Below are 54995 nucleotides of genomic sequence, written 5' to 3'. Positions count from 1 at the left end.
ACCACCCGATGGTAGATGCCGGCAGGCCCCAATTCAGCGCGAGACATGGTAGCTCCTCTTCAACAGCAGTTGATGGACGATGGTCACCAGGGTCATCAATGCCACCAGCACCACGGCCAGGGCACTGGCCAGGTTCGGGTCCAGGGAAATATCGCCCGACACCATCGCGGCGATCCGGATCGTCAGCACGTTGAAGTTGCCGGTAGTCAGGGCGTACACCGTGGCGTAGGCGCCGAGGGCGTTGGCCAGCAGGATCACGAAGGTGCCGAGCAGGGCCGGAGTCAGCACCGGCAGGCCGATGTGGCGCCAGAACTGCCAGCCGTTGGCACCGAGCAACGCGGCGGATTCGCGCCAGTCTTCGCGCAGCGCATCGAAGGCGGGGTACAGCAGCAACACGCCCAGGGGAATCTGGAAGTAGGTGTAGAGAATGATCAGCCCGGTTTTCGAGTACAGGTTGAAGTCCTGAATGATCCCGGCCTGCTTGAGCATGATGGTGAAGCTGCCGTTGAAGCCCAGCAAAATGATGAAGGCGAACGCCAACGGTACCCCGGAGAAGTTACTGGTCATGTTGGCAAAGGCATTGACGAAATTACGCAGCCTGGAGTCGACGCGGCGCAAGGAATAGGCGCCAAGTACGGCAATGATGATGCCGAACACGCTGGACCAGAAACTGATTTCGAGGCTGTACCGGATCGCCTGCAGGTAGAATTTCGAGTTGAAGATTTTGGTGAAATTGGCCAGGCCCCAGCCGAACTCTTCCGATTGCAGGCTGTTGATCATCACCCAGAACAGCGGCGCGAGTTGGAACACGAAGAAAAACAGCGCGAAAGGTATCAGGCAAAGGGCTGCCAGCCATTTGCCGCGGGTCATGGCGTTCACTTGAGTAGCTCCCGGCAGATCGGCTTGTCGTGGGGGACACCCAGTAATTCGCACACGGTGCCGCACAGTTCTGTTTGCTTGGGTGTGGCGCCGGCATTGAAACTGAAGGCGTCGCCGAGGACGAACAGCGGCACTTCACGCTCCTCGGGTAGCAAGCCGTTATGGGAGCGGTCACTGTTCATGCCGTGGTCAGCGGTCACCAGCACCTGATACCCGGCGTCGAGCCAGCCTTGCAGGTAGTCGGCGATGATGATGTCCGCCGAGCGCGCGCTGTTGCGGTATTGCGAGGTGTCGAGGCCGTGCTTGTGCCCGGCGTCGTCGATGTTCATCGGGTGCACCAGCAGGAAATTCGGTGCGTGGCGCAGGCGCAGGTTTTCGGCGTCGGCGAACAGGTGTGAGTCGGGGTAGTGGTCGTTCCAGTAGAAGTGCCCGTGCTGGATTGGCAGGCTTGGGTCGTCGGTATGGCGATCCCGGGCCGCCACGAACGGCGATCGGTTATACAACTCACTGACCCAGTGATAGGCCGCGGCGGCGGTTTTCAGGCCGGCAGCGGTGGCGTAGTGATAAATGCTGCGCTGGTTGGACAGGCGCGAGACGTTGTTGTGAACGATGCCGCTGTCGATCGGCGTGACGCCGGTGAGGATGCATTCGTAGAGCGGTCGGGACAAGGACGGCAGCTCGCATTCCAGCTTGTAGAGTGCGGCGCGTCCTGCGCCGACGTAGGCCTGCAGGTGCCCCATGGCGTGACGGGCGACCTCGTAGTTGAGGCCGTCGAGCACGACAAGGATGACGTTGTGTTTCATGGGGGCAAAACTCCGTGGGTGTTCTCCAAACCCGCAGGAGCCGGCTTGCTGGCGATTGGATCAATGCGATGCTCAAAGAGACCGCGGTGACTGGATCGCCAGCAAGCCGGCTCCTACGGATGAAGCATTACTTCATTTCAACAATGACTTCTTCGTTCCACTTCTGTGGCAGGGACTTGGAGGTCTTCTCCCACGCATCCGCATCCTTGATCGGCGTGACTTTCTTGTACTGCTCGTTCGGCAGCAGCTTGGCCTGGACCTCTGCTGGCAGGGTCAGGTGCTCGGCTCGGATCGGACGGGCGTTACCCTTGGCCAGGTTGATCTGGCCAGCGTCGCTGAAGATGTACTCGCGGGTCAGCTTGGCGGCGTTCGGGTTCTTGGCGTATTTGTTGATGATGGTGGTGTAGCCGGAAATCACCGAGCCATCGGACGGGATCAGCACCACGTAGTCATCCGGATTGGCCATCTTGGCCTTGTAACTCAGGCCGTTGAAGTCCCAGACCACGCCGACTTCGATCTCGCCTTTTTCCATGGCGCCGATGACCGGGTTGGACATCGACAGGCGACCTTGTTTAGCGAGGTCGGCAAATAGCGCCAGAGCCGGTTGCAGGTTTTTCTCGTCGCCACCGTTGGCATAGGCAGCCGCCAGAACGCCGTTGGCAGCCTGGGCGGCGGTGCTAACGTCACCGATCGATACCTTGTATTTGCCGGTTTTGAGGTCAGCCCACTTGGTCGGTACTTCGGAGCCGTGCAGCAGCTTCTTGTTGACGATAAAGGCGATGGTGCCGGTGTAGGCCAATGCCCAGTGACCGTCCTTGTCTTTAGCCCAGGTCGGGACCTGGTCCCAGGTGGATGGCTTGTAGGGCTGGGTAACGTTCTGTTTCACCGCGATCGGGCCAAAGGCTGCGCCCACATCGCCTATATCGGCACTGGCGTTGTCTTTCTCGGCGGCAAACTTGGCGATTTCCTGGGCCGAGCTCATGTCGGTGTCCATGTGCTTGAGGCCGTAGTTCTTCGCCAGGTCTTCCCAGGTGCCTTTCCAGTTGGCCCAGTCATCGGGCATGCCGACACTGTTGACGGCGCCTTCCGCTCTCGCAGCGGCTTCCAGGGTTTTCAAATCATCAGCCGCCATGGCGGCGGTGCACATGGCAATGGTCGAGCCTAACAGTGATGCCAGGAAAAGCTGTTTCATTCCGAAGCTCCTATGGGCGTTTTCAACGCTGCGATTGCGGTTGTGTTGGTCTAGGTCAGCAATACCTGAGCCAATCTAGGGTGACTCGATGACACTTTGATGTCGTTCGTCGCCCCGATGAACGTTTACTTGCCCGGTATTGGCGGGTGCCAGGTAAGCGTAGACCATGGGCGAAGGCCCATTACGCAAGGACTTGGCCGATGTCTTGCACGCGATTGGGGTGACCGTCGGGCGGCTATGTCATCTCTCGGTCATCTGCATTGCCTACGCTTGCAGGATCTTTAAACAGCCGGTTATCTCGCCGGTTCTGCCCTGTAAGTGTGCTGGTCTAGTCCAGATAGGTAACGTTGATGCGCGATGAGGCAACAAAAGCGGTGACAGCCATTGGCCAGGTGCTTCAGGAGCAGATCGATCACGGGCTGCTGGCACCGGGGAGCAAGTTGCCAGCCGAACGCAAGCTCAGTGAGTTGTTTGGGACCACGCGCATAACCCTACGCGAGGCCTTGCTGCAGCTCGAAGCCCAGGGTCAGATCTATCGCGAGGAGCGCCGGGGCTGGTTCGTGTCGCCACCGCGCCTGGCTTATAACCTGATGCAGCGCAGCCACTTTCACGCCATGGTCAGCGCCCAGGGGCGGGTGCCGTCCACCGAAGTCATTTCGGCGCGATTGCAGCCGGCATCGGCGGCGGTCTGCGCCTGGTTACAGTTGCCAGCATTGTCGAGCGTGATTCAGATCTGTCGTTCGCGGCGCATCGATGGGCGACTGGTGCTGTACGTGGAGCACTATCTCAATCCGCAGTATTTTCCTGGCATTCTGGATTTCGACCTGAATCAGTCGATCACCGAGCTGTATGCGCGGCACTACGACCTGCATTACGGGCGGGTGCGCTTCGAAATTGTGCCGACGGCGTTGTCGGCAGACGCAGCGGCCGCTTTGCGAGTGTCGGTGGGCAGTCCTGGACTGCGCATCGCCCGGGTCAATTACGATCAGCATGGGCGGCTGATCGATTGTGACCTGGAGTTTTGGCGCCACGATGCGATCCATGTGGGGGTCGATGTGGCTTGAACCTGGCCGCCGCAGGCTCTGGCCCTTATCCGAAACGGTAGATGTCCATGCCCAGCGCGCCCAGGGTGAATCCCTGGTGGGCAATACTGAATGGGCCCCCGGCACCGCGGGCAAAGTACAACGGCAACAGATGTTCATCGCTGGGATGGTTACGCACCGCGTTCGGTGCTTGCCGGCGATAGTCGTGCAAGGCGGCTTCATCGTTGGCCGCCAGCTTGTCGATCATCCAGTCGCGAAATACCTTGGCCCAGGGTTGTACGCTCTCGGGGCCGGCATGCCAGTCCAGCTCTCGCAGGTTGTGGGTAATGCTGCCGGAACCGATCAACAGCACGCCCTGTTCACGCAAGCCGCTCAGGGCCTTGCCAACGCGGGCCTGTAGCGCGGGACCGCCTCGGGTAGGCAGTGAAACCTGAACAATCGGGATATCGGCCTGCGGATACATCAACGACAGCGGCACCCAGACACCATGGTCGAACGGTCGGGTGCTGTCGATGCGGGCGGGAAGGGCGTTGGCCTGTAACATATTGACCACCTGTGCGGCCAGGTCGGGGTTGCCGGGGGCCGGGTATTGCACCTCGAACAGGGCCCGTGGAAAACCGCCGAAGTCATGCCAGGTGTCCGGCTGCGGGTTGCCGCCGACCAGCAGTTCATCGCTTTCCCAATGCGCAGAGACAATCACGATCGCGTCTGGCCTGGGCATCTCTGTCGCCAGGCGAGCGAGGGCCGGCCCACTGGCGCCAGGTTCAAGGGCCAGCATTGGCGAACCATGGGATATGTAGAGGCTGGGGAACATGGATGAGCTCCTGAGAGTTAAGATAGAGCCATCTTCTGTCAGATCATTGATCTAAATCTAATATAAGTTTTAGGGTGTTTTGATCGAATTTTGGGGTTATTTATGCAGCCGGAGTTTTGGCACAAAAAATGGAAATCGAATCAGATCGGTTTTCACTTGCCGCAAGTGAACCCGTATCTCCAGCGATTCTGGCCGGCGCTGGGCCTGGAAGAGGGCGCTCGCGTACTGGTGCCGTTATGCGGCAAGAGCCTGGACCTGCTGTGGCTGGCGCAGCGAGGCCATGAGGTGCTGGGGATCGAACTGTCGGAAAAGGCTGTCGAGGATTTCTTCAGCGAGCATCAATTTGATCCAGCAGTGGATGAACAAGGACCTTTCAAGGTATATCGCGCAGGTTCCATCGAGCTGTGGTGTGGCGATTTCTTCGATCTGACGCCAGGCGATGTCGCCGACTGCTCGGCCGTCTATGATCGAGCCGCATTGATTGCGTTGCCCGCGCCAATGCGTGAGCGCTATGCAGCTCATTTGACGCGGATCCTGCCCAAGGGCTCCAACGGGTTGTTGATTACCCTGGACTACGACCAGGCGCAAATGGAGGGGCCGCCTTTTGCCGTGCTCGATGAAGAAGTGCAGCGGTTGTTCGGTGCTTCGTGGACGCTGAAGACCCTCGAAGACCAGGATGTGTTGAGCGAGAGCGGCAAATTTCTGGAGGCAGGCGTTACGCGGCTTGAAGAGCGGGTGTATCGGGTTTCCAGCCGATAGGTTGTAGCCGCCAGTGCCGGCCCCTTCGCGGGCAAGCCCGCTCCCACATTAGACCTCATTCATCTTGATAACTCGGCCAACTGTGGGAGCGGGCTTGCCCGCGAAGGGGCCCTGATGAGCGCCGTATAAATCAGCAGGCAAAAAAAGGCCCGCATCATTGCGGGCCTTCTTGTTTATATCGCCAGCGTTCAGCCGCGACGACGCGCCAGTGCGTCGATACGCTCTTCCAGCGGCGGGTGGCTCATGAACATGCGGGCGAAGCCCTGTTTGATGCCACCGTTGATGCCGAAGGCATTCAGGGTGTCAGGCATATGCACCGGCAGGCCCTGTTCCGCGCGCAGGCGTTGCAGTGCGCCAATCATCGCGTTGGTACCGGCCAGGCGTGCACCGGCTTCGTCCGCGCGGAATTCGCGCTTGCGCGAGAACCACATGACGATGGCACTGGCCAGGATACCCAGGACCAGTTCGGCGAAAATGGTGGCTATGTAGTAGGCAATGCCCTGGCCTTCTTCGTTCTTGAAGATCACCTTGTCGACAAAGTTGCCGATGATCCGTGCGAAGAACATCACGAAGGTGTTCACTACGCCCTGGATCAAGGCCAGGGTCACCATGTCGCCATTGGCCACGTGGCCGATTTCGTGGGCCAGGACGGCTTTCACTTCATCCGGCGAGAAACGCTCCAGCAGGCCCTGGCTGACCGCGACCAGTGCGTCGTTCTTGTTCCAGCCGGTGGCAAACGCGTTCGCCTCATAGGCCGGGAAGATCCCGACTTCCGGCATCTTGATCCCGGCTTCGCGGGACAGTTGCTCGACCGTTTGCAGCAGCCATTGCTCGTGACGCGTGCGTGGCTGGCTGATGATTTGGGTGCTGGTGCTCATCTTCGCCATCCACTTGGAGATGAACAGCGAGAACAGGGAACCGGCGAAACCGAAGACCGCACAGAAAATCAGCAGCTGATTGAGGTTGAGATCAACCCCATTGGCCGCCATGAACCCGTTGAAGCCGAAAAGGCTCAGGGTGATGCTGGCAATCAGCACGACCGCCAGGTTAGTGGCCAAGAACAGCAGGATGCGCATCATGGTTGTAGAAATCTCCTCAAGCTAAAGATGTAGCGTACTGCGGGGTATATAAGGTGCCGCAACGGGGTATTCAACCGAGTGACTATTTCAAACTGTGTCCTACAGCAACAGCGTAGCTGTTTGCAGGGCATTTCCGACAAGGGATGGCAAAGAGATTTGCCAGCCAACCGGCAACAAAGTGCCCGTCGTTGCTCGATGTGACCAGGCAATGGGGCAGTGCACGGGCATCGGGAGTGAGGTCACGGGTAGGGCGCGAGCATATGTTGCAGAATGAATCACCGTGCGATGTTTCTGGTATCGCACGGTGACTGGCTGCTTACTGGCGATAGGATTTGAGGAAATTGCCAATGCGTCCGATGGCCATGTCCAGGTCATCGACGCGCGGCAGGGTCACGACGCGGAAGTGGTCGGGCCATGGCCAGTTGAACGCCGTGCCTTGCACCACCAGCAGCTTCTCCGAGAGCAGCAGGTCGAGGACGAATTTTTCGTCGTTGTGGATCGGGCAGACCTTCGGGTCGATCCGCGGGAACGCATACAGTGCGCCCATCGGTTTGACGCAGCTCACACCGGGAATGTCGTTGAGCAGTTCCCAAGTGCGGTTACGCTGCTCCAGCAGGCGCCCCGACGGCAGCACCAGGTCGTTGATGCTTTGATAGCCACCCAGTGCAGTCTGGATCGCGTGCTGGCTCGGCACGTTGGCGCACAGGCGCATGTTAGCCAGCATGTCGATGCCTTCGATGTAGCTCTGGGCGTGGTGCTTTGGTCCGGAAATGGCGATCCAGCCGGAACGGAAACCGGCCACTCGATAGGACTTGGACAGGCCGTTGAAGGTCAGGCACAGCAGGTCCGGCGCCAAAGACGCGGTGCAGATGTGCACGGCATCGTCGTACAGGATCTTGTCGTAGATTTCGTCGGAAAACACCACCAGGTTGTGCTGGCGGGCCAGCTCCAGCATGCCCAGCAGGACTTCTTTGGAGTACACCGCACCGGTCGGGTTGTTCGGGTTGATGATCACCAGTGCCTTGGTGTTCGGGGTGATCTTGGCCTTGATGTCCGCCAGGTCCGGCCACCAGTTGGCTTGCTCGTCGCACAGGTAATGCACCGGGTTGCCGCCCGAGAGGCTTACCGCGGCGGTCCACAACGGGTAGTCGGGCGCCGGTACCAGCACTTCGTCGCCGTTGTTGAGCAGGGCCTGCATCGACATCACGATCAGCTCGGAAACGCCGTTGCCCAGGTAGATGTCTTCAATGCCGACGCCTTCCACCTGTTTTTGCTGGTAGTACTGCATCACGGCCTTGCGCGCGCTGAACAGGCCCTTGGAGTCGCTGTAGCCCTGGGCGGTGGGCAGATTGCGGATCACGTCCTGGAGGATTTCATCCGGCGCTTCGAAACCAAAGGGCGCCGGGTTGCCGATGTTCAGCTTGAGGATGCGATGGCCTTCCTCTTCCAGGCGTTTGGCGTGCTTGAGCACTGGGCCGCGAATGTCGTAGCAGACGTTGGCGAGCTTGTTCGATTTGCTGACCTGCATGGCGATGTGTTCCCGAAAATGAACGATCCAGGCGGTGTGTGGACAACCGTGCTGGGAATCCTGCGTAATCACACAGGCCTGACGCCTTGAGAGGCAGCACCCATAAATCCGTTTGAATGCGCGTGGCCTGGCTGCCAGACTGGCGTTTGACGAGGCGCAATCATACGTGCCGCCCGATCCGTGGAAAAGGTACAGATCGGGCTTTTTCAGTTGCTGAGGTGTGATGATGGAAAAGTTGGAAAAAACCCTGGAAGAATGGAAAGCCATGCTCGATCCGGAACAGTACAACGTTTGCCGCCTCAAGGGCACCGAACGCCCGTTTTCCGGCAAGTACAACGGCACCAAGACCGACGGTATCTACCACTGCATCTGCTGTAGCGAGCCGTTGTTCGATTCCAGCACCAAGTTCGATTCCGGCTGCGGCTGGCCAAGCTTTTATGCGCCGATCGGCGATAGCGCCATGACCGAGATTCGTGATGTCAGCCACGGCATGATCCGCACCGAAGTGGTCTGCGCCAAATGTGACGCGCACCTGGGCCACGTATTCCCGGATGGCCCGCCGCCAACCGGCCTGCGCTACTGCATCAACTCTGTGTGCCTGGACCTGGTACCCCGCTCGTAACGCGAACCCTGTAGGAGCTGCCGCAGGCTGCGATCTTTTGATCTTTGTTTTTTCTCTATATCGCGAAAGATCAAGATCAAAAGATCGCAGCCTGCGGCAGCTCCTACAGGGATTGAGTGTGGATTGAGGGGCAGGTGGGATTTATTAGATTGCACACAATTCAATTGCTCGCTATGTTTGTCGCATCACCCCTTTTCGAGTGCCTCGATCATGAGCGACAACCTCCTGAGCATCCCTTGCACCACCATCAAGGGCGAACAAAAAACCTTGGCGGATTTCGCCGGCAAGGCGGTATTGGTGGTCAACACCGCCAGCAAATGCGGTTTCACCCCGCAATACAAAGGCCTTGAGGAACTGTGGCAGACCTACAAGGATCAAGGCCTGGTGGTGCTTGGCTTCCCCTGCAATCAATTCGGCAAGCAGGAACCGGGCAACGAAGGGGCGATCAGCGAGTTCTGCGAGCTGAACTACGGTGTCAGTTTCCCGCTGTTCAAAAAGATTGAAGTCAATGGCGACGGCGCCCATCCCTTGTTTGTGCAGTTGAAAAAGCGTGCACCGGGTGTGCTCGGTTCCCAAGGTATCAAGTGGAATTTCACCAAATTCCTGATCGGCAAGGACGGCCAGCTGGTCAAGCGCTTCGCACCAGCGACCAAGCCGCAGGACTTGAGCGGTGAGATCGAAGCACTGCTCAAATGAACAGCTTGTCCGTCGACTCGCTGAGCCTCGACAGCCAGCTCTGCTTCAAACTGTATGCGGCGTCCCGCGCGGTCATTCGCGCCTACAAGCCGATGCTCGATCAGTTGGGCCTGACTTATCCGCAGTACCTGGCGATGCTGGTGTTGTGGGAATGGCAGGCGGTTGCCCCGGAGCAGCCGACGGTCAAGGCGCTGGGTGAGCGCCTGGCGTTGGACTCCGGTACGCTGACGCCCCTGCTCAAGCGTCTTGAACAGTTGCAACTGGTTCAGCGTCAGCGCTCGGCGCGCGATGAGCGCGAGGTACACCTGAGCTTGTCGCCCAAGGGCACCGCACTGCGTGATCAGGTCGGGCCGCTCAAGGCCCGCCTGTTATGCGACAGCGGTGTGGATCTGGATCGGCTGAATGACCTGCGCGACGGCCTTGACCACTTGCTGGGGCAAATCAAGGCGTTGTCGTAGCTGGTATCCAAACGTCCAGCAGGGCGGCAAGCTCTTCCCGGCGGAAAGGTTTGGCCAGGTAGTCGCTCATGCCCGCCGCACGGCAGCGTTCGCGTTCTTCGGACATGGCGTTGGCGGTCAGGGCGACGATGGGCAGTTGCGGCCACCGACCACTGCGACGGATTTGCCGACTGGCTTCATAGCCGTCCATGACCGGCATATTGCAATCCATCAGCACCAGATCGAAGTCGCGGCCTTCCAATTGATCCAGCGCCTCGGCTCCGTGCGCGGCGACAATCACGTCGCAACCGAGTTTACCCAGCATGCCCTTGGCCACCAGTTGGTTGACCGGGTTGTCCTCCACCAGCAGCACTCGCGCACGTCGCTGCGGGACGTGGCTATCGACGCGGGTATCGATGGGGGTGTCGGTTTGCGCCAGCAAGATTCGTCGCAAAGTCTGATACAGCGCATTGCGTGCCAGTGGGCGCGCCTGCTGCTGCAGGGGGGCGAGGGCGCTGACTTGTTCGCTGGGCATGAAGCTGCCGTAAGCGGTCACCAGCAGGATGGGCGCACCGACGGTAGGGCGCAGGTTGAACAGGCACTCGGGGCAGTCGGTGATCAGAACATCGGGGTTCAGGCCGAGCAATGGATCATCGATCGACCGTTGCTGATAATCGAGCCCCCACCCGGGCAATACACGGCTCAGCAGTTCCGCCAGACCGCTGCTGGCGGCGGTAATCGCGATGACCTTGCCCTGCAGGGGAGCCGGGGCCAGTGCCCGGGTGTGACTGGGCAGGGGCAGTTGCGCGCAGAACTGGCTGCCGAAACCGGGTTCAGAACTGATGGTTAGCCGGCCTTGCATGGCTTCACACAAGTTGTGGGTCAGGGCCAAACCCAACCCGGTGCCGCCAAATTGTCGGGTGATCCCGGCCCCGGCTTGGGTGAAGGGCTTGAAGATCTTCACCTGAGCATCCCGGGGGATGCCAATGCCGGTGTCGCAGACTTCGATGCTGACGCCATCCTGGTAGGTCGACAGACGCACATCGACCCGGCCAAAACGGGTGAATTTGAGCGCATTGGACAGCAGATTACTGACGATCTGCCGGACCCGTGTCGGATCGCCGAGCACCAGCGCAGGAAAGTCCGGATCGATCAGGCAGGTCAGTTCGACACTCGGCGCGGCGTTCTGCGACAGCAGGTTGGCCGTGTCTTCGACCAGCGAACCAAGGTCGAACGGGATGTGCTCGAGTTCGAGCTGGCCGGCATCGAATTTCGACAGGTCGAGAATATCGTTGAGCAACTCCACCAGCACTTTGCCCGAGTCATGGGCGATGGCCAGCTGTTGCTGTTGCTCGGCAGACAGCGGGCCGTCCAGCGACAGCGCGATCATGCCCAGCAGGCCATTGAGGGGGGTGCGAATTTCGTGGCTCATGTTGGCCAGGAACACGGAACGCGCTTCGGCCATGTCCAGGGCGGTACTGCGCGCGACTTCCAGCTCCTGGTTGGACTGACTGAGCCGGGCGTTGATGGTCTTGAGTTCGGTGGTGCGCGCCGAAACGATGTTTTCCAGCTGGCCAAGATAGTCGGTCAGACGGTTTTCGGCGTTGCGTCGCTGCTGGATTTCGGTGGCGATGTTTTCGAATTGCTGGTTGGCGACTTTCACCAGTACGCCGATTTCATCGTTGGCATGCCCCGCCGGACATTCCAGGGAGGTCGGCTCCGCGCTACGCGGATCGCGGCCACTGAGTTCGCGGATGACCCGCACCAACGGCTTGGTCAGCATCACGTAGAACAGTGCCAGCAGGATACCGCTCAGGAGCAGGCTGCGGGCGAAACCATTGATCAGGGTTACCTCGGCCCGCCGCAGGAATCGGTAGCCGAACGAGTAAGTGTCGACGTCCAATTGCAGGGTACCCAGGGATTCGTTGGGCAAATGATCCAGGTACAGGCGGTCTTCGAACTGCCGGTTGGCCCCGAACAGAAGGTCACTCAAGACCCGATAGTCGCTTTGCAGGCCTGGACGCTTGACCTTGGCCAGGATACTGCCGTTGTTGTCTGTCAGTTTCGCTCCGACGATCGCAGGTGAGCGCAACAGGCCCAAGGTCAGTTCCTGGGCGAGTTCGGCGTCGATGTTGTAGGCGATGCGCGAGGCGGGGTTGTGACTGATTTCGAGTAAAGACAGGATTTCGCGGTTGATGGAGGCGTCTTCACTGGCATAATCGATGCCTATTTGCAGCACGCTGAGCAGCATACCCAGAACAAAACCGACCAGCACGGTGAGCCGCGCTTGTTTGTAAGACAGCCGGTTGGTGAACTTGATGTCCATGGGGTGTTGAATCACTTCCGTTTTCCTTCGCTGCTCAAGCATAGTCGATCATGCAGGGTGATCCCGCGAGCCCCGCTACAGGGCGGTTGACCGTTCATCGAACGCTGTATTTCGTTGCTGTATCGACATCATTACTGTGAACGTGCCCGAGGAGAAGACGTGGATTCCCGATTAAATGCTTTTCTTGAACGTGCCGATGCCGTTCTGGCCCGTATCGAACCGTTGTTGCCCACCCCTCGGCAAGCCATCGACTGGACCCATTGCCTGGCTGCGCGCTGGCAGCGTGAGGGGCGCAGCGGTTTTCTGCTGCCGCTGCAGGTCAGCCTGGACATGCGTCTGAGCGACCTCATCGGCGTCGACCGCCAGGTGGAGCAACTGGGACGAAATACCCGCCAGTTCCTCGATGGCATGCCGGCCAACCACGCCCTGCTCTGGGGTTCGCGTGGCACTGGCAAATCGTCGCTGGTGCGCGCCTTGCTGGCTGAGCACGCCGAGGCTGGTCTGCGCCTTATCGAAATCGAGCGTGATCACCTGGCGGACTTACCGCGGGTGGTCGAGCAGCTCGCCAAGCTACCGCAGCGTTTCGTATTGTTCTGCGATGACCTGTCGTTCGAGTCAGGCGAGGGCGATTATCGCGTGCTCAAAAGCGTTCTCGACGGTTCGCTCGAACAGGCACCGGACAACGTGTTGCTGTACGCCACCTCCAACCGTCGACACCTGGTGCCGGAAAAGGAAAGCGATAACGAAAACTGGAAACGGGTCGATGGTGAATTGCACCCCAGCGAGGCAGTGGAAGACAAGATCGCCCTGTCGGATCGCTTCGGGTTGTGGCTATCGTTCTATCCGTTCACCCAGGAGCACTTCCTCGATGTGGTCGAACACTGGATCGGTCAATTGGCCGACAGGGCAGGCCTGCCGTGGCAACGCACCGAAGAGCTGGACATCCTTGCGGTGCGCTGGGCCACGGGCCGGGGCAATCGCAACGGACGTTGCGCGTATCAATTTGCCCGCTATTGGGTGGGGCTGAAACTGTTGGAGCACAAGGCATGATCGATTTACAAAAGAGCGGCCAGGGCCTCGAGGGCTACGGCATGCTGCACGCGCAGCTGGAGTCCTTGCTGGCGGATGAGCGTGATTTCATTGCCAACGCCGCTCAGTTTTCCGCGTTCCTGTTCAATCAACTCGAGGGCTTGAACTGGGCCGGGTTCTACCTCAATCGTGATGGGGAGCTGGTGCTGGGGCCGTTCCAGGGGCAAATCGCCTGCGTGCGGATTCCGTTCGGCCGGGGCGTGTGCGGGACGGCGGCGGCGACCTTGCAAACCCAGCGAGTCGAAGACGTGCACGCGTTTGCCGGGCATATCGCCTGCGACAGTGCGTCTAACAGCGAACTGGTCGTGCCCTTGGTCAAGGACGGTCGCCTGATCGGCGTGCTCGATCTCGACAGCCCCCAACTGGCGCGTTTCACCGCGCAGGATCAAGCGGGCATCGAGCAATTGGCCGCTATTTTCCTGCGCCTGACCGACTGCTGATCACGCTCTCAAGCCTGCCTTGACCAGCAGGCTTGGCGCATCCACTGCATCGACCTGTTGTGGGTCGAGGAAGCGCCGGGCGTACTGCAGATAAATCTGCGCGTTGATGAACAGTTCGAACAACTGTGGGTCGATGTGGGCATCCCGGCACATGTTGGCCATGATGCCCAGCGCTTCACTCAGGGTCTTGGCTTTCTTGTAGGGGCGGTCGGCGGCGGTCAGCGCCTCGAAGATATCGGCAATCGCCATCATCCGCGCCGGCAGGCTCATCTGCTCACGCTTCAAGCGTTTCGGATAACCCGTGCCGTCCATTTTTTCGTGGTGACCGCCGGCGATCTCCGCTACGTTGCCCAGATGCTCGGGGAAGGGCAGGTGGTTGAGCATCAGAATCGTCTGCACCATGTGGTGGTTGATGATGTAGCGCTCTTCGCGTGTCAGGGTGCCTCGGGTAATGCTCAAGTTGTAGAGTTCGCCGCGGTTGTACTTGTAATGCGGGACATCGAGCTTGAAACCCCAGGGATTATCCTCGGCAATCACTTCGGCTTCGGCGCGTTCGAACAGATGCTCGGGCCGGTCCGCCAGCAACGTCTCGCAGACGGGCAGCGTCGGTGCGGGCGTGCGTGCCTGGCGCTGGTTCTCCTCCCAGGAAACTCCCAGGCGGTCATCCAGGGTCCGCGTCCAGGTGCGTTGACCGATACTGCGCAGGCGTTGCAGATCGGCTTCGGCCATGGTCTCGCCGCCGAGGTTGCAGCGGGCGATGAAGGCGAAATCGTCATCGAGTTCCGCCAAAGTGGCATCGCGCTGTTGCGCCAGGGGCTGCTCATCGCCACCTTGGGCAATGGCTTGCCAATAGTTGATCCAGGCATCGCGCTTGAGCACTTCGAAGCGGGTGCGTATTTCGTGGATGCGGTCGTTCAGGGTTTCGAGCTTGGTGGCTTTGTCGACGACGTATTCCGGGGTTGTCACTTTGCCGCAGTCGTGCAGCCAGGCGGCTATGTGCAGCGCCTCCCACTCATCGTCCGTAGGCTGGTAGCCGCTGAAAGCCGGGTCCTGGCTGGCTGCTGCGGCCTGGGCGAGCATCAACGTCAGCGCCGGAACTCGTTGGCAATGGCCACCGGTATAGGGGCTCTTGGCATCTATCGCGCCGGCCAGCAGCTTGATGAAGGCGTCCAGCAGCTTTTTTTGCCGGTCCTGCAAGCGATGGCTTTCAATACTCACAGCGGCGGCACCGGACACCGCCTGCAGGAATGCAATGCGGTCGGGACGCAGTTTGTCCAGGTCGCTCTGGTTGCCGCTGTCGGCCAGCAGAAACACCAACAGGCCGACGGTTTCGTTGTGACGATTGTGCAAGCGGATGCCGATCAGGTGAACGCGGGGACAGGCCATTGCCAGCAGGACTTTTTGGAGATCCCCCGCCTGTTCGAAGCCCAGGTGGGTGACAACGTTGTCGGCTGTCGACAGCTGCTGCAGCCAGGCGGGGCTGTCTGTGTCCTTGAATGCGTGTGCGCGAAGGTCGAATGAAGACAGGGCGTGTGCGGTGTCGTTGATCACCAGGCCCTGGGGTTCCATGAGGTCGCCATCCCCTTCGCGCAGGTAGATCAGGCCAGCCTGGGCCCGGCCGATCCTTACCGTTTCAAACAGCACCCGCTCCAGCAATGGGGCAAACCGGGTCTCGGCGCTCAGGCTGTCTGTGATCTGGAAAAAGCTTGCCAGGGTATCTTTCATACGCTCCATGGAAAGGCTTAGCTGGTCGACCTCAAGTACCGGAGAGCGGCGTGTGGCCGGAAAGTTGAAATCGAAACTGCGAATGGCATCCGCTTCCTGCACGAGGGAGCGCAGGGGCTTGACCAGGATCCTGGACGTCAGCCAACCCAGTGGTACGCACAGCAGCAGGGTCGCCAGGGTAATCAGTGCGCCTTGCCAGCGCATGCGGTAGGCATCGACGAGCAGTTCATCTTCAGGTATCAGCATTGCCAGTTGCAGCCCCTGGGGGCCGCCTTCCTGCATGCGGCTACGCGCAACAATCCATTGACGGCCCATGGCAGTCAGGCGATTACCCGGCGCAGGTGTACTGAGCAGCGCCTGCAGGGCGGGACTGAGGTCGGCGGCCTTGCTCAGGTGGGCGGTTTGATCGTCAACGATCAGGCGACGGCTGTCGGGATAAGCGATGGCATTGCCTTGCGCGTCGAACAGCACGATCTCGGTAGCGGGCGTCACCACATGTTTGGCCAGTGTGGCCGAAAGCTCGGCCAGGGTCAGGTCGGCAGCGAGTACGGCATGCTCGCCGCTGCGCCGTGCCAGGGTGGTACCGACATTGTGGGTCGAGAAAAAAACGTAGGGTTCGGTGGTGATCTGGTCAGCGTTTTGGCTGGCGCTGATAAACCAGGCGCGGCCACGCGGATCGTAGGTTTCTTCAGGGTTGTCCTGACGGCTGACGAGCGTCAGGTCCCGATCAAAAAACAAGGATTGCGAATGCACCTGGCCGCTGCTGTTTCGCTCGATACTCCAGACCTGGTAGGCCGCGGTATCCGGGGCCTTGAGTAACGCCTTCTGATCTGGGGTGCGCAGCGGGCGAACCATGAAGAAGTCACCGGTGTCGTACCCCACGTACAGCGAAGCCAGGTCGGGGTTGTCCTGGAGTGACTGACTGAAGGGCAGTAGCAACGCCAGGCGCTGCTGCAGATCGAGCGCCTGGGTGGCAGGGGTATGCGTCAACAGGCTCAGCAGGTGCCGAATCGGTTCATAGGTGGCGTGCAGGTCCAGGCGCACGTCCTGCTCAATTCGACTGAACAGTTTTTCACTGCTCGACAGAATGATTTGCGTGGTTTGCTGATAGTTGAAAATGCCCAGCACGATCCCGGTCAGCAACAGCAGGCAAGTGAACATCACGCTGATATGAACGTGCAGGGGAAAACGGCGTTGATCCGGACGCAGTGGGCTGGGCATGCAGGTCACTCCGTGATGGTTAACACACTGCTCCGCGTCCAAGCATAGTTAAGGCTCGCTCACTGTGCAGGGGGCGTTTTGCTCGATTTGTTGCAGCAATGCCTGCTCCAGTTCGAGCAAGGCGCGCTCTACGGCGTCGCAGCATTCGCTTACTTTCTCGGGGGAGAAGGGGGCATGGCCGGCAGCCTCGAGCGCCTCGCAGCTGTCGATCAACCGAGTGGCCTGGACGATTCGGGCGGCGCCCTTGATTCTATGGGCAATGTCGAGAAATGCCTGTGGTTCCTGTGTGCCTGACAGCGCTTGCAGGCCCTGTCGATCCAGGCGGCTACTGCTCAGCAGTTCGGTCAGCAGGCGCAGGTTTAACGTCGGATTGCCACCCGTCAACACATGCAAGCCTTGCTGGCTGAAGGCTGGTGCGGCGCCCGCGGGCTGGATGCCCTTGACCCATTGACCCAGGGCGGCCAGGGACAGTGGCTTGAACAGGCAGTCGTCCATCCCGGCCTGTTTGCAACGTTGAATCTCTTCCGGTTGAGCATTGGCGGTAAAGCCCAAGAGGGTGCAGCGCGGCAATTGTGCATGCTGTTCATGTCGACGAATGGCTTTGGCCAGTTCGTATCCGTTCATGACCGGCATGTTGCAATCGGCGATCACCAGGTCAAATGTGTCGGATTTCCATGCGTCCAAGCCAGCCTGGCCATCTGCCGCGACGCTGAATCGGTGGCCCAGAAACTCCAGCTGCTGGCACATCAGCAAACGATTGGCCGCGTGGTCGTCGACCACCAGCACATTCAATGGGACCGTGGCGCAGTGGATGGTGGGCTCAGCTATTTGCTCCCGTGATTGGCGAGGCAGTGTGGGTAACGGCAATGAAATCCTCACCCGGGTACCGACGCAAGGCTGGCTGCTCAACTGCAGGCTGCCGTTCATCATCTCACACAGGCTGCGGCTGATTACCAGGCCAAGCCCGGCACCCCCCCTGGCCGACTGAGCTGCATTTCCGGCCTGGGCGAAAGGTTCGAACAGGCGTTGTTGATCCTCATGGCTGATTCCCGGGCCAGTGTCTTCGACCAGCAGCAGCATTTGAACCTGGTTGGGTTCTTCGGTCAGGTGCAGTGCGACAATAATCCTGACCTGGCCGTGCTCGGTAAACTTGATGGCATTGCTGACCAGGTTCGACAACACCTGCTTGAAGCGCAGGGGATCGAGCAACACGTCGATCGTCGGGTTGGCCGGATTGAATTCCAATTGCAATTCGAGTCCCTTCTGTCGCGCCAGTCCATCGAAAATACGCGCCACCGACGCCACGAGTTCCTCTGGATTGACCCGTTCCGGGTTCAGGCTCAGGTGTCCGGACTCGATGCGGGCAATATCGAGGATGTCCCCGATCAGTTCCAGCAGGTCCCTCGCCGAGTGGTAGGCCACATCAATGGCGGGACGATCCGGGTGCTGGAGTTCGATGCGTTTGAGCGTCAGTTCGAGCATGCCGATGACGGCATTCATCGGGGTGCGAATTTCATGACTCATGGTTGCCAGGAACGTACTCTTGGCCCGGTTCGCTTCGTCGGCACGTTCCTTGGCACAACGCAGGTCATCGAGCAATTGCCGCCGTTCGCTGATGTCGATCCAGCCACCAATGATGCCCTGGACCTCACCGCTTGAGTCACGGTACGGGAGAATCCAGTGATAGATCGTCAACCGGCGGTCGCCAATGTGCAGCGCACGGTCAAGGATCATGGGCGTGCCCTCGGTCACGACACGCTGGTAGTCGACCTGGTACTCCCGAGCTTCGAAAGCGTTGCCCAGGGTGCCCTGGATCACGCTTTTGCCGATCACGTCTTCGCGTTTGGTATTGAAGGTTCGCAGGTAACTGTCATTGCAACTTTGCAGCAGTCCTTGACGATCACGTACATAAATTGGATGAGGCGTGCCATTGACCAATGAACCCATGAATTCCAATTGATCGTTCAGCGCTCGCTCGGCCGCCCTGCGTTGATTGATCTGGCGCCGCATGTAGGCGTTCCAGGTCACGGAGATCAACAACAGTAACCCCGCGCCGATGACGATCTGATAGAAGAGCCGTTGATAATTGCGCCAGGTACTTTGCGAGGAAGCCGAATAGCCGCGCCAACGGTTATTGATGACGCCCAGTTCCTGTGGCGCGATGCTCAACAGTGCCTTGTTGAGGATGTCATTGAGTTCCTTGGCATCGCGCCCGGTTGCCAGGGAGAACGCCGCCTGCCGGGTGCCGATGGTGGTGCTGATTTGCAGATCGGTTTCGAACAGTTGCGAGGCGATGAAGTAATTGGCGATCACCAACGAATTCACTGCGCCTTCCACCCGGCCTTCGGCGAGCATTTCTACGGCACTGAAGGTGTCCGGGGTCTTGATCAACCGGATCTGCGGGAACTCGCGGCGCAGATACTCGACCAGGGGATTGCCTCGGGCAATTGCCAGGCTCTTGCCCTTGAGCTGGGCAAGGTTCGCCGGACTGTCGTGCGCCTTGCGTGTCAACAGGACGTAGGAGTTCTGCAGGTAGGGACGGGTAAAGTTCAGCAAGTTATCCCGTTTCGCGCTGGGGAGCAGCGCGGCGATCAGGTCGGCCTGACCGGTCTTGATCAGCTCGATCATGTCGCTGTCGCTGCGGCTGCGCTGAATATCGAAGCGCAGGCCGGTACGCAACCTGATCAACTCGAGCAGATCAGCGGCAATTCCGCGAAAGTTGCCGGCACTGTCAAAAAAAGTCAGTGGCGCATAGGCCTCATTGACGACCACCCGGACCACCGGATGTTGCGCCAGCCAGTGCTCCTCATTGTAACTGAGCTCCAGTTTCTGGTCGGTGAGCAGGATATCGCTCCCGGCGCTCCAGCGCTTGGCGATGTTTTCCCGTTCGCTGGCGGGGATAGCCTTGAGCGTCGTGTTGATGATGTCGAGCAGTTGTGGATTGGTCTTGTGCACCGCAAAGCTGAAACCATGGGCTTCGTGCTTGCCGAAACTGGCCATGCGAATGTTGTTCAGATAGCCCTTGTTAATCATGTAGTGGGTTGAAACGGTGTCACCGAGAAAAACATCGGCCTGGCCGAAAGCAACGGCATTGATCGCGTTCTGGTAGGAGGGGTAGGACGTGATGATTGCCTTCGGATACAGGGCCTTTACCTCCTCCAGGGGCAAGTAGTGATAAAGCATGCTCAGCCGCAACCCGGACAGCCCATCATTGAGCGTGCGGGTTTCGCCTTCACGTGTCACCAGGACCGGTTGATCTACCGCATAGGGCCTGGAAAGCGCGATGTGGTCATTGCTCGCCTCGAATCCGTTGGCGGTGCCCAGCAGGTCTACCTCGCCGTTTTCGAGTGCTTCGATTGCAGCTCCCCGGGAGTTGAAGCGCCGGACCTTGATGGGCAGGTCAAGGACCTTGCCAAGAATGCCCGCGTAGTCCGCAGTAAAACCTTCGTAGTCATGACCGCTGCTGGTCAGGTCGAAGGGGGGATAGTCGGGTGCTGAAGTACCCAGGATCAGTTCCTGTTTACCTCGGGCCCAATGTCGCTGTGATTGATCCAGCTCGACTTTCAGGTGCAGGGGGGCTGAACGACTGAGCAAGGTGAGTTGCTCAGAGGCCTGGGCGGCGTGCAGCGGGATGCACAGGCACAAGCTTGTGATCATGATCAGCAGATAGTCCTTCAAGCGACTGGGCATCCTGTGCCTCACACTAACGAGTTACGTTTTGCCATCTCGATGAGTTCAACCAGTGATTTGGCCTTGAGTTTTTGCATGAGTCGTTTTTTATAAGTGCTGACCGTTTTGTTGCTGAGGAACATGCCCTTGGCGATTTCCTTGTTATTGCGACCTTGTGCAAAAAGTTGCATGACCATGAGCTCCCTGTCATTGACTGACTTGAACAGTTCGAGTTCTGCGCACCGCGCTTCGTCACCACGGGTAGGGTTCAAGGCTTCACTGGGAAAATAGTTATAACCTGACAGTACCGCTTTAATGGCGCTCACCAGTTCGCTCAGTTCTTCCTGTTTACAAACATATCCCGAGGCGCCGGATTGCATGCAGCGTATACCGAACAGTGTCGGGCATTGCGCGGTCAATATCAGGATTCTCGGGGGTGTATGCATGGCGTTGAAACGGGTCAGCACTTCAAGGCCATCCAGTTTGGGAATGCTGATGTCGAGAATGACCAGGTCGGGCATGCATTCACGCACCATCTGCATGGCATCGACACCATTATCGGTTTCACCGACGACTTTGAAGCCCTCGTGCTCAAGCAACATGCGAACGGCAAGGCGGATGACAGGGTGATCGTCGACGATAAAAACGGAGTTCATAATCAAATCCCATGCGAGCTCAGATAAAGCGCGCACCTTAGCTCAGATAGTTGAGGTGCCGTATGAACTGACGGGTCCGTCATGGCAATATAGGAAAGTTCCTACACGCGAAAAAGAAATTACTTACGTGTCAACTGGTTTTTGGTGCGGTTGGCGCAATTAGTGTTGCTGTTTAATTATGGCGATCAGACGAAAATTTGCAGGTCACAGATTTTTCATCTGCGCCTGTTCGAAGGGTTATGGAATAAGTTTCAATAGGTGTCTCAGTTCGCATTGTTTCAAAGGTTTTATCAAGCAGCCAAGTAATGGCAATCCATTGAGGAATGCCATCCTTTCAAGTTCGCTCAGTTCGGTAGATGTCAGGCTACTTAAAAGTATTGCCTGCTTGATCATTCCCTGATGACTGGCAATTTTTATCAGGTCAATACCGGATACTTCGGGTAGGCACTGATCGCATAACAAAATATCGAACGGCTGTTCTGCCCTGAGCATGTGTTGCAATGCGCCCGTGGCACAGTCACTGGTGGTTAAATGAATGAAGCCGTAACTCTCAAGCAGGCATTGAGTAGCCTTGAGCTGAAATGGGTGATCTTCCACCAGCATGATGCGCAGACTGTCGTCCATCATATTATTCACGCTTCTTCTATCGGAACCGATAGGCGTGATTGTTTCCTGTCAAAACCGCACGTTCGATCAGTGCACTCGACAGATGCTGTAGGGGAATTCGGTATTCATTGAAAGTTTTTTGACCTTCAGGACTGAACGGCCATTACCGGAGGGGTAATAGCCGATCGATCAATAGTTGTCAGTGGCTGGAGCGTCCCGTCATTTCGAGAGCCATATGGCTGGCGTAACTATCGGTCATGCCAGCGATGAAATCGATCATGCGCAGGAACGAGTTGTGCAGTGGGCCGTTCGGATCGGGCGCATTGTTGCCCAGCAGGTCGAGGACCCGTCGGCTTTTGAAGGACGGCGTTCGACCATTGTGTTGCTCCAGTGCGGCACCGCAGAAAGCGTTGAGCAGAATTTCCAGGGTGGTGTAGGCACCGATTTCGTGCAGCGTCTTGCGTTTGTCCTGGAAGATTTTCTGCCGAGCCATGTCCTTTGCATTGAGGACGCAGCGTTTGGCCGGACCGTGCATATGCTCCACCAGGTCGCCAGGCAGGGAGCCGGCCAACAGTGCATCCTGTTGCTCGACAAAGGCGCGGGCCGCTGCGTTGGTCAGGTGCTCGATGGCCTTGCCCCGCAGGATCGCCAGTTTGCGTCGCCGCGAATCGTTCGGGCCAAGCAGGCGATAGGTTTGCGGTAAATCGTCGCCCACCAGATCCAGTAACAGGGACTCGACTTCGGCGTACTCCAGTAACTCCATTTCCAGGCCGTCTTCGAGGTCGATCAACGCATAGCAGATGTCATCCGCAGCTTCCATCAGGTACACCAACGGGTGGCGTGCCCAGCGCTGCTCTTCAAGCTGCGGCAGGCCCAGTTTTTGCGCGATCTGCTCGAGCAGCGGCAGTTCGCTCTGGTAGCACCCGAACTTGTGCTTCTTGTACCCCAGGGAGTCGGCATGCCTGGCTGTCCATGGGTATTTCAGGTAAGTGCCCAAGGTGGCATAGGTCAGCCGGGTTCCGCCGTCGAACTGGTGATATTCAAGCTGGGTCAGTACCCGAAAGCCTTGGGCGTTACCTTCGAAATTGAGGAAGTCATTGCGCTGCGCTTCACTCATCGCATCCAGCCAGCCCCGTCCAGCGGCTTGCTGGAACCAATGCCGAATCGCGTCTTCGCCGGAATGGCCGAAGGGTGGATTGCCGATGTCATGGGCCAGGCAGGCCGATTGGACCACCATTCCCAGATCACTGGGCTCACACCAGTCGGGCAGGGCGCTACGGATGCTTTCACCGACGCGCATGCCCAATGAACGGCCTACACAGCTGACTTCCAGCGAGTGGGTCAGGCGCGTGTGTATATGGTCGTTGCTGTGGACCGGATGAACTTGAGTCTTGCGTCCGAGACGGCGGAACGCCCCCGAGAAAATGATGCGGTCGTGGTCTTTGTGAAAAGGACTGCGGCCCACTTCTTCCGGGCTGTACAGGGGCTTTCCGAGGCGTTCGCGGGTAAGCAGGGTAGGCCAATCCAAGGCTGGTTCGCTCCGTCAGGTGACTGATTGGATAGCTTCCCGGTTCGCGTCGTTACCTGCAAGTGTCACTACAGCCCCACGGCATCGATATCGATGAGCAGCAGGCGTTCGCCGTTGTCGAAAAATTGCCCGGCGGTGAGGCAGTACTGATTGCTGGTGGCGTCGCGATACGTATTGGAAAGGGTCAGCTGACACTCGTCCCAACCCTGCGCCAGCAGGTGATAGAAATACGGACGCCACGACCAGTTATGGCCCAGATAGCGGTTGTCGGCGACCCACTCGCTATTGCGCCACTCCAGGTTGGGCGTCATCTGCGTACCGTGACGGTCGCACTGGTAGAAGCGCAGTAGCCAGGGAAAGGCCTCCAGTTGTGGCAGGGCACTCAGTGGCGCCCTGGCCTGTGCCCAGGCCTGCAGGATCGCCATCAGCTCACTGAGTTGCTGGCGCAAGAGCTTCAGGCGAACGCGCTCGGCCAGCTTTTGCTGCACATAGCGCTGGCGCAGATGCGCAAAGCGCTCGACGAAGGCGTCAGCGGCAAAGAAATCCGCTTGTGCCCCGGCAAACAGAAACCCCTGGACGTAACGTGAGCCGCACTCCAGGGCAAAATTCAGTTGCGCTTCTGTTTCCACGCCTTCGGCAATGATCCAGCAACCGGTTTTTTCCGCCATTTGTGCAAGGGCCTTGACCACATCGCTGCTGGGCCCGCCCAGAGCCGCCGCCTGGAACAGGCGCATATCGAGTTTTAGGATGTCCGGTTGCAGCGCCAGAACCCGATCGAGCTGAGAGTACCCGGCGCCGAAATCATCGATGGCAATCCGTGCGCCGGCTTGCCGATAGCGGGCCACCACATGAGCCAGGCGCTGGACATCACCACCCAGTTCGGTGATTTCGAAAACGATGCGCTGCGGATCGACGCCATGCTTTTGCAGCTGGCCTAGGCTCGGCAACGGTTGGTCCGGGCGTAGGCGGCTGATCCAGAGCGGAGAAATGTTCAGGCTGAGAAACCAGTCGCTGGGTGCTTCATGCAGGCGGCTCAGCGCGTTATCGCGTAGCTGGCGGTCCAGCCGACGCAGGGCAACGGCGTTGGTTCTGGGATCAGCGAACAGCGGCCCGACCGAAACCAGTTGGCCGTCGGCCCGGCGCAGTCGGCCCAATGCCTCCACGCCGGCGATACCGCCGGTGGCGGTATCGATGAACGGCTGAAAGCAGGCGAGCGGTTGCCCGTCGATCACAAGGCCTCCTTGATGGATCTTGTTTTTGGATAAAGCCCGGGTCACCGGATAGGCGCGCAGGATTGAACCCCTCGATGGAGAGGTTCGATCCCGTGGGTACTGCAAGAATGTAGCCAGATACTGACAGGGTCAGTGTTTGCGCGAAGAACCTTGCAAGACCAGTTTGACCAGAGGCCCCAGAGTGGTGCCCAGGCGGACCAGTCGGGCCAGGCTACCCACGCCGTTGCCCTTCCTGGCGCCCTTGCCGCTCAGAAACCCCAGCAGGGTGACAGCGGCCACGCCCCACAGCGGGGCATGCTTGATGCCGAACCCGTCTTGCAGGCTTTGGGTCATTCCACGTACCCGCTGCAGGGGTTGCAGTAGTTGCGCGGATTCGTGACGGATCTCCTGGCGATGCATTTCCATGCGCAGGCGTATCAGTGCCTTGCGCATTTCCGTGCGCGAGCTGTTTCGAGGCAGTTCAGGCAGGTTCATGGCAGCAGGCGCTCCCGATCATTGGCCAGCTCTTCCAGCGTGCCATGGAACGGCGAGGACTCATCGAAGATCGCCGCTCTCAGGCGCATGCCGCAGAAGACGCATGCCAGGGTGTAGAACACGCAAAGCGCGATGATGGCAGGCAAGCGGTAAGTGTCCCAAAACAGGATCAGCACCAGGGTCGACAATCCCACCAGCAACAGCAAGGCAAACACCAGCGCCAGGCCTGCAAACAGCAACAGGCTCACGGTGCGGGCTTTTTGTTCCTGCAGTTCGATGCCGAACAATTCGACATGGCTGTGCAGCAGTCCAAGGAAAGCGGCACCCAGGCGCCGCGGTGAGGAACTTGGGCCTGTCCCGGACGAGCCGGATTCATCGATGGCCATATCAGCGCCGAGTAGCTAGCAAGCCAATCAGGAAGCCCACGCCGGCCGCGATTCCGACCGATTGCCATGGGTTGGCCTGGACATAGTCCTCGGTAGCGGTCACGGCAGCCTTGCCGCGTTCGCGCAGGGAGTCTTCGGTCAGCTTCAGGGTTTCACGTGCACGCAGCAGACTGTCGTGGATCTGGTCGCGCAATTCATCGGCCTGGTCACCGGCCAGGGAGGCGGTGTGCTCCAGCAACCGTTCGGTATCGCTGACCAGTGTCTGAAAATCGCTCATCAAAATTTCTTGAGCAGTCTTTGCCTTGATGCTGGCCATTGGTGATCTCCATAAGTGGCGTCTGAATCGTTCGAGTATGAGCCTTATGCGAAGGTTCAGTACAAATGACTGGTACAACTTTTGCTGTGTCGTGGTGCGTCAGCCCGCGCTGTTGCGCTGTTGCTGGGCAAGATTCCCGTAAAACCTTAACTCAAACAATCGAAACCCGCGCGAATGTCCCGGTCGTGATTGGCCTTGATGAACCCTGTGCTCCAAAACGGTTCATTGGGAGAGACTTGTTGAAGTCTCAACTTGGTGCATGGATTGCCCGCGCGAACTGCTTTGGTGCTTTTTTCAGCCTTAAGGTCTGCCAAATCCATGGAAAATCTGCAAAGCGCTGTGGACACCCTGGTCCATAGCTCCAATACGTTGTTCATCCTGATCGGCGCGGTCATGGTACTGGCCATGCATGCCGGGTTCGCCTTTCTTGAAGTCGGGACGGTTCGGCAAAAAAACCAGGTCAACGCCTTGTCGAAGATTCTCAGCGACTTCGCTGTTTCGACCCTGGCCTACTTCTTTATAGGCTATTGGATTTCCTACGGGGTCACTTTCATGCAACCGGCGGCAGTGATCAATGCCGATCACGGCTACGGCCTGGTGAAGTTTTTCTTCCTGCTGACCTTTGCCGCGGCGATCCCGGCAATCATTTCCGGTGGCATCGCCGAACGTGCCCGGTTCGTTCCGCAGTTGTGCGCGACGGCGTTGATCGTGGCATTCATCTACCCCTTCTTCGAAGGCATTATCTGGAACGGCAACCTGGGTCTGCAGGCCTGGCTGCTGGAGCACTTGGGCGCCAGCTTCCACGATTTTGCCGGTTCCGTGGTGGTGCACGCCATGGGCGGTTGGCTGGCGCTTGCAGCAGTGCTGTTGTTAGGGCCACGCAATGGGCGTTATCGCGAAGGGAAGCTGGTGGCGTTCGCGCCGTCGAGCATCCCGTTTCTGGCATTGGGCTCGTGGATTCTCATCGTTGGCTGGTTCGGTTTCAACGTGATGAGCGCGCAAACCCTGCAAGGGGTCAGCGGGCTGGTAGCGGTGAACTCGCTGATGGCCATGGTCGGCGGTACGGTGGCGGCGCTGATCGTTGGGCGCAACGACCCGGGCTTTCTGCACAACGGTCCACTGGCCGGCCTGGTGGCGATCTGTGCCGGCTCCGACCTGATGCACCCGGTGGGTGCGCTGGCCACCGGTGCCATCGCCGGGGCGCTGTTTGTCTGGTGCTTTACGGCCGCGCAAGGCAAATGGCATATCGATGACGTGCTGGGCGTCTGGCCGCTGCATGGTCTGTGTGGCGCCTGGGGCGGGATTGCCTGCGGCATTTTTGGCCAGGCGGCCCTGGGTGGCTTGGGCGGTGTGAGCCTGCTCAGCCAGTTGATCGGCACCGCGCTGGGTGTGATGGTGGCGCTGGCCGGTGGCTTTGCAGTGTATGGCGTGATCAAGGCGTTCCATGGTTTGCGCCTGAGCCAGGAAGAAGAGTATTACGGCGCGGACTTGTCGGTGCACAAGATCGGCGCCGTCAGCCAGGATTAACCGTGGATTCATTGGCTCGACGGCATTTCGGGGCAGGCCTAGAATAGGCTCTTAATTTTTTGGTAGAGCGCTCATGCTTCCTGAATGTCAGCTGTTCGGCACGCTTGGGTGCCATCTCTGCGAAGTGGCCGAAGCCATGTTGATGGATTTTGTCGAGCATGGCTTGCTAGTGGAGCTGGTGGACATCGCTGAAGACGAAACATGGTTCCAGGCCTACAGCCTGCGCATTCCGGTATTGCGTCGGGTCGACACTGGCTCGGAACTGGGTTGGCCCTTCAGTCCCGACGAAGTGGTGGCCTTCTTGCGTTAATGATTTTGTTCCGCCCGTCGAACTTCAGGATCGATCCCCTTGGCTTAATTGGCGCGATTCGGATACTGTATGCGCATACAGTTATTCGGATTGTTGCCTTGTCTGCGCTGATTTTCGGCTTTGAGCGGGGCAAATCCGGGCGTGAGAGGGTCAGTCGTGGTCAATGTCGAACAATTGAAGAGCAGCGTTAACCGCATGTCGGTGGATGTAGTACGCGAAGCCGTCGCCGAATTGCGTCTGGACGGCTTGGTGACGGAGGGCAAGACACCCTTCAACAAGCTGCATTTCAATACCTGTTTCGCTGAAATCGAAGCCTTGTTTCAGCGTGCAGGCTATCACCGGCAGCTGGATGTCGTGGGCTATCAGGGGTTGTTGTATGCACTGTATGACCCGGGTCGCTGGGAGGCGGTCGACGTGTTGCGCTGGCTCAAGGAGTACACCGAGGCAGCCGGGCGTGCGCAGATACCGGCTTGAGGATTCTGCGCTAGGTTCGCTTGCGTTGCTGTTGGATAATGCCGCTCTGCATTCAAGGTAAGAGCTTTTGTATGTCCACTTCATCTTTTTCTGCTGCACACAGCCAGGCCAGCACGTTGTACTTGCCGCCTGGCCCGTGGCAGACCGTTTTCGATTGCCTGTGCGAGCACTTCAGCGCCATCGGTCGTGAACAGTGGCTGGACAGAATCGCTCGCGGCCGCGTTCTCGATGGGCAGGGTGCGCCCATTGCCCTGGACCTGCCTTACAAGGAAGGCCTGCGGATTCACTATTTTCGCGAAGTGCCGGATGAAAAATCGATCCCCGTGGTCGAGTCGATCCTGTACGCGGACGAGCATCTAGTCGTGGCAGACAAGCCTCATTTCCTGCCCGTGACCCCGGCGGGAGAGTACGTTGAGCAGACCCTGTTGCGCCGTCTTATCCGTCGACTGGATAACCCGCACCTTGTGCCCTTGCATCGCATCGACCGGCATACGGCGGGGCTTGTGCTGTTTTCAGCCAACCCGCAAAGCCGATCGGCGTATCAATCGTTGTTTCCAACCCGAAAAATTGAAAAGCGCTACGAAGCTATTGCCCGGGCATTGCCTGAATTGACGTTCCCCCTGGTGCACAAGAGCCGGCTCATTGATGGCGAGCCTTTCTTTCGCATGCAGGAAGGTCCGGGCGCGAGCAACACCGAAACGGCTGTCGAAGTCCGGGAGAAGAACGGTGATCTCTGGCGTTATGGACTTTATCCGGTAACGGGCAAGAAGCATCAGTTGCGGGTGCACATGACAGCGTTGGGCGCGAGCATCTGCAACGATCCGTTTTATCCCCAGGTGCTCAAGGATGTGCAGGATGACTACGCCAACCCGCTGAAGCTGCTGGCCCAGGGGCTGAAATTTGTAGACCCGGTGTCCGGCGAGAACAGGGAATTCGAGAGCGCAATCACACTGCAATGGTGAGCAAGGGCGTCAAAAAAATCGAATTTGTGCGCAGCGCTACAGTCTTTTGATCAGGCGCCACGCATGTGGCGTCCGATGAACTTGGCACCGCCGCAGGGTTATCAGGCGCGCCGAGACCTCCCAAGCAAGGAGATTTTCATGAAACGCACTGTTTTCGCTGGAATGTTGATTTGCGCCGCCATGTTGTCCTCTTCCGTCTTTGCCGCAGACAACGATCTGTGCACCATCAAGCTGCAGGAACTCAAGGACAAGGTCACCAGCCTGCCTGCCACGTCCGAAAACACCACCATGGAAATCAAGCGGATGCAGGCCAGCGCTGAAGCGGCCCGGGCTGCCAAGGATGACAAGAAATGCATCACCGAAGCCACCCAGGCGCTGGCACGGGTGGATAAACTGAACAACGAGCCGAACCCGTAGCACCGGGTTTTCGGTTGCATACAAAAATGCCCCGACAAGTCGGGGCATTTTCATGTATCCGGTAGTCACCGCGAAAATTACAACTCTTTGACGGTACGAACCTGATCCTTGTTGATGCGGTTTTGCTTGCCATCCAGTTGTTCGAATTCGTAGAAGCCCGAATCCTTGTCATAGCTTGGCGTATCGACGGCCTGGATTTCGCGACCGTCATTCAAGGTGATCACGGTAGGCGATGCGCAACCGGCGAGGGTAGCGAGGCCCAGTGCGAGCATGAAAGTGGCCAGGGTCCGTTGAGTCATGGAAGTGTCTCCGAAAATGAATTCTTTTGGTTGCTGGGGTTGAGACGTAAACAGCGCGTGCAAGTTCCTTGATACTCAGTCTGACACACCGTCTGGCATGCTTAATAGTTCCGGCGTATTAAGGTTTGCCAGGCGCGGATCGTTGTCGGGGCACAGCAATGCAGTAGCGCCCAGCCTGCGCATGAGTCGTCCCGGGCTACGCTCCCCCTCCTTCCAGGCCGTTTCGAAATCAACGCGCAGGGCCAGGGGAATTACGCACAACAGGGGCTCCCAGTGATCGTCATGGCGCAGCATCAACGGTTTGTCGGGATGCTCGGCGGCGGCTTCGCGCATGCGGGTGAGCAGTGCGTTGTCGATGCGCGGGACATCACAAGGCAAGACTAGCAGGTGTGGATGCCGAGCAGCCTTCAGACCTGCAAGAATGCCCGCCAAAGGGCCCGGAAAGTCGCCTTCGTCGTCATGGACCAATTGATCGGCGTAAGGCGCGTACTGTTCCAGGTTCCGGTTGCACGAAACGATCAAGTCATCGCTCAGAGGGCGCGTCTTGCGGTGCAAATGCGCAATCAGCGGCTCGCCGTGCCATTCCAGCAATCCTTTGTCCTGGCCGCCCATGCGTTGGCCACGGCCGCCTGCCAGGAGCAAAATGGAGCAAGGTGGCAACGCTGGGTTTGAAGTCATGGCAGGCCTCCGTGGGGGCGGCGAAAAATGGGGTCGCTGTGATATAACACCGGGCTGTTTCTCCTACAACTGGACGAGCCTATGAAAGCCAAGGCTGATGTACCTTTCGCACCGCTCAACATCGCGGTGTTGACGGTCAGCGACACCCGTACCCTGGAAACCGATACCTCAGGCCAGGTCTTCGTTGACCGCCTGACGGCTGCCGGACATAACCTGGCCTGTCGGGTCTTGCTCAAAGATGATCTCTACAAGATTCGCGCGCAAGTTGCCAACTGGATCGCCGACGACGTCGTACAGGTGGTGCTGATCACCGGCGGCACGGGCTTCACCGGTCGTGACAGCACGCCGGAAGCAGTGGGCTGCCTGCTCGACAAGCAAGTCGATGGTTTTGGTGAGTTGTTCCGCCAGATATCGGTGGCGGACATTGGCACCTCGACCGTCCAGTCCCGCGCGTTGGCCGGCCTGGCCAACGGCACGCTGGTGTGCTGCTTGCCGGGATCGACCAATGCGGTACGCACCGGTTGGGATGGCATTCTTGGCGAGCAGCTGGATTCGCGGCATCGCCCGTGCAATTTCGTGACTCACCTGAAACAGGCGGCACCCTGTGAATCCCGCGGGTAAGCCGGGCAAGACTGGCACCCTGATGCCGGTCGAGGTGGCCCTGGCACGCTTGCTGGAAATGGCGGACGCCTCACGGATTGTCGAGCGCGAGCGTTTGCCATTGGCGCAAGTCCAGGGCCGGGTGCTGGCCGATGATCTGCTGTCGTCCCTCGATCTGCCGCCGTGGCCCAATAGCGCGATGGATGGATATGCCCTGCGCGTGGCCGACTGGAACACAGAGCCGCTGGTCGTCAGTCAGAAAGTGTTTGCTGGCCAGGCCCCTGTTGAGTTGACGCCGGGCACCTGTGCACGAATCTTCACCGGGGCACCTGTGCCGCCCGGTGCAGATTGTGTCGAGATGCAAGAGAACGCCGAAGTCCTGGCGGATGAACGTGTACGTTTCACCGAAACCCTGGTCATCGGGCAGAACATTCGTGCGCAAGGACAGGAAACCACCGTGGGCGAACTGATCCTGCCCGCAGGAACACGGCTGGGGCCAATCGAACAAGGCCTGGCAGCCTCGCTGGGGTGTGCCGAGCTGGAAGTGATTCGCAAGGTACGCGTAGCGGTGCTGTCCACTGGCGACGAACTGATCGAGCCAGGTCAGGCGTTGGGGCCAGGGCAAATCTACAACAGCAACCGTGTGTTGCTCTGCAGCTGGTTGCAGCGCCTGGGTTGCGAGGTCATTGATGCCGGGATTCTGCCGGATGACCTGGACACCACGCGCACACGCCTGGGCGAGTTGGGGGATGTCGACCTGATTCTCTCGACCGGTGGCGTATCGGTGGGGGAGGCCGACTTTCTGGGTATCGCCCTGAGAGAAGAGGGCGAGCTGGCGCTGTGGAAACTCGCCATCAAACCTGGAAAACCCCTAACTTTCGGGCATTTTCGTGGCGTACCGGTGATCGGCTTGCCAGGCAATCCCGCCTCGACCCTGGTGACCTTTGCCTTGTTGGCAAGGCCTTATCTGCTGCGGCGCATGGGTGTCCTGGAAGTGGAGCCTCTGAAGGTGCAAGTGCCAGCTGGGTTCGACTGGCCCAAGGCCGGCAACCGACGCGAGTACCTGCGCGGTCGGCTGGAGAACGGCCGGGCCATCATCTACAGCAATCAGAGTTCCGGTGTGCTGCGTAGTGCGGCCTGGGCCGATGGACTGGTCGAGGTCATGGAGCAGCGAACACTGGTGCCAGGCGATGTCGTCTACTTCATCCCGCTGAGCGAAGTGTTGGGCTGAGTCTGGCCGCCGCCAGGCGTGCAAGCCCGGTCGATCGCGCCGGGTTTTGCACCCCTGTCCGATCAATGGGCCAACAGCAGCAGTACCACCTGATCAAAACGGCTGTTGGCGATCCAGCCCAGCAGCCCCAGCACTACGGCTGTTCCGACCGCCGAATAGGCAAGCCTGTGCCTGACGGACTTGATGTCACTGCGAATCTTTTCCAGGTCGCTGCGCAGGGTGTCCAGTGTCTCAAGCTCGTTGAGGCGATGTGGCATATCAACTTCTCCGCTGGATTTTGCATCGCTGACGAATTCAGCTTGATGATTGGCCCGTTTCATTACGAGCGGCATCACCGGAACCACCGGTGACCTGATGTCATGTTGTTGCATTGCACATCCTTGCGTCTGTCCTGCTGATGACTGAAAACCGCTGACACAAAAGTGGACCAATCGCCATTTCTGGTCAATTGAGCCGTTTCCTCACGTTTTGTAAGAAAAATCTCCTTATTGGACTCAAGTGTAAATAATTCAGTTTTTTGCGACTTTTCCGCAGGGAAGCAAGGTCACATGTCCCATACGCCATTCAATAATGGGAGTGACGACAATGAGCGAACGCAAGGCGCTGTTGATTTTGCATGGCAAGCAGGCGCTCAACGAAGCGGTTCGGGCCGCCGTCGACAGCAAGCGTGAACAAGGCTGGGAGCTGGCCGTTCGATTGACGTGGGAGGCCGGGGATGCGCAAAGGCTGGTGGGTGAAGCGCTGGATGCAGGTTATCGGCAAATCATCGCCGGTGGCGGCGACGGTACCCTGCGCGATATCGCCGAAGCGATGGCCGGACAGTCGCAGCAGGCCAGCCTGGTATTGATGCCGCTGGGAACCGCCAACGATTTTGCCCGTGCTGCCGGTGTTCCACTGGAGCCGGATGAGGCACTGGCGCTTCTGGACGTTGCCCCCAGTGCCATCGACCTCGGGGAGGTCGGTGGGCAGGTATTCCTGAATATGGCCACTGGTGGTTTTGGTAGCCAGGTTACGGCCAATACCTCCGAGGAACTGAAAAAGGTTTTAGGCGGGGCGGCGTATCTGTTCACCGGCTTGTCGCGGTTCAGTGAGTTGCATGCCGCCTATGGTGAGTTACAGGGGCCTGATTTCCACTGGAGTGGAGAGTTGCTGGCTCTGGGGATCGGCAATGGCCGGCAGGCGGGCGGTGGGCATGTGCTATGCCCGCAGGCCCTGGCTGACGACGGGATGCTCGACATCAGTATTTTGCCGGCGCCGCAAGAGCTGCTCAGCACCTTGAAAGACCTGCTGGCCGATGGCTTCGGAATCGACAACATGTTCGTTCGTGCCCGCCTGCCATGGGTTGAGATCAAGTCCTCGGAGGGTCTTTACATCAACCTTGATGGCGAGCCGCTCGAGGGTGACAGCCTGCGTTTCTCGGCCCGGCCGGCAGCGTTGTGGGTGCATTTACCCGAGCAGTCACCCTTGTTGAGCAAAGCCTGCGCTGTCAGTCATCCAGACTGATGATCTGCTCTCGTACGGCGAACAATACCAGGCCGGCAACGTCGAAGATCTGCAAGCGCTTCATGACTTGCGAGCGATGGGTTTCGACCGTCTTGACGCTCAGGCCCAGGCCGTTGGCGATTTCCCGAGTGGATTTTCCGCGCACGATCAGCCGCAGGATTTCCAGTTGGCGCGCTGTCAGGTTGTGTGAATCTGGCGACTCTACCGGGTTTTTCTGGGTCCGGTTCAATGCCTGGGTGATCACGGTATGGGCGATGGCCGGGCTCAGGTATCGCTCATTGTTACGCAGGGCGTGCAGCGCGTGTTCCAGTTCGGTGGCCGTGGTGTCCTTGAGCAGGTAACCATGGGCACCTGATTCCAGGGCCTGCATGATCAGGGCCGGGTCGGTGTGCATCGACAGGATCAGCACTTTGGCCTGCGGGCGGACTCGCTTGAGTTGCTGCAGGGCTTCGAGGCCGCCTGTCTGCTTCATGGAAATATCCAGCAGCACGATATCAGGCGACAGTTGCTGGACCATGTCGAGCAACTGCGAGCCATCATTGGCCTCGCCAATAACCGCATAGCCAGGAAGATCCAGCACCAGGGCGCGCACGCCTGCCCTGATCAGCGAGTGGTCATCCACCAGAAGTAAGTTACAAGTCAATGCATAACCTTATTCGGACTGGCCCGTTCGAACGCACGCGGCGCCCATGGGAAGAGGGCTTCGATTTGAGTGCCTTTGCCTGGCTCGCTGGTCACGGTCAGAGTGCCACCCAGTTGTTTGATCCGTTCCGACATCCCGGCCATTCCCCGTTGTCCCTCACGCCCCGGGTCGGTGGCGGGCGCGAAACCCAGGCCATCGTCACTGATCATCAAGGTCAGGCCCTGGGGCAAACGCTGCAGGCAGACCAGCAGGTTTTGCGCTTGGGCATGGCGCAGCATATTGGTGACGGCTTCCTGGGTAATACGAAAGGCCGCCACCGCTATTTCTTCCGGGATGCCGGTCAGTCGTTGATGGCACTCCAGGCTCCAGTGCACCGAAGTGTTGCTCAGCGTCTTGAGCAAATGCGCCCGCAGGCTGGCTTCCAGCCCAAGGCTGGTCAGTTGCCGGGGGTTAAGGATGGCCGATACATCGCGAACCTTGGCCAGGGTTTCCTCGAGCGTGTCGCACAGCACCGAGCACTGCGCCTGGAGGTCTTCGGGCATCCTGCGCTTGAGCCAGTCACTTTGGAGTTTTGCCGCCGTCAGCAACTGGCCGATGTCGTCGTGCAACTCCCTACTGAGGCGGTGGCGTTCGTTTTCCTGGACTTGCAGCAACCGATCGGCCAGCTCCTGGGGCTGGAACTTGATCGACTTGCGTGACAGGCGGTACTGCACCCACACGCAGCCCAGTGCAGCACTATCGAGTACCAGCAGGCCCAGCGGCAAGCGCGTGGACAGGCTGTAGACCAGCAGGCTGCCGAGCGTCGAACCGGCACACAGCAATAACGTGAACCGACGTGCGTTTTCTCGGGAGGGTGGCCATTTGGCAATTGACTTGAGGCTGGCGTACATAGCGGATGGAGCCAATGGATGTTCGCTGCGGGCTGATCGGTCATGCTCGCTGACAGATCGATGATTTTTATGGTCAGCTATCGATTTCAACTGAATTTTGTATAAGAAAATCAGAGTTTTGTATAAGAAATCAGGCCTGCAACTTGTTGGCTGCAATCGTTGCCGTTAATTGACGTCAACTAATGGGCGGCATAATACCACTTCGGATACCGTTGGTCGCGCCTGTGGTAAAGATCCAGGAGGGCAGGACATAACGCGCAGGAATGGGGATATCGTCACGCAGGGTTCGATTATTCAGGTCGTTACATATCAGAAAAGTCGGGTCAGACAGACAAATACTTGTACAAGCAATAGTTACTTGTTTCGAGGTGTCGCTGATCGATATGAAGTATTCAATTGCGACATTGATTCTGGTGATGCAGTTCTCTATTGCCGCTGAATTGTACTTGCAAAAAATTAAGCCTGGCGCTCCGTGTAAGAAAGGAGCGTGAGCGGCCTGGAATTAACCGGGGGACGAAATTGACCCTGGCCGACCTGGAACGCGAAAGCTTCGATCAGGGTGGTCTGTTCGGTTTCATCAAGGCTGAGCTGCCCGGTATTCTGGTCGATCAGCTCAAGTTGCCAGGCGATCAGCGTCAGGCAGTCCTTGAGCGCGTCCAGGGCTTCGTCGTGCAGTTCCATGTGGTTCAGGGCGTGATTGAGCAAACCATGGATATGCAATGAAAACTCTGACACGGCGGCGAGAGCGAGGGCATCGGCCTTGCTGGCGAGTTTGAGCAGGGTGCTGAGCAAGCAGTCAATGGCGTCCGGGTCGTTGTTGATCAATTGCAGATGACTCAGGCATTCCTCGGTTCTGGCCAGGAGCGTTTCAGCCTCGACGATAAACTCCGGAATACGCTTTGCCCACTCTTTACGATTGTTCGGCATGCTTATCTCCACAACGTCATGTCAAATGAGGAGGGTGTCGTGTCTTGAGTTCGCGCTCTGAACGGCTCAAGTGCGGGCTGGACGCTTGAGAGGGTGGCTGGCCACTGGTTTGCGATCGCACACAAATGCCCGACTCCACTTCATGCAATGAGAATGGCGTCACATTAATGGCTATTGGATATCGCGAATATCAGGTTGCACCTGATTGTTGCTAGGGGAATCCCTTACATGACGGAACTCATCGCGCGAACTGTGGTCGCGGCGAAGAGAATGCAGCAGATGAAATAACAGCGCCAGTAAAGCATGATGTTAATGTGACATCAATGCCGGGCGCGGCATTTGCCAAAGGGGTCAAGGTCCAGCGAAAACCGCCGATAACCCTCTATCCAGTGAATTCATCCGAACAAGCCCAGGAGTCATCGATGGCCGGCATTCTCGATACGGTAGACCAACGAACGCAACTTGTGGGTGAGAATCGCCTGGAAATTCTCATGTTCCGGCTTGCCGGGCGGCAACTGTTCGCGATCAACGTGTTTAAAGTGCAGGAAGTCCTGCAACTGCCGAAGCTCACTTTGATGCCCCAGCGTCACCCGTTCGTTTGCGGCGTAGTCAATTTGCGCGGCCAGACCCTACCGGTCATCGACCTGTCCCAGGCAATCGGCATGCGTCCTTTGGTGCCAGGTCCTGGCAGCACGATCATCGTTACCGAGTACAACCGATCGGTACAGGCCTTCCTGGTCGGTGGGGTGGACCGCATCGTCAATATGAATTGGGAAGCCATTCTGCCGCCGCCCAGCAGTGCTGGTCGGCAGCATTACCTGACTGCGATCAGCAAGGTCGATGATCAATTGGTGGAGATCATCGACGTCGAGAAAGTCCTCGCCGAAATCGTACCTTACAGCGCCAAGGTTTCCCGGGAAAAACTCGAGGATCCAGTGCTGGAACGCGCCCGTGGCCGCGAGGTGCTGCTGGTGGATGACTCGAATGTGGCCCTGGCGCAACTGCGCGATACCCTGGGGCAGTTGGGCGTGAAGATGCACATCGCCAGCGATGGCCTGAAGGCCTTGAACATGCTCAAGGCGTGGGCGGATACCGGCGTCAATATGACCGACAAGCTGCTGATGGTATTCACCGACGCGGAAATGCCGGAAATGGATGGCTACCGGCTGACCACCGAAATCCGCAACGATCCGCGACTGCGTGGCCTTTACGTGGTGCTGCATACGTCCCTGTCCGGCAGTTTCAACGAATCGATGGTCAAGAAGGTTGGCTGCGACAACTTTCTCTCCAAATTCCAGCCGGACAAGCTCGTTGATGTGGTGCGCCAGCGTTTGGTGCTGGATGAGGTGCCGGCCTGACAGCCAGGATTTTTCGGCTGCACCCGATACCTGTGGGAGCGGACTCGCCCGCGAAGGCGGCCTGACAGGCGACCTGTTATTTGTTGTCGGAGTACATATCCATTCCTGCGGTAACGGCCACTTAGGGTTTCGCCCTTACGGCGAGTCACTTTCGAAAAGCGCGAAAGTAACCCAAGCGCTTTTGCCCCACCACTCGGTGCCTCGCTAGGGCTCGGCATGCCAGAACGAAGGCATTGCTCCGTGGGTCGCCGCGATGGGCCATCCCTGGCCCAGCGCGGCTAAACCGGCGTCCTGCCGGTTTCCCCACTGCGCAATGCCTGCGTTCGGCCATCGAGGTTAACGGGGCACCCAAATCCAAAGCAAAGCGAGGCGGCCTTAAAGCCGACCTGATCTTTGCAGATACCCCCCAATCCTCTGTAGGAGCCAGGCTTGCCGGCGAACCAGACGCTGCGGTGTATCTTTTGTACCGCGTCATCGTTCTTCGCCGGCAAGCCTGGCTCCTACAGGGTGAACGCGTACGGCTCCCGATCAGGTCGGCTTTAAGGCCGCCTCGCTTTGGCTGTTGCTTTGGCTTTTGATTTTCTTGCCACCTCGAGAGGCCGAGTGGAGGTTCTGCACAGTGGGTAAACCGGCAAGGATGCCGGTTTAGCCGCGCTGGGCCATGGATGGCCCATCGCGGCGACCCACGGAGCAGGACCGGAGCGAGGGCATGGCGAGCCTTAGCGAGCCACCGAACGTCAGGGGCAAGAGCCCTTGGTTACTTGGGGCCGGGCGGCGTTCCGTTTTTCCAAGTGACTCGCTGTAAGAGCGAAACCATAAGTGGCCGTTACCGCAGGAACGGATATGTACTCCTGAAAGAAAATGGTCGTCTTCAAGACCGCCTTCGCCCGCAAGCCTGGCTCCAAAGTCGGAGACCTTTGATTCGCTGACCAAGCTCGTATAGGGTGGCTTTTTTGTCCATCAGGGAGCTGGCCATGTTGCGTCTGAGCGCGCTGTATCGTTATCCGTTGAAATCCGGCAAAGGGGAGATCCTGCAACAGGTTGGCCTCGACAAGCTGGGGCTGGACGGCGATCGACGCTGGATGTTGGTGGATGAAGCCAGTGGACGCTTCTTGACCCAGCGCGCGGTAGCGCAGATGAGCCAGCTGTCGGCATTGTGCAATGCCGAGGGCGGCTTGACCCTTAGCGCCCCCGGCCATTCGCCGATCGATGTCGACTTGCCCGCCAGCGATGCTCAATTGCGCGGCGTGACCATCTGGCGTGACAGCTTGCGTGTGCCCGACGCCGGCGATGCGGCGGCCGCCTGGGTCAGCCGGTTCATCGGCAAACCGACGCGCCTGGTGCAGGTGCCACTGGACCGCGCACGGACCACCGCATCGGGCTATGGCCAGGACGACGATCAGGTCGCCTTCGCCGATGGCTTCCCGTTGTTGCTGATTGGCCAGGCATCGCTTGCGGATTTATCGCAACGCGTCGGGCGCCCGCTGGAGATGCTGCGTTTTCGTCCGAACCTGGTGATAGAGGGCAGCGAGGCGTTTGTCGAGGATGGCTGGAAACGCCTGCGCATCGGTGATGTCGAGTTCCGCGTGGTCAAGCCCTGTTCACGCTGCATCATGACCACTATCGACCCGCAAACCGGCGAGCGTAGCGCTGACCGCGAACCCTTCGCCACCTTGCAGAAGTACCGTGTCCAGGCCGAGGGTGCGATGTTTGGGCAGAACCTGGTCAACGACGGCAATGGCCGGCTCGAAGTCGGCATGCCGGTCACCGTGCTCGAATAAATACCCTTCAATGAAAAATGCCCGTGTCGATGGACACGGGCATTTTTTTTTGCGATGAAACCGGGGTTTTAGCCGCGGTATTCGCACAGGTAGGCAGTGTCGACGGCCACTTTGAGCTGGAACTTGCTGTTGGCAGGCACGTTGAACTGGCTGCCAGCGGCGAAGGTTTCCCAATCGTTGCTGTCCGGGAGCTTGACGGTCAGGGCGCCGGACACCACGTGCATGATTTCACGCTGGCTGGTGCCGAATTCGTATTCGCCCGGAGCCATGACGCCAATGGTCGCTGGACCTTCAGCAGTGCCAAAGGCGATCGACTTGACGGTGCCGTCGAAGTACTCGTTGACTTTAAACATGGGCGATTCCTCGAAAAGGGCTAAAAAGGGCCGGCCAGTATGCACAAGGCCCAAGGCCTAGTCACCTCTCTAAAGCGCAAGGACAAGGGGCAACAGGCGTGCGGTATTGCGCGCGTCTTCCAGCGCCCGGTGTTGCTGCCCGCTGAACTGCAGTCCCGCCAGTTGCAGGGCACCGTTGAGTCCCAACGGTCGTTCCAGGCGCCGGGCCTTGGCAAAGCGCTGCTTGAGATTCATGTGCGGCACTTGGCTCAACGCGCTATCGAGTGCCAGGCGTTGCCAATCCTGGAGCAACTGCTTGCGATCGTAGTCGCCCCAGCTGACCCAGCCTTCAAGCCGCGCGTGATGTTGGCCCAGCCAGCGCTCGAACGCCGCCCAGACTTCGCCGAGGGGCTGTGCGGCATCGATATTGGCCTGGGTGATGTGCGTCAACTCCCGGCAAAACGGCGTCAACAAGGGGCGCCGCAACGGGCGTACGAAACGCTGGAAGAAATCCAGCTCGCGGCCTTTGTGATCCACCAGGGTGGCACCAATTTCGATGATTTCCATTTCCGTAATGGGCCAACCACCCTCATCGGTGGTGGCTTCCAGATCAATGACCAACCAGTGAGGCATCGCAGGGTTCCCGGTATCCGCATGCTGATAGGGCTTGAGCGTAGCCAAAGCCTGCGGTTACGCCTAGCGGCTTATTCGACCTCCAGCAGAATCTGACGGTTTTTCACCTGGTCTCCGACCCGCACCTGCAAGCGCTTGAGCACGCCGTCGATACCCGACTTGAGCGGGTGCTCCATTTTCATGGCTTCCAGCACCACCAGCAATTGGCCTTTGCTGACCTTGCAACCCTCACTGACCAGCACATCGATGACCGCACCGTCCATGGGCGCCTTGAGGGTGCCGCAGCTGACACTGGCCTGGCTGCAGGCCGGCGCTTGAGTGCGATCCACCAGCCGCAGGCTGCCGGGAGCTGTGAATAACCAGAGTTGCCCGGCCTCCATGCGGTAGGCATGACGCTGGCGGACGCCGTCGAGTTGCACCGTGGCCCAGCGGCCGTCGCTCTGGATGATCTTAAGTTCGAGGTGGCGACTGGCGACTTCAACCCGCAGCGGCTCACCGGGAACCGCATGCAACGCCACCGGCCAGTCCTGATCGTCCAGTGCGAGGCGATAGTGCAGCGGCACGCTGGCGTTATTGCGCCAACCGGCCAGCGCAACCGGATGCGCCTGTGCCGATGCCTGATAGAACAGCGCCGCGGCAATCGCCAGTTGTTCGGCACTCGGGACCTGGCGATGCAAACAGGAATGTTCGGCGAAATGCTGCTCGATGAACCCGGTGCTGAACTCGCCACCGATGAATAGCGGATGTTGCAGCAGGCTGACGAGCAAGCGCTGGTTGCTCTGTACGCCCAGCAGCACGCAGTCCTGCACGGCCCGCAGCAACTTGCGCCGAGCCTCTTCACGGGTCTGGCCGTGGGCGATGATTTTGCCCAGCAGCGGGTCGTAGAACGGGCTGATCTCCTGGCTTTCGATCAGCCCATGATCGATCCGCACGCCATCCTGCAAGCGCGGTTCCCAGGACGCGACTCGACCGGTTTGTGGCAGGAAACCTTGCGCAGGGTCCTCGGCGTACAGGCGCACTTCCATGGCATGCCCCTTGAGCTGAACGTCTTCCTGACGCAGCGGCAGCGCTTGTCCCTGGGCGATGTTCAACTGCCAGGCCACCAGGTCCAGGCCGGTGATGAATTCGGTCACCGGATGTTCCACTTGCAGTCGGGTGTTCATTTCCAGGAAGTAAAACTGTCCGCGCGCATCCAGCAGGAATTCCACCGTGCCGGCGCCGACATAGTTGACCGCGCGTCCCGCCTTGAGCGCCGCTTCGCCCATGGCCTGGCGCAACGGACTCGTCATCACGGGGCAGGGGGCTTCTTCGATGACTTTCTGGTGGCGACGCTGGATCGAACAATCACGCTCGCCAAGGTAGATCAGGTTACCGTGCGAGTCGCCGAACAGCTGCACCTCGACATGGCGCGGTTCGATCAAGGCCTGCTCGAGGATCAGTTCGTCACTGCCAAAACCGTGCAAGGCTTCGGAGCGAGCACTGCGCAGCTGTTGCACCAGGTCGGTGGCCCCATGCACCAGGCGCATGCCACGCCCACCGCCGCCGGCACTGGCCTTGATCATCAGCGGGTAGCCGATGCGGTCGGCTTCGCGGATGAGGGTGGCATCGTCCTGTTCGGCACCCTGATAACCCTCGATGCAGGGTACGCCGGCATTGAGCATGGCGATTTTCGACCGGCGCTTGCTGCCCATCAGCTCGATGGCTTCGGGGCTGGGCCCGATGAAGGTGATGCCGGCGTCCTGGCAGGCGCGGGCGAAAGCGGCATTTTCCGAGAGGAAACCGTAGCCCGGATGGATGGCATCCGCGCCAGTGCGCCGGGCCGCGTCGATGATCGCCTGGATATTCAGGTAGGACTGCTGCACCGGGGCGGGGCCGATGTTCACCGCTTCGTCGGCCATTTGCACGTGCAGGGCATCGGCGTCGGCGTCGCTGAATACCGCGACGGTGCGGTAGCCCAGGGCCTGGGCGGTGCGCTGGAGGCGGCAGGCGATTTCACCGCGATTGGCGATCAGGATCTTGCTGAATCCGGGCATGTTCTGCTCCCAGGGATTTGCGTTGAATGTGAGGGCCTCTTCGCGAGCAGGCTCGCTCCCACAGTTGAAATGCATTCCAAAGTGGGAGCGAGCCTGCTCGCGAAGCGCTTAAAGGGCCCACCCCGGTTTGCGTTTTTGCACGAACGCCAGGGTCCCTTCGACCCCTTCAACCCCGGTCACTGCTTCGCTGAACCACTCGGCCGCCTCATCGAGCAATGCATCCGATGGCTGCACGGCGCTCGCCAGCAACAGTTTCTTGGTCGCCGCATTCGCCCCGGGCGCGCAACACAGCACATGGGCCAGCACTTCATCGAGGCGCTCGGCCAATGCCTGCGTATCGTGCTCGACAAAATGCACCAGCCCCATCCGCCGTGCCTGGGTGCCGTCGAAACGTGCGGCGGTCAGGGCGAGGCGACGGGCCAGGGTCAGGCCGATGCGCTGCACCACGAACGGCGCGATCTGCGCTGGCAACAGACCGAGGCTGGTTTCCGGCAGGCCGAACTGCGCCTGGTGATCGGCCAGGGCAATGTCGCTGACACAGGCCAAACCGAAGCCACCACCGAGCACCGCGCCTTGCAGGACGGTGATCACCACCTGCGGCGCATGCTGCACCTCTTGCAGCAACGCACCGAACAGTCGATTCAAGTCGCGGTGCGCGCCCGGACCTTGGGCGCGTGCATTGGCCATGTCCTTGATGTCTCCCCCGGCACAGAAATGCCCGCCGGCACCGCCGACCACCAGGGCCCTGACTCCCCGCTCATCGTGCACTGCCGCCAGCACCGCACGCAGTTCGCTGACCATCTGCAAGTTCATGGCGTTGCGGCTGTCCGGTCGATTGAGGGTGATGTGCAGCACACCGTTGTGCATATCGAGCAGCAGGGTCTGGCAAACCGGCAGGGTACTCATTTTTTTTTCCCGGGCAGAATGCCCATGAGCTTGCAGATAATCCCCAGCATGATTTCGTCGGCACCGCCGCCGATCGACACCAGGCGCACATCGCGGTAGGCGCGGGCCACCGGGTTGTCCCACATGAAACCCATGCCGCCCCAGTATTGCAGACAGCTGTCGGTCACCTCGCGACCCAGGCGACCGGCCTTGAGCTTGGCCATGGACGCCAGGCGCGTGACGTCCTGGCCCTTGATGTATTGCTCAGTGGCTTGATAGACAAGCGCCCGCAGGCATTCGATCTCGGTTTGCAGTTCGGCCAGGCGAAAGTGGATGACCTGGTTGTCGATCAGCGCACTGCCAAAGGTCTTGCGCTCCTTGCAATACTCGATGGTGCTGTCGACGCAATACTCCAGGCCCTTGATCATGTTGGCCGCACCGAACAGGCGTTCCTCCTGGAACTGCAGCATCTGCATCATGAACCCCGCGCCTTCGTGACCGATGCGATTGCGCTGTGGCACCCGCACATTGTCGAAAAACACCTGGGCGGTTTCCGAGCTGCGCATGCCCAGTTTGTCCAGGTGCGAGCTGAGGCTGATGCCCGGCGTGTTCATCGGCACCATGATCAGCGACTTGTTGATGTGCGGTTTGTCCTCCGAGGTGTTGGCCAGCAGGCAGATGAAGTCGGCGCTTGGCGAGTTGGTAATCCACATCTTGCTGCCGTTGATCACGTAGTCGTCGCCGTCCTTGCGCGCGGTGGTTTTCAAGCCGGCCACGTCGGACCCCGCGCCGACTTCGGAGACGCCGATGCAGCCGACCTGCTCGCCGCTGATGGCCGGGCGCAGGAACTCATCGCGCAACTCATCGGAACCGAAGCGCGCCAGGGCCGGGGTGCACATGTCGGTCTGCACGCCGATCGACATGGGAATCCCGCCGCAATGAATGGTGCCGAACTCTTCGGCGGCGACGATCGAGTAGCTGTAGTCCAGGCCCATGCCGCCGAACTTTTCCGGTTTGGAAATGCCCAGCAGGCCGAGGTTGCCGGCCTTGCGAAAGATCTCGTGGATCGGAAAACGCCCGGCCTTTTCCCATTCCTCGACATGAGGGTTGATCTCATGATCGACGAACTGGCGGACGGTGCGACGCAGTGCTTCGTGTTCCTGGGTGAAGATCATTTTTATTGTTCTCCTGGCGAACCACGCAGAGCGTGGGAACGATCAAAACCTCGCGACACCGAAGCTGTTGGTTTGCAGCGAGCGCACCTCGGCCTCGTGACAGATATCCAGCAGGTAACCAAGAAGGGTCCGGGTGTCCCGCGGATCGATCAGGCCGTCGTCCCACAGGTTGGCGCTGCCATAAAGCGCCGTGGACTGGCTGTCGAGTTTCTGCGCGGTGACCTGTTCGAGCATGTCGAGCATTTTCGGGTCGGGCACCAGGCCGTCTTTGGCCTGCTTGGCCTCGGTGACGATGCGCAGCACCTTGCCGGCCTGGGCGCCGCCCATGACGGCGGTGCGGCTGTTGGGCCAGGCGAAGATGAAGCGTGGGTCCAGGCCCCGGCCGCACATCGCATAGTTGCCGGCGCCATAGGAGCCGCCCACCACGATGGTCAGTTTCGGCACCCGGGCATTGGCTACCGCCTGGATCATCTTGGCGCCATGCTTGATCACCCCCTGCTGCTCTGATTCGGTGCCAACCATGAACCCGGTGGTGTTGTGGAAAAACAGCAGGGGCGTCTGGCTCTGGTCGCACAGCTGAATGAATTGCGCAGCCTTGCTCGCACCCTTGGGCGTGATCGGACCGTTGTTGCCGATGAATCCGCAGGCGCGCCCCTGGATTGTCAATTGGCCGCACACGGTCTGCTGATCGAACTCGGCCTTGAACTCGAGGAAGTTCGAGCCATCGGCGATTCGGGCGACGATCTCACGCACGTCGTAGGGTTTTTTCGGATCATCGGGAATCAGGCCGAGCAATTCGTCGATGGGGTAGAGCGGTTCCTGCCATTGCCTGGCAGGCAACACCGGCAAGCGCGCATTCCATGGCAGCAGGCTGACGATCTCGCGCACCTGGCGCACGCCGTCGGCGTCATTCTCGGCCAGGTACTCGGCGGTGCCGGCGGTTTGCGCGTGCATCAACGCACCACCCAGTTCTTCGTCGCTGGCGACCTCTCCGGTTGCTGCTTTTAAAAGAGGCGGGCCGGCCAGGAACAGCTTGGCCTTTCCACGCACCACCACCACATAGTCTGACAGCCCCGGCTGATAGGCACCGCCAGCCGTCGCCGAGCCGTGGACCACGGTAATCTGCGGCAGGCCCATGGCCGACATGCGTGCCTGGTTGGCAAAGCTGCGCGCGCCTTCGACGAAAATCTCCGCCGCGTAATTGAGGTTCGCGCCGCCACTCTCGGCCAGGGTAATCACCGGCAGTTTGTTTTCCATGGCGATCTGTTGCAGGCGCAAGGATTTTTTCAGGCCTGAAGGGGAAATGGTGCCGCCCTTGATCGCACTGTTGTTCGCCACCACCAACACCCGCACACCCGACACGTAGCCGATCCCGGCAATCAAGCCGCCGCCCGCCGAACTGCCGTCCTTGTCGTCGTGCAACTTGTAGCCGGCCAGGCTCGCCAGTTCGAGAAATGGCGCACCCGGGTCGAGCAGCAGGTTGAGGCGTTCGCGGGGCAGTAACTGACCGCGTTTTTCGAACCTGGGCCTGGCCTCGGCTGCCTTGTCCAGCAGGTTCTGTTCGAGGGTACGGACCTGTTCGACGGCGTCCAGCATGGCCGCACGATGACGGGCGAACTGTTCGCTGTGGGGGTCCAGTTGCGACTCAATCACCGGCATGGGTTATTCCTTGTCCTTGAGGACATCAGGCAAGTACGCGCGGTGGAATCCGTTGTACGAGTGGCTGTTGGTCGCCTTGTGAATCGGCCATGCGCGCCCGCCGAGGCTGGCCGCGCCGTCGATGCGCAGGGTGCTGCCGCTGATGAACGCCGCCGCCGGGCTGAGCAGGAACACGATCGCCGCGCTGACTTCCGATTCGGTGCCGATGCGCTTGAGTGGCACATGCTCACGCAAGGTCGGAATCACCGCCTTGAACGCACCTTCGTAGGTGTCCATGCCGCTGGAAGCGATCCAGCCCGGCGCCACAGCGTTGACCCGGACCCCGGCGTACCCCCATTCGAAGGCCGCGGTCTTGGTCAGGTTGTCCATGCCCGAGCGCGCCGCCCCCGAGTGGCCCATGCCGGGCATGCCGCCCCACATGTCGGCGAGCATGTTGACGATGGCGCCGCCGTGCTTGCTCATGGACTGGTTGAACACTTCCCGGGCCATCAGGAATCCGCCCAGCAGATTGGTGCGCATAACGGTTTCGAAACCCTTCTGGTTGATCGAGGCCAGGGGCGACGGGTACTGGCCGCCAGCGTTGTTGACCAGGCCGTGAATCGGGCCGTATTTGCGGATGAATTCGCTGACAAGGTGCGTGACCGCTTCTTCCTCACGGATATCGCAGGTGCCCCAGTCAGCCTTGCCGCCATCTTCGGTAATCTCGGCAGCGACATTTTTCAACTTGTCGGCCTTGCGCCCGACCAGCAACACATGCGCACCGAGGGCCGCCAGTTCGTGAGCCGTGCAGCGGCCAATGCCACTGCCGCCACCGGTGACGATGATGGTCTGGCCGGCAAACAGATCAGCTTTGAAAATCGAATCGTAAGCCATGGCGGCAATCCTCTAGTTGACCTGGTCAGCGATGCGCTGCGGCACCGGAATCTGGATCTCCAGCAATTGCTGGGCGAAGGCCTTGCCCTGCGGATCGATCCGCAGGCTGGCGACGCCTCCGCCACCCAAAGCATTTTCCAGGAGGAAATTCAGGCTGTGGGTGGCGGGTAAATACCAACGCTCGACACGCCCGTGGATCGGGTCGAGGACATGGCTCATCCAGTCGACGATCACGGCCGGGGTCAGGGCTTCGGCGATCCACGGCAGGTACTGCGGGTCGCGGGCCATGACGCCGATATTGCTGTGATTGCCCTTGTCACCGGAGCGGGCCACCGCGAGCTTGACCAGGGCGACGCTGGCATCGGCAGGTCCCGTGGGGCGGGGTGGCTCAATCGGCACGGGCAAGTCGGCGCTGTCGAGCACATCGAGGGCGGGCAGGGCGCACGAATGGCGCTGGCCCATGAGATCAATTTCCAGCGTGCAGGCAGTTTTGTCGATCAGGAACGAAAACAAGCGGATCAGCGGATACACCGTCGGCCGGCCGCCGACGATCCCGGTCAGCCCCGGCGCCATGCCGGTGGCGGCCTGGGCGATTTCCCGGGAGAACAGGATCAATGCCTGCTTGTTCGGATGGCGCACCGCGAGCTTGATCACTACTTCGCGGCTGTCCTGGCGCTGCCCGTGGGGGCCGTACGTGGCTTCGCTGCCAAGCAGTTCAATGTTCACCTCGCTGTAGGGCGCCCAGCCGCGCTGGCTGAACATCTGTGAGGTCTTGTTGATGATCGCTTCGCTGACCCTGTGGCCCTTGGCGACCGCATCGATCCCGGCGATCAGGCAACTGGCGGTGCAACGGAAACCGTCCGGGTACGTGGCGCTGACCTTGTACTGAGCGGTGGGCGGCAAGCCTTTTGCGCCGTGCACCCGGACCGCGTTCCTGCCTTGCTGCACGAGTTTGACCTGGGTGAAATCACAGACCACGTCGGGCAGCAGGTAGGCCCGCGGGTCACCGATTTCGTAGAGCATCTGTTCGCCCACGGTCAAGGGTGTGACCAGGCCGCCGGTGCCTTCGGGTTTGCTGACGATGAACTGGCTGTCGGCGTTGACTTCGACGATGGGAAAACCGATGTGCTCGTAATCGGGCACATCGCGCCAGTCGGTGAAGTTGCCGCCGGTGCATTGCGCGCCACACTCGATGATGTGCCCGGCCAGCGCCGCCTGGGCCAGTTTGTCGTAGTCGTGCCACGACCAGCCGAACTCATGCACCAGCGCGCCGCTGACCACGGCGCTGTCGACCACGCGTCCGGTGATCACGATGTCCGCACCCAGGCGCAGGGCTTCGACGATGCCCGGCGCCCCCAGGTAGGCGTTGGTCGAGACACACATCGGCGGCAGGGGGGCGGCGCTGAACATTTCGTGAATGCCAAGGCTGCCCAGTTGTTTGATCTGCGGTTGCAAGTCATCGCCCAACAAGACAGCGATCTTCAGCGCGACGCCGGCCTTGTCGCAGGCGGCCTGCAGGGCGGCTGCACAGGCTTGAGGGTTGACCCCGCCGGCATTGCTGATGACGCGGATCTTTTGTTCGGCCAGTTGCGAGAGCAGAGGAGCGAGCACTTCGATGAAGTCGCTGGCGTACCCGGCCTGGGGATCTTTCATCCGTGCGCCGGCCATGATCGACAGGGTGATTTCAGCCAGGTAATCGAAGACCAGGTAGTCCAGGCGCCCGCCTTCGACCAGTTGCGCGGCGGCGGTCGAGGTGTCGCCCCAGAAGGCGCTGGCGCAACCGATGCGAATTGTTCTTGGCGCAGTCAACTCCATAACCACCTCCGGCAACAGTGCCTTGAGACTACCAAGCAAGCGCTTGGTTTGTAAACGGCTGAACTATCTTCTGCCCGAGCGCTTGCTTGGTCGTCGCCAGTTGCTTAAATTGCCAGCGCAACCCAATGTTTTCGCGGGGAGCGCGGCATTGGACTGATCGACTGTAGGAGAGAACGGGTGGATGAGCAAAAAGCCTTGAGCGTCATGCGCGAGTTGGTCGACAGCGGACAATTGACCGACCCGGACAGCGCCCGGGGCAAGTTGCTGCAAGTGGCGGCCCACCTGTTTCGCAACAAGGGCTATGAACGCACTACCGTGCGCGACCTGGCCGGTGCCGTGGGCATCCAGTCGGGAAGTATTTTTCATCACTTCAAGAGCAAGGACGATATCCTGCGGGCGGTGATGGAGGAGACCATTCTGTATAACACCGCGCTGATGCGTGCGGCCATCGCCGAGGCCGGCGACGTGCGCGAGCAGGTGCTGGCGCTGATCCGCTGCGAATTGCAGTCCATCATGGGCGGCAGTGGCGAGGCGATGGCGGTGCTGGTCTACGAATGGCGTTCACTGTCCGATGAGGGGCAGGCCAGGGTACTGGCGTTGCGCGATATCTATGAAGACATCTGGCTGCAGGTGCTGGGTGAAGCCAAGAGCGCCGGTTTTATCCGCGGCGATGTGTTTATCACCCGGCGTTTCCTGACTGGAGCGTTGTCCTGGACCACCACCTGGTTTCGTGCCGATGGCAACATGAACCTGGATCAACTGGCCGAGGAGGCCTTGATTCTGGTGCTGGCGGGTAAATAGTGCGTGAGTGCGGGTCGGCAGGAAACTGGCTAAGTGGTCGAAACCGCCTAGCTTCAATGCATTGATGCAGTTTCGGGGAGTGGGTTGTTTTGATGTCTTCGCCAATACGGACGGCTTCGCGACTTTTACTGGCAATACTCGCGTCGTTATCAGTCATGCCGACCCAGGCCGCACAACTGGTGCGCATCGGTGCCGCACACTTTCCTCCCTATACGGTGCGCCCGGAGTCTGGTGCCGACACCGGCCTGCTGCCGCAATTGGTCGAGGCCCTCAACAACCTGCAAAGCGACTACCGGTTCGTGTTGGTACCCACCTCCATTCCCCGCCGCTTTGGCGACTTCAAGCAAGGCCGGGTGGACATGGCGATCTTCGAGAACCCTGACTGGGGCTGGCGGGACATCCCCCACACCAGCGTCGACATGGGCCTGGAAGACGCCGAAATCTTCGTTGCGCAACGCTTGCCTCAGCGCCAGCAAAGCTACTTCAATGAGCTCGCCGGCAAGCGCCTGGCATTGTTCAGCGGGTACCACTACGAATTCGCCCACTTCAATGCCGATCCCAAGTACCTCGCCACTCACCACAATGCCACCTTGACCTATTCCCATGACAGCAACCTGCTGATGGTGCTGCGTGACCGCGCCGATGTCGCCCTGGTCACACGGTCGTACCTGAGCGACTACTTTCTGCGAAACGAGAAAGTCGCCAGTGAGTTACTGGTATCCGAGCGCGTCGACCAGATCTATCACCACTACGCCATTCTCCGCCCGACCGCGCCGATCAGCGGCGAGGCCTTCGGCAGGTTGCTGCAAGGGTTGCGCGATAATGGCCAGATGCTGAAGATTTTCGATCCGTACAAAATCGCGGTGGTGCCGGTGCCTGGCAACTGATGCACATACAGGTTTACCGCTTGTCGCTCCAATGTGTTTTGCAGTGAAAACCTGTCAACTTTGACAGTAGCCAATAACGATTGCCGAGGGTTTAGATAGCGTAATCATCTATTCCGTCGAAAGGTAATCTGTCATGGCTAAAGAGGTTGTCAAAGACGCAGCTCAACACGTCCTGCCTGTTGCGGAACATCCAATTCCGACTGTCAAGTTTGCGACGGCCAATAACACGCTGGATCCGATTTTTGCGAGGCGGGGCGTCATCGTCACCATTGCGTTTGCCAGTATGACGTCTGCTTACCAGATTCAATTGCATTGGGACGGCCCCGAAGGCCCGGGGCGACCCTCGATCCCGGTCAAGGATGGCAGTGACGACCGCTCTATCCAGATTAACGTCGCTGCTGAAGTAATCGGTGCCTGTATCGGTAAGACCGTCGAAGTTTGGTACACCGCCACCCTCAATGGCCGAACTGAACCGTCTATCAAACTTGAATTGACGGTTGAGACACTTAAACCTGAATTTTTACCGGCATCCACGTTTCTCGATGTGGATACATCCCAGGGTGCGCGCTGGCTGGACATGCGCAAGTTCGAAGACAATGCCCGGGTTGCCCTGGAACGTTGGAACTTTATCGCAGAGGGGCAGCGACTGTGGATTCTGGCGATAGGTAACGAACACCATGTCGGCAACTTCCGGTTCGAATGGGTGTTGGAAAACCACCTTGTGAAGAAATGGGAAGCCCAGGGCGGCTTTGTCTTTCTGGAGCACTTGTGTCGTGACTGGCTGGCCGGGTGTGAAGACTATTCCTCGGTAACCTTGTGCGCGGCTGTCACTTTCGACGGCGCGCCCGGAACCGCACCGGCAGATCCAACGCTTTCCTGGCTACCGGCAAATGCTCATGAGCTGAGTCGTAATACTGAAAACCTGCGGTTGGGTGAGCCGGACCTCAAACTGCTGATGCCGAGGGTACTGGAGGCCACCGAGTGCGCGGCCGACGAATGTCTGCTCAATCCGATTAACGCCACAGAGGGCGCGACAATACGCGTGGCCTATAACGGAATGCGCGATACCGATCGGGTGTGCGCTTTTTTCGAAGGAGCGCCCGGTGCCGGGACTCCATCGCTGGCCTGTGTAAGCGGAACAACAAACGGCTTTGTCGATATCCCGGTGCCGGCTTCAGCCATCAGCGCCAACTTTTGCGGCCAGGTTCGAGTGCGTTATACGGTCCAGCGCGATAGGCAGTGGCCTTCTCCGGTGCTGACACTGAAGGTGCTCAAGCTCACCGGTTTGTCTACACCAGAGGTGAGACAGGCTACGGCACGGATGTTGGACCTCAATACGTTCAATGACGATGCCGATGTGATGTTGGAATCATGGCCTTTTATCGCCGAAGGCCAGCCGACTTGGCTATGGGGGACAGGCAAGTCGGAGGATGGCACACCTTACAGCTTCGATGTGCTGATGGGGGACGCGCTGCCGGCGTGGGAGGGCGAAATAGCCGTCCGTGACTTGTTGCCGAGGCATGAGATAGAGAAACTGGCAGATTGTACCGGGCTTCAGCTGCATTTCGCGGTGAACTTCAATGGCCTGATCGATCACCCCAGTGCAGTGAAGTTTCCGTCTTTGGCCTTGTCCCTTCATCAGCAAGATCTGCACCTGATCGCCCCGACAGTACGTCAGGCGGTTGGCGAGCTGCTCAATCCGGAAAACGCCAAGGAAGGCCTTACTGTGCGGGTGGCTTACGACCGTATCAGCCCTCGTCATACGATCCAGCCTTACTGGGTACGCCCGGACGGTTACTCACTGCCGATCGAGGCCAAACCAGGCAATAGCATCGTGGGGTATGTGGACTTCGAGGTGCCTTTCAACGAGGTGATTGCCTGCATCGGCAAGACGGTGACCCTTCGTTATGACGTGACCAGCCCGTGCAAGCAGGCGACATCTCCAGACTTCAACCTGCAAATCAGCGTTCCTAAACATTGGCCGATACCGCAAGTGCTTCAGGCCACCAACGATATTCTGGACCTGCGCAACTTTGACGACGATGGCACGGTTCTGGTCGAACCCTGGAATCCCTGGATGGTTGAGGGCCAGCGTGTATGGCTCAGCTGTGCCGGTACTGACAAGGATGGCAATTGTGTTGTGCTTGATCTGATGGTTGGCGAGTTGGTGTCGGAACCGAATCTGGATGATGGCTTGACCCGGGATTTACCTCGAAAATGGCTTCAATCACTGAAGGACTTCAGCACATTCAGCCTGATCTGCAAAGTAACGCTGGATGGAAGTGAGAGTACCGACAAGGCAGTTGTACTTACACCGCGGGAGTTGACGATACGATTTGCGTTCGATGATCTCACTACGTTTGATGACGGCAACTGGAAAGATTGGGAGCGTGGTGTGGATATGCGTCCTCAGGATCTGATTTTGCAAGCGACGGGAGGGACGGGGCATCTGGTTTCCGACTCTGCTAACAAACCTGTCGGTGTGTTAATGACAAAGTACTTCGACAACTTGCAACCGCACGTCACGTATGAATTCAGTTTGTCGGTTCGAAGGAGGAATTTTTTGGCCCCCGTCCCTAGCTTGTCGCTTCGCGCGGGTTCAACGGCTGTGACTGAACATACGTTCTTTCCACATATGAGCTGGAAACCTCTTTCTGGAACCTTTGTGGCCACGCAACCTCGCATGCAACTTTGGGTAGAAAGCCATAGCTTTTCATATGATGGAAACGATTTTGATATCGATGATGTGCGTTTGAGAGAACTGTAATTTTGTTGTTCCTCTCGCAGGTGCTTCACTCCAGGTATTTGCAATCGCTGCATGTATCGACCATTGGTGTTGCACAGTTATCTGTCGTGCACGCTTAAATTTTCATCCTTGGCTCGCGTTACATCGTTTAACTGTCGACGATTACCGTGAGCCTTTCCCATGCCCAATCCGAAAGACCTGACTGTCCTGCAATTACCAACGGGCAGCAGTCTAGTAGCCGATGAAACCGAAAACCGGCTGAGCCTCAGCCTCGAAAGCCAGGCGCTGATAAATCTGCGCCTGACCCGCGACACCGAGCTGCGGCTGCAAGTGGAGGAACGCTTCGGTCTTTCTGGCAGCCAGGCTTTCTGGGCTGCCGGTTATTGGTTGTTCGCTCGCGACCCGGCCTGCCAGCGTCTGATCTGGCAACTCGATGAAACGCCGACCGAAGCCCTGCTCAGCGGCTTGCTGGTTCCTGCCGATACGGCTGGCTGCTATCGTTGCGAACGCACCCTGTTCTGGCAGTTGCCACAGCCGTGGTTGGGCGATTCGCTGACGGGCTGTTATCCACAGCAGATGGTCATCAGCGGCGGCAAGCGTCACCCACTGCGCCCACCGAAGCCGCAAGGCGAGGTTTATCGGCGTTTCGATTCCAGGCTGGGGGCGTGGATTTCCTTGCGCACAGTGGATATCGACGAGGATCTTGTGCGATTCAATCGCTGGCAGAACAGCCCTCGGGTCGCGAGTTTCTGGCAAGAGCAGGGCAGTCTCGAAGAGCATCGCGAGTACCTGGGCAAACGCCAGGACGATCCCCATACCCTGACGTTGATCGGTTGTTTCGACGATCAACCCTTTGCCTATTTCGAAGCCTACTGGGCCAAGGAAGATCGTATCGCACCCTTCTATGACGCGGATGATTACGACCGTGGCATCCATATGCTGGTGGGCGAAGAAAGTCACCGGGGTCCGCACAAGGTGGCGAGTTGGCTGACGGCGCTGGTGCATTACCTGTTTCTCGACGATCCACGGACTCGCCGGGTGGTCGCCGAGCCCCGTGCCGACAACGCGAAGATGATTGGGCACCTGCAGGGACAGGGGTTTTATTGCGAGAAGGAATTCGACTTTCCACACAAGCGCGCAGCACTGATGGTGCTGGGGCGCGAGCGTTTTTTTGATCGCTGCTCGTTGATCTGAACCGCAGGAAATCGTCCGAATGCCTCACAGGTCTCGGACGATTTCGCAGCTAGCGGTCCTGCGCTTCCTTGGCGTCCATCTCCGCATTGCGTTCGGCGACGCGTTTGCGCTGTTCATCGGTCAGCTCAACCTTGTGGGCGGTGTCGCGCAACATCATCAAACCGCCAACGATAGAGCCAATGGCAACCACCAGAATCAACCAGGCATACCAGGGCATGGGACCTCCTTGAAAGCCGGCCGGCGGGCGAGGGTTTCGCCTGTCGAACGTGCATACCACTTTGAGCGATTGGATTTCGCACTGGTTCCATTGTATGCCTGTTCTGTGTCGTTCACCCCTGTGTCGTCTGCAATGCCCCTTCGCGTGCAGGCTCGCTCCCACAGGGGTATGCGTTTTCCCAAACACTGCTAAACAGTGTGGGAGCGGGCTTGCTCGCGAAGAGGCCCGTCAAGACAACGCAGTAACAGAGCCCTAAACCCACTCTTTACGCTTTCTTTATGCCCCGCCGCACCCCTCGGTCTCGTTCCTTTACAGCCTCCCTGCCGACAATACCTCCACACGCGGCAATACGCCGTAACACGGAGAACTTCCATGAGCGTTCTGGACGGAGTGTCACTGCTGCTGGCAGTGGGACTGTTCATTTATCTGTTGGTTGCGCTGTTGCGCGCGGACCGCAACTAGGAGCGGCTATGCACAGTTATGACTATTGGCTGATCCTGGCGTTTTTCGCCCTGGTACTGGTCCCCGCACCGTTTCTCGGGCGTTTCTACTACAAGGTCATGGAAGGCCAGCGCACCTGGCTGACGCCGATCCTTGGTCCACTCGAACGTGGTTGTTATCGCCT

General features: G+C 59.2%; 55 protein-coding genes (2 of these 55 running past the window's edge). 23 read left to right on the top strand and 32 right to left on the bottom strand.

The genetic code is table 11. The annotated features are described in order from the left end of the window. From AC1Q8Q_RS05195 to AC1Q8Q_RS05180, 4 genes are all read right to left on the bottom strand, one after another. A protein-coding gene (locus AC1Q8Q_RS05195; protein ID WP_110749689.1) for an ABC transporter permease crosses the window boundary here: on the bottom strand, positions 1-47 show its start. The gene continues 754 nt to the left of window position 1, outside the view; 47 of the gene's 801 nt are visible here — the first part of the coding sequence; it begins with the start codon at positions 45-47; its stop codon lies beyond the left edge, outside the window. Then, positions 34-870 carry an ABC transporter permease gene (locus AC1Q8Q_RS05190; protein ID WP_179057481.1) on the bottom strand — a complete coding sequence of 279 codons (837 nt, stop codon included), beginning with the start codon at positions 868-870 and terminating at the stop codon, positions 34-36. The genes AC1Q8Q_RS05195 and AC1Q8Q_RS05190 overlap by 14 nt, the downstream gene beginning before the upstream one ends. 5 nt (positions 871-875) lie before the next feature. Then, on the bottom strand, positions 876-1682 hold the full coding sequence (locus AC1Q8Q_RS05185; protein ID WP_151143107.1) for an alkaline phosphatase family protein: 807 nt from the start codon (positions 1680-1682) through the stop codon (positions 876-878). Positions 1683-1809: 127 nt separating this feature from the next. Next, positions 1810-2874, bottom strand: a complete 1065-nt coding sequence (locus AC1Q8Q_RS05180) for an ABC transporter substrate-binding protein (protein ID WP_020796796.1) — start codon at positions 2872-2874, stop codon at positions 1810-1812. 350 nt (positions 2875-3224) lie between these two features. On the opposite strand from AC1Q8Q_RS05180, the gene phnR reads away from it, so the two are divergent. Further along, the gene (phnR, locus tag AC1Q8Q_RS05175; RefSeq protein WP_151143105.1) at positions 3225-3938 is read left to right on the top strand and encodes a phosphonate utilization transcriptional regulator PhnR; all 714 of its coding nucleotides are present in this window, start codon (positions 3225-3227) and stop codon (positions 3936-3938) included. A gap of 25 nt (positions 3939-3963) precedes the next feature. Here the strand turns inward: phnR and AC1Q8Q_RS05170 are convergent, their stop codons facing one another. Next, the gene (locus AC1Q8Q_RS05170) at positions 3964-4731 is read right to left on the bottom strand and encodes a DODA-type extradiol aromatic ring-opening family dioxygenase (protein WP_151143103.1); all 768 of its coding nucleotides are present in this window, start codon (positions 4729-4731) and stop codon (positions 3964-3966) included. Positions 4732-4833: 102 nt separating this feature from the next. Between AC1Q8Q_RS05170 and AC1Q8Q_RS05165 the strand changes: the two genes are divergently transcribed. Next, the gene (locus tag AC1Q8Q_RS05165) at positions 4834-5490 is read left to right on the top strand and encodes a thiopurine S-methyltransferase (RefSeq protein ID WP_020796799.1); all 657 of its coding nucleotides are present in this window, start codon (positions 4834-4836) and stop codon (positions 5488-5490) included. Between the two features lie 188 nt (positions 5491-5678). On the opposite strand, the gene htpX is transcribed toward AC1Q8Q_RS05165, so the two are convergent. Together htpX and AC1Q8Q_RS05155 are read right to left on the bottom strand one after the other, a co-directional pair. Next, positions 5679-6569, bottom strand: a complete 891-nt coding sequence (gene htpX, locus AC1Q8Q_RS05160) for a protease HtpX (RefSeq protein ID WP_020796800.1) — start codon at positions 6567-6569, stop codon at positions 5679-5681. A 316-nt stretch (positions 6570-6885) separates the two neighbouring features. Further along, positions 6886-8097, bottom strand: a complete 1212-nt coding sequence (locus AC1Q8Q_RS05155; RefSeq protein WP_020796801.1) for a pyridoxal phosphate-dependent aminotransferase — start codon at positions 8095-8097, stop codon at positions 6886-6888. A gap of 226 nt (positions 8098-8323) precedes the next feature. Here AC1Q8Q_RS05155 and msrB point away from each other — a divergent pair, with 226 nt between their 5' ends. The 3 genes from msrB to AC1Q8Q_RS05140 all read left to right on the top strand — a co-directional run bounded on the left by msrB (position 8324) and on the right by AC1Q8Q_RS05140 (position 9873). After that, positions 8324-8719 carry a peptide-methionine (R)-S-oxide reductase MsrB gene (msrB, locus tag AC1Q8Q_RS05150; protein ID WP_020796802.1) on the top strand — a complete coding sequence of 132 codons (396 nt, stop codon included), beginning with the start codon at positions 8324-8326 and terminating at the stop codon, positions 8717-8719. A 210-nt stretch (positions 8720-8929) separates the two neighbouring features. Then, entirely contained in the window at positions 8930-9415 is a 486-nt protein-coding gene (locus tag AC1Q8Q_RS05145) for a glutathione peroxidase (RefSeq protein WP_020796803.1), read from the top strand. After that, entirely contained in the window at positions 9412-9873 is a 462-nt protein-coding gene (locus AC1Q8Q_RS05140) for a MarR family winged helix-turn-helix transcriptional regulator (RefSeq protein ID WP_020796804.1), read from the top strand. The genes AC1Q8Q_RS05145 and AC1Q8Q_RS05140 overlap by 4 nt, the downstream gene beginning before the upstream one ends. Here AC1Q8Q_RS05140 and AC1Q8Q_RS05135 read toward each other — a convergent pair. Next, positions 9857-12220: a hybrid sensor histidine kinase/response regulator gene (locus AC1Q8Q_RS05135; RefSeq protein WP_083349615.1), complete on the bottom strand. Its 2364-nt coding sequence runs from the start codon at positions 12218-12220 to the stop codon at positions 9857-9859. The genes AC1Q8Q_RS05140 and AC1Q8Q_RS05135 overlap by 17 nt on opposite strands. A 117-nt stretch (positions 12221-12337) precedes the next feature. On the opposite strand from AC1Q8Q_RS05135, the gene AC1Q8Q_RS05130 reads away from it, so the two are divergent. Further along, positions 12338-13228 (top strand): ATP-binding protein, encoded by an 891-nt coding sequence (locus tag AC1Q8Q_RS05130; RefSeq protein ID WP_033044809.1) that lies wholly within the window; start codon positions 12338-12340, stop codon positions 13226-13228. Then, positions 13225-13707: a GAF domain-containing protein gene (locus AC1Q8Q_RS05125; protein WP_020796807.1), complete on the top strand. Its 483-nt coding sequence runs from the start codon at positions 13225-13227 to the stop codon at positions 13705-13707. The genes AC1Q8Q_RS05130 and AC1Q8Q_RS05125 overlap by 4 nt, the downstream gene beginning before the upstream one ends. Here the strand turns inward: AC1Q8Q_RS05125 and AC1Q8Q_RS05120 are convergent, their stop codons facing one another. From AC1Q8Q_RS05120 to AC1Q8Q_RS05080, 9 genes are all read right to left on the bottom strand, one after another. Further along, positions 13708-16653 carry an HD domain-containing phosphohydrolase gene (locus tag AC1Q8Q_RS05120; protein ID WP_492614876.1) on the bottom strand — a complete coding sequence of 982 codons (2946 nt, stop codon included), beginning with the start codon at positions 16651-16653 and terminating at the stop codon, positions 13708-13710. A 48-nt stretch (positions 16654-16701) separates the two neighbouring features. Further along, complete coding sequence (locus AC1Q8Q_RS05115; RefSeq protein ID WP_492614875.1) at positions 16702-20343, bottom strand: transporter substrate-binding domain-containing protein; 3642 nt, start codon at positions 20341-20343, stop codon at positions 16702-16704. 8 nt (positions 20344-20351) lie between these two features. Further along, positions 20352-20978, bottom strand: a complete 627-nt coding sequence (locus AC1Q8Q_RS05110) for a response regulator transcription factor (RefSeq protein WP_020796810.1) — start codon at positions 20976-20978, stop codon at positions 20352-20354. Between the two features lie 237 nt (positions 20979-21215). Then, a complete protein-coding gene (locus AC1Q8Q_RS05105; protein WP_020796812.1) occupies positions 21216-21605 on the bottom strand; it encodes a response regulator in 390 nt (129 codons plus the stop codon). A gap of 178 nt (positions 21606-21783) precedes the next feature. Beyond that, positions 21784-23112, bottom strand: coding sequence for a deoxyguanosinetriphosphate triphosphohydrolase (locus AC1Q8Q_RS05100; protein WP_020796813.1), 1329 nt, complete (start codon positions 23110-23112; stop codon positions 21784-21786). Positions 23113-23180: 68 nt separating this feature from the next. Next, positions 23181-24344, bottom strand: a complete 1164-nt coding sequence (locus AC1Q8Q_RS05095) for an EAL domain-containing protein (RefSeq protein WP_168758757.1) — start codon at positions 24342-24344, stop codon at positions 23181-23183. 129 nt (positions 24345-24473) lie between these two features. Next, positions 24474-24818, bottom strand: a complete 345-nt coding sequence (locus AC1Q8Q_RS05090; RefSeq protein ID WP_020796815.1) for a hypothetical protein — start codon at positions 24816-24818, stop codon at positions 24474-24476. Next, a complete protein-coding gene (locus AC1Q8Q_RS05085; protein WP_020796816.1) occupies positions 24815-25204 on the bottom strand; it encodes a phage holin family protein in 390 nt (129 codons plus the stop codon). The genes AC1Q8Q_RS05090 and AC1Q8Q_RS05085 overlap by 4 nt, the downstream gene beginning before the upstream one ends. Position 25205: 1 nt before the next feature. Next, positions 25206-25520 (bottom strand): ElaB/YgaM/YqjD family protein, encoded by a 315-nt coding sequence (locus tag AC1Q8Q_RS05080; RefSeq protein ID WP_008055105.1) that lies wholly within the window; start codon positions 25518-25520, stop codon positions 25206-25208. A 318-nt stretch (positions 25521-25838) separates the two neighbouring features. Here AC1Q8Q_RS05080 and AC1Q8Q_RS05075 point away from each other — a divergent pair, with 318 nt between their 5' ends. The 5 genes from AC1Q8Q_RS05075 (at position 25839) to AC1Q8Q_RS05055 (ending at position 29210) form a co-directional block, all read left to right on the top strand. Beyond that, positions 25839-27047 carry an ammonium transporter gene (locus tag AC1Q8Q_RS05075; RefSeq protein WP_020796817.1) on the top strand — a complete coding sequence of 403 codons (1209 nt, stop codon included), beginning with the start codon at positions 25839-25841 and terminating at the stop codon, positions 27045-27047. A 73-nt stretch (positions 27048-27120) separates the two neighbouring features. Then, positions 27121-27357: a glutaredoxin family protein gene (locus AC1Q8Q_RS05070; protein ID WP_020796819.1), complete on the top strand. Its 237-nt coding sequence runs from the start codon at positions 27121-27123 to the stop codon at positions 27355-27357. A gap of 156 nt (positions 27358-27513) precedes the next feature. Beyond that, positions 27514-27831, top strand: a complete 318-nt coding sequence (locus AC1Q8Q_RS05065) for a hypothetical protein (protein ID WP_020796820.1) — start codon at positions 27514-27516, stop codon at positions 27829-27831. A gap of 71 nt (positions 27832-27902) precedes the next feature. After that, positions 27903-28793 carry a pseudouridine synthase gene (locus AC1Q8Q_RS05060; protein ID WP_033044817.1) on the top strand — a complete coding sequence of 297 codons (891 nt, stop codon included), beginning with the start codon at positions 27903-27905 and terminating at the stop codon, positions 28791-28793. 138 nt (positions 28794-28931) lie between these two features. Further along, positions 28932-29210, top strand: a complete 279-nt coding sequence (locus tag AC1Q8Q_RS05055) for a PA2433 domain-containing protein (RefSeq protein WP_492598998.1) — start codon at positions 28932-28934, stop codon at positions 29208-29210. Between the two features lie 77 nt (positions 29211-29287). Here the strand turns inward: AC1Q8Q_RS05055 and AC1Q8Q_RS05050 are convergent, their stop codons facing one another. Both AC1Q8Q_RS05050 and mobA read right to left on the bottom strand, forming a co-directional pair. Next, positions 29288-29509: a YgdI/YgdR family lipoprotein gene (locus tag AC1Q8Q_RS05050; protein ID WP_020796823.1), complete on the bottom strand. Its 222-nt coding sequence runs from the start codon at positions 29507-29509 to the stop codon at positions 29288-29290. A 75-nt stretch (positions 29510-29584) separates the two neighbouring features. Beyond that, a complete protein-coding gene (gene mobA, locus AC1Q8Q_RS05045) occupies positions 29585-30187 on the bottom strand; it encodes a molybdenum cofactor guanylyltransferase MobA (protein WP_168758756.1) in 603 nt (200 codons plus the stop codon). A gap of 81 nt (positions 30188-30268) precedes the next feature. Between mobA and moaB the strand changes: the two genes are divergently transcribed. Together moaB and AC1Q8Q_RS05035 are read left to right on the top strand one after the other, a co-directional pair. After that, a complete protein-coding gene (gene moaB, locus AC1Q8Q_RS05040) occupies positions 30269-30808 on the top strand; it encodes a molybdenum cofactor biosynthesis protein B (protein WP_492598999.1) in 540 nt (179 codons plus the stop codon). After that, positions 30792-32018, top strand: coding sequence for a molybdopterin molybdotransferase MoeA (locus tag AC1Q8Q_RS05035; protein ID WP_020796826.1), 1227 nt, complete (start codon positions 30792-30794; stop codon positions 32016-32018). Before moaB ends, AC1Q8Q_RS05035 begins: the two co-directional genes overlap by 17 nt. A 62-nt stretch (positions 32019-32080) precedes the next feature. Here AC1Q8Q_RS05035 and AC1Q8Q_RS05030 read toward each other — a convergent pair whose 3' ends face one another. Next, on the bottom strand, positions 32081-32389 hold the full coding sequence (locus tag AC1Q8Q_RS05030; protein ID WP_168758755.1) for a hypothetical protein: 309 nt from the start codon (positions 32387-32389) through the stop codon (positions 32081-32083). Between the two features lie 214 nt (positions 32390-32603). Here AC1Q8Q_RS05030 and yegS point away from each other — a divergent pair, with 214 nt between their 5' ends. Next, the gene (yegS, locus tag AC1Q8Q_RS05025; RefSeq protein ID WP_020796828.1) at positions 32604-33521 is read left to right on the top strand and encodes a lipid kinase YegS; all 918 of its coding nucleotides are present in this window, start codon (positions 32604-32606) and stop codon (positions 33519-33521) included. On the opposite strand, the gene AC1Q8Q_RS05020 is transcribed toward yegS, so the two are convergent. The 3 genes from AC1Q8Q_RS05020 to AC1Q8Q_RS05010 all read right to left on the bottom strand — a co-directional run bounded on the left by AC1Q8Q_RS05020 (position 33505) and on the right by AC1Q8Q_RS05010 (position 35981). After that, on the bottom strand, positions 33505-34164 hold the full coding sequence (locus AC1Q8Q_RS05020; protein WP_168758754.1) for a response regulator: 660 nt from the start codon (positions 34162-34164) through the stop codon (positions 33505-33507). The genes yegS and AC1Q8Q_RS05020 overlap by 17 nt on opposite strands. Next, complete coding sequence (locus tag AC1Q8Q_RS05015) at positions 34161-35054, bottom strand: sensor histidine kinase (RefSeq protein ID WP_083349607.1); 894 nt, start codon at positions 35052-35054, stop codon at positions 34161-34163. Before AC1Q8Q_RS05015 ends, AC1Q8Q_RS05020 begins: the two co-directional genes overlap by 4 nt. Positions 35055-35510: 456 nt before the next feature. Beyond that, entirely contained in the window at positions 35511-35981 is a 471-nt protein-coding gene (locus tag AC1Q8Q_RS05010; RefSeq protein ID WP_492614874.1) for a hypothetical protein, read from the bottom strand. Positions 35982-36403: 422 nt separating this feature from the next. Here AC1Q8Q_RS05010 and AC1Q8Q_RS05005 point away from each other — a divergent pair, with 422 nt between their 5' ends. Beyond that, positions 36404-37339 (top strand): chemotaxis protein CheV, encoded by a 936-nt coding sequence (locus AC1Q8Q_RS05005; RefSeq protein ID WP_020796832.1) that lies wholly within the window; start codon positions 36404-36406, stop codon positions 37337-37339. A 974-nt stretch (positions 37340-38313) separates the two neighbouring features. Continuing rightward, the gene (locus AC1Q8Q_RS05000) at positions 38314-39120 is read left to right on the top strand and encodes an MOSC domain-containing protein (protein ID WP_492614873.1); all 807 of its coding nucleotides are present in this window, start codon (positions 38314-38316) and stop codon (positions 39118-39120) included. A gap of 68 nt (positions 39121-39188) precedes the next feature. Here the strand turns inward: AC1Q8Q_RS05000 and ppnP are convergent, their stop codons facing one another. From ppnP to AC1Q8Q_RS04960, 8 genes are all read right to left on the bottom strand, one after another. Beyond that, a complete protein-coding gene (ppnP, locus tag AC1Q8Q_RS04995; RefSeq protein WP_007973461.1) occupies positions 39189-39473 on the bottom strand; it encodes a pyrimidine/purine nucleoside phosphorylase in 285 nt (94 codons plus the stop codon). 69 nt (positions 39474-39542) lie between these two features. After that, positions 39543-40085 carry a 3'-5' exonuclease gene (locus tag AC1Q8Q_RS04990; protein ID WP_033042085.1) on the bottom strand — a complete coding sequence of 181 codons (543 nt, stop codon included), beginning with the start codon at positions 40083-40085 and terminating at the stop codon, positions 39543-39545. Between the two features lie 71 nt (positions 40086-40156). Beyond that, positions 40157-42118 carry an acetyl/propionyl/methylcrotonyl-CoA carboxylase subunit alpha gene (locus tag AC1Q8Q_RS04985; RefSeq protein ID WP_168758750.1) on the bottom strand — a complete coding sequence of 654 codons (1962 nt, stop codon included), beginning with the start codon at positions 42116-42118 and terminating at the stop codon, positions 40157-40159. Between the two features lie 108 nt (positions 42119-42226). Then, positions 42227-43024: an enoyl-CoA hydratase/isomerase family protein gene (locus AC1Q8Q_RS04980; RefSeq protein WP_020796142.1), complete on the bottom strand. Its 798-nt coding sequence runs from the start codon at positions 43022-43024 to the stop codon at positions 42227-42229. Beyond that, positions 43021-44178 carry a citronellyl-CoA dehydrogenase gene (atuD, locus tag AC1Q8Q_RS04975; protein ID WP_492614872.1) on the bottom strand — a complete coding sequence of 386 codons (1158 nt, stop codon included), beginning with the start codon at positions 44176-44178 and terminating at the stop codon, positions 43021-43023. Before atuD ends, AC1Q8Q_RS04980 begins: the two co-directional genes overlap by 4 nt. Positions 44179-44220: 42 nt before the next feature. Next, positions 44221-45837, bottom strand: coding sequence for a geranyl-CoA carboxylase subunit beta (gene atuC / locus AC1Q8Q_RS04970; protein WP_492614871.1), 1617 nt, complete (start codon positions 45835-45837; stop codon positions 44221-44223). Positions 45838-45840: 3 nt separating this feature from the next. After that, positions 45841-46710 (bottom strand): SDR family oxidoreductase, encoded by an 870-nt coding sequence (locus AC1Q8Q_RS04965; RefSeq protein WP_020796139.1) that lies wholly within the window; start codon positions 46708-46710, stop codon positions 45841-45843. Between the two features lie 12 nt (positions 46711-46722). Beyond that, positions 46723-48525 carry an acyclic terpene utilization AtuA family protein gene (locus tag AC1Q8Q_RS04960; protein WP_492614870.1) on the bottom strand — a complete coding sequence of 601 codons (1803 nt, stop codon included), beginning with the start codon at positions 48523-48525 and terminating at the stop codon, positions 46723-46725. A 177-nt stretch (positions 48526-48702) separates the two neighbouring features. Between AC1Q8Q_RS04960 and AC1Q8Q_RS04955 the strand changes: the two genes are divergently transcribed. From AC1Q8Q_RS04955 to AC1Q8Q_RS04940, 4 genes are all read left to right on the top strand, one after another. Then, complete coding sequence (locus tag AC1Q8Q_RS04955; RefSeq protein WP_020796137.1) at positions 48703-49326, top strand: TetR/AcrR family transcriptional regulator; 624 nt, start codon at positions 48703-48705, stop codon at positions 49324-49326. Between the two features lie 92 nt (positions 49327-49418). Continuing rightward, positions 49419-50213, top strand: a complete 795-nt coding sequence (locus AC1Q8Q_RS04950; protein ID WP_492614869.1) for a substrate-binding periplasmic protein — start codon at positions 49419-49421, stop codon at positions 50211-50213. A gap of 133 nt (positions 50214-50346) precedes the next feature. Then, a complete protein-coding gene (locus AC1Q8Q_RS04945) occupies positions 50347-52980 on the top strand; it encodes a hypothetical protein (protein WP_492614868.1) in 2634 nt (877 codons plus the stop codon). A gap of 159 nt (positions 52981-53139) precedes the next feature. Next, on the top strand, positions 53140-54153 hold the full coding sequence (locus AC1Q8Q_RS04940) for a GNAT family N-acetyltransferase (protein WP_492614867.1): 1014 nt from the start codon (positions 53140-53142) through the stop codon (positions 54151-54153). Positions 54154-54202: 49 nt separating this feature from the next. On the opposite strand, the gene AC1Q8Q_RS04935 is transcribed toward AC1Q8Q_RS04940, so the two are convergent. Next, complete coding sequence (locus AC1Q8Q_RS04935; RefSeq protein WP_020796133.1) at positions 54203-54370, bottom strand: DUF2897 family protein; 168 nt, start codon at positions 54368-54370, stop codon at positions 54203-54205. Between the two features lie 372 nt (positions 54371-54742). Between AC1Q8Q_RS04935 and kdpF the strand changes: the two genes are divergently transcribed. Further along, positions 54743-54832: a K(+)-transporting ATPase subunit F gene (kdpF, locus tag AC1Q8Q_RS04930; RefSeq protein WP_007899818.1), complete on the top strand. Its 90-nt coding sequence runs from the start codon at positions 54743-54745 to the stop codon at positions 54830-54832. 8 nt (positions 54833-54840) lie between these two features. Further along, positions 54841-54995, top strand: partial view of a potassium-transporting ATPase subunit KdpA gene (gene kdpA / locus AC1Q8Q_RS04925; RefSeq protein ID WP_020796132.1) — the start only. It continues 1540 nt past the right edge of the window; only the first 155 of its 1695 coding nucleotides appear in the window; its start codon is at positions 54841-54843; its stop codon lies off the right edge, out of view.

It is taken from the genome of Pseudomonas sp. GW823-FHT06B06 (assembly GCF_058795195.1).
Note: the sequence above shows the minus strand (reverse complement) of the source record. Positions and strands in the feature narration are given on the sequence as shown.

Coding starts and splice junctions, on each gene's coding strand:
- AC1Q8Q_RS05190 (WP_179057481.1), bottom strand. CDS start 870: ATGACCCGCGGCAAATGGCTGGCAGCCCTTTGCCTGATACCTTTCGCG.
- AC1Q8Q_RS05185 (WP_151143107.1), bottom strand. CDS start 1,682: ATGAAACACAACGTCATCCTTGTCGTGCTCGACGGCCTCAACTACGAG.
- AC1Q8Q_RS05180 (WP_020796796.1), bottom strand. CDS start 2,874: ATGAAACAGCTTTTCCTGGCATCACTGTTAGGCTCGACCATTGCCATG.
- phnR (WP_151143105.1), top strand. CDS start 3,225: ATGCGCGATGAGGCAACAAAAGCGGTGACAGCCATTGGCCAGGTGCTT.
- AC1Q8Q_RS05170 (WP_151143103.1), bottom strand. CDS start 4,731: ATGTTCCCCAGCCTCTACATATCCCATGGTTCGCCAATGCTGGCCCTT.
- AC1Q8Q_RS05165 (WP_020796799.1), top strand. CDS start 4,834: ATGCAGCCGGAGTTTTGGCACAAAAAATGGAAATCGAATCAGATCGGT.
- htpX (WP_020796800.1), bottom strand. CDS start 6,569: ATGATGCGCATCCTGCTGTTCTTGGCCACTAACCTGGCGGTCGTGCTG.
- AC1Q8Q_RS05155 (WP_020796801.1), bottom strand. CDS start 8,097: ATGCAGGTCAGCAAATCGAACAAGCTCGCCAACGTCTGCTACGACATT.
- msrB (WP_020796802.1), top strand. CDS start 8,324: ATGGAAAAGTTGGAAAAAACCCTGGAAGAATGGAAAGCCATGCTCGAT.
- AC1Q8Q_RS05145 (WP_020796803.1), top strand. CDS start 8,930: ATGAGCGACAACCTCCTGAGCATCCCTTGCACCACCATCAAGGGCGAA.
- AC1Q8Q_RS05140 (WP_020796804.1), top strand. CDS start 9,412: ATGAACAGCTTGTCCGTCGACTCGCTGAGCCTCGACAGCCAGCTCTGC.
- AC1Q8Q_RS05135 (WP_083349615.1), bottom strand. CDS start 12,220: ATGCTTGAGCAGCGAAGGAAAACGGAAGTGATTCAACACCCCATGGAC.
- AC1Q8Q_RS05125 (WP_020796807.1), top strand. CDS start 13,225: ATGATCGATTTACAAAAGAGCGGCCAGGGCCTCGAGGGCTACGGCATG.
- AC1Q8Q_RS05120 (WP_492614876.1), bottom strand. CDS start 16,653: ATGCCCAGCCCACTGCGTCCGGATCAACGCCGTTTTCCCCTGCACGTT.
- AC1Q8Q_RS05115 (WP_492614875.1), bottom strand. CDS start 20,343: ATGCCCAGTCGCTTGAAGGACTATCTGCTGATCATGATCACAAGCTTG.
- AC1Q8Q_RS05110 (WP_020796810.1), bottom strand. CDS start 20,978: ATGAACTCCGTTTTTATCGTCGACGATCACCCTGTCATCCGCCTTGCC.
- AC1Q8Q_RS05105 (WP_020796812.1), bottom strand. CDS start 21,605: ATGATGGACGACAGTCTGCGCATCATGCTGGTGGAAGATCACCCATTT.
- AC1Q8Q_RS05090 (WP_020796815.1), bottom strand. CDS start 24,818: ATGAACCTGCCTGAACTGCCTCGAAACAGCTCGCGCACGGAAATGCGC.
- AC1Q8Q_RS05085 (WP_020796816.1), bottom strand. CDS start 25,204: ATGGCCATCGATGAATCCGGCTCGTCCGGGACAGGCCCAAGTTCCTCA.
- AC1Q8Q_RS05080 (WP_008055105.1), bottom strand. CDS start 25,520: ATGGCCAGCATCAAGGCAAAGACTGCTCAAGAAATTTTGATGAGCGAT.
- AC1Q8Q_RS05075 (WP_020796817.1), top strand. CDS start 25,839: ATGGAAAATCTGCAAAGCGCTGTGGACACCCTGGTCCATAGCTCCAAT.
- AC1Q8Q_RS05070 (WP_020796819.1), top strand. CDS start 27,121: ATGCTTCCTGAATGTCAGCTGTTCGGCACGCTTGGGTGCCATCTCTGC.
- AC1Q8Q_RS05060 (WP_033044817.1), top strand. CDS start 27,903: ATGTCCACTTCATCTTTTTCTGCTGCACACAGCCAGGCCAGCACGTTG.
- AC1Q8Q_RS05055 (WP_492598998.1), top strand. CDS start 28,932: ATGAAACGCACTGTTTTCGCTGGAATGTTGATTTGCGCCGCCATGTTG.
- AC1Q8Q_RS05050 (WP_020796823.1), bottom strand. CDS start 29,509: ATGACTCAACGGACCCTGGCCACTTTCATGCTCGCACTGGGCCTCGCT.
- mobA (WP_168758756.1), bottom strand. CDS start 30,187: ATGACTTCAAACCCAGCGTTGCCACCTTGCTCCATTTTGCTCCTGGCA.
- moaB (WP_492598999.1), top strand. CDS start 30,269: ATGAAAGCCAAGGCTGATGTACCTTTCGCACCGCTCAACATCGCGGTG.
- AC1Q8Q_RS05030 (WP_168758755.1), bottom strand. CDS start 32,389: ATGCAACAACATGACATCAGGTCACCGGTGGTTCCGGTGATGCCGCTC.
- yegS (WP_020796828.1), top strand. CDS start 32,604: ATGAGCGAACGCAAGGCGCTGTTGATTTTGCATGGCAAGCAGGCGCTC.
- AC1Q8Q_RS05015 (WP_083349607.1), bottom strand. CDS start 35,054: ATGTACGCCAGCCTCAAGTCAATTGCCAAATGGCCACCCTCCCGAGAA.
- AC1Q8Q_RS05010 (WP_492614874.1), bottom strand. CDS start 35,981: ATGCCGAACAATCGTAAAGAGTGGGCAAAGCGTATTCCGGAGTTTATC.
- AC1Q8Q_RS05005 (WP_020796832.1), top strand. CDS start 36,404: ATGGCCGGCATTCTCGATACGGTAGACCAACGAACGCAACTTGTGGGT.
- AC1Q8Q_RS05000 (WP_492614873.1), top strand. CDS start 38,314: ATGTTGCGTCTGAGCGCGCTGTATCGTTATCCGTTGAAATCCGGCAAA.
- ppnP (WP_007973461.1), bottom strand. CDS start 39,473: ATGTTTAAAGTCAACGAGTACTTCGACGGCACCGTCAAGTCGATCGCC.
- AC1Q8Q_RS04990 (WP_033042085.1), bottom strand. CDS start 40,085: ATGCCTCACTGGTTGGTCATTGATCTGGAAGCCACCACCGATGAGGGT.
- AC1Q8Q_RS04985 (WP_168758750.1), bottom strand. CDS start 42,118: ATGCCCGGATTCAGCAAGATCCTGATCGCCAATCGCGGTGAAATCGCC.
- AC1Q8Q_RS04980 (WP_020796142.1), bottom strand. CDS start 43,024: ATGAGTACCCTGCCGGTTTGCCAGACCCTGCTGCTCGATATGCACAAC.
- atuD (WP_492614872.1), bottom strand. CDS start 44,178: ATGATCTTCACCCAGGAACACGAAGCACTGCGTCGCACCGTCCGCCAG.
- atuC (WP_492614871.1), bottom strand. CDS start 45,837: ATGCCGGTGATTGAGTCGCAACTGGACCCCCACAGCGAACAGTTCGCC.
- AC1Q8Q_RS04965 (WP_020796139.1), bottom strand. CDS start 46,710: ATGGCTTACGATTCGATTTTCAAAGCTGATCTGTTTGCCGGCCAGACC.
- AC1Q8Q_RS04960 (WP_492614870.1), bottom strand. CDS start 48,525: ATGGAGTTGACTGCGCCAAGAACAATTCGCATCGGTTGCGCCAGCGCC.
- AC1Q8Q_RS04950 (WP_492614869.1), top strand. CDS start 49,419: ATGTCTTCGCCAATACGGACGGCTTCGCGACTTTTACTGGCAATACTC.
- AC1Q8Q_RS04945 (WP_492614868.1), top strand. CDS start 50,347: ATGGCTAAAGAGGTTGTCAAAGACGCAGCTCAACACGTCCTGCCTGTT.
- AC1Q8Q_RS04940 (WP_492614867.1), top strand. CDS start 53,140: ATGCCCAATCCGAAAGACCTGACTGTCCTGCAATTACCAACGGGCAGC.
- AC1Q8Q_RS04935 (WP_020796133.1), bottom strand. CDS start 54,370: ATGCCCTGGTATGCCTGGTTGATTCTGGTGGTTGCCATTGGCTCTATC.
- kdpF (WP_007899818.1), top strand. CDS start 54,743: ATGAGCGTTCTGGACGGAGTGTCACTGCTGCTGGCAGTGGGACTGTTC.